At 71.3% G+C, this 52,389-nt stretch carries 47 protein-coding genes; 22 read left to right on the top strand and 25 right to left on the bottom strand.

The window, feature by feature from the left end:
• Window positions 1–172: 172 nt before the first annotated feature.
• The 6 genes from ABIC61_RS15585 to ABIC61_RS15560 form a co-directional block, all read right to left on the bottom strand.
• Entirely contained in the window at window positions 173–1,501 is a 1,329-nt protein-coding gene (locus ABIC61_RS15585) for an NAD(P)/FAD-dependent oxidoreductase (RefSeq protein ID WP_354030649.1), read from the bottom strand.
• 32 nt (window positions 1,502–1,533) lie between these two features.
• Window positions 1,534–1,743 (bottom strand): hypothetical protein, encoded by a 210-nt coding sequence (locus tag ABIC61_RS15580; RefSeq protein WP_354030648.1) that lies wholly within the window; start codon window positions 1,741–1,743, stop codon window positions 1,534–1,536.
• The gene (locus ABIC61_RS15575; RefSeq protein ID WP_354030651.1) at window positions 1,740–3,497 is read right to left on the bottom strand and encodes a DEAD/DEAH box helicase; all 1,758 of its coding nucleotides are present in this window, start codon (window positions 3,495–3,497) and stop codon (window positions 1,740–1,742) included. The genes ABIC61_RS15580 and ABIC61_RS15575 overlap by 4 nt, the downstream gene beginning before the upstream one ends.
• 170 nt (window positions 3,498–3,667) lie before the next feature.
• Window positions 3,668–4,918, bottom strand: a complete 1,251-nt coding sequence (dinB, locus tag ABIC61_RS15570; protein ID WP_354030647.1) for a DNA polymerase IV — start codon at window positions 4,916–4,918, stop codon at window positions 3,668–3,670.
• The gene (locus tag ABIC61_RS15565; protein ID WP_354030646.1) at window positions 4,915–7,293 is read right to left on the bottom strand and encodes an FUSC family protein; all 2,379 of its coding nucleotides are present in this window, start codon (window positions 7,291–7,293) and stop codon (window positions 4,915–4,917) included. Before ABIC61_RS15565 ends, dinB begins: the two co-directional genes overlap by 4 nt.
• 239 nt (window positions 7,294–7,532) lie before the next feature.
• Window positions 7,533–8,687 (bottom strand): acyl-CoA dehydrogenase family protein, encoded by a 1,155-nt coding sequence (locus ABIC61_RS15560; protein WP_354030645.1) that lies wholly within the window; start codon window positions 8,685–8,687, stop codon window positions 7,533–7,535.
• A gap of 23 nt (window positions 8,688–8,710) precedes the next feature.
• Here ABIC61_RS15560 and ABIC61_RS15555 point away from each other — a divergent pair, with 23 nt between their 5' ends.
• Window positions 8,711–9,505 carry an SGNH/GDSL hydrolase family protein gene (locus ABIC61_RS15555; RefSeq protein ID WP_354030644.1) on the top strand — a complete coding sequence of 265 codons (795 nt, stop codon included), beginning with the start codon at window positions 8,711–8,713 and terminating at the stop codon, window positions 9,503–9,505.
• A 111-nt stretch (window positions 9,506–9,616) separates the two neighbouring features.
• Here the strand turns inward: ABIC61_RS15555 and ABIC61_RS15550 are convergent, their stop codons facing one another.
• Genes ABIC61_RS15550 through ABIC61_RS15530 form a run of 5 tightly spaced genes read right to left on the bottom strand, consistent with a single transcriptional unit; the run spans window position 9,617 to window position 14,799 of the window.
• Window positions 9,617–10,987, bottom strand: coding sequence for a serine hydrolase domain-containing protein (locus ABIC61_RS15550; protein WP_354030643.1), 1,371 nt, complete (start codon window positions 10,985–10,987; stop codon window positions 9,617–9,619).
• Entirely contained in the window at window positions 10,984–11,553 is a 570-nt protein-coding gene (locus ABIC61_RS15545) for a GNAT family N-acetyltransferase (RefSeq protein ID WP_354030642.1), read from the bottom strand. The genes ABIC61_RS15550 and ABIC61_RS15545 overlap by 4 nt, the downstream gene beginning before the upstream one ends.
• Window positions 11,550–12,782: a D-alanyl-D-alanine carboxypeptidase family protein gene (locus ABIC61_RS15540; RefSeq protein WP_354030641.1), complete on the bottom strand. Its 1,233-nt coding sequence runs from the start codon at window positions 12,780–12,782 to the stop codon at window positions 11,550–11,552. Before ABIC61_RS15540 ends, ABIC61_RS15545 begins: the two co-directional genes overlap by 4 nt.
• A 48-nt stretch (window positions 12,783–12,830) precedes the next feature.
• On the bottom strand, window positions 12,831–13,499 hold the full coding sequence (locus ABIC61_RS15535) for a DUF1097 domain-containing protein (protein ID WP_354030640.1): 669 nt from the start codon (window positions 13,497–13,499) through the stop codon (window positions 12,831–12,833).
• Window positions 13,492–14,799, bottom strand: a complete 1,308-nt coding sequence (locus ABIC61_RS15530) for an amidohydrolase family protein (protein ID WP_354030639.1) — start codon at window positions 14,797–14,799, stop codon at window positions 13,492–13,494. The genes ABIC61_RS15535 and ABIC61_RS15530 overlap by 8 nt, the downstream gene beginning before the upstream one ends.
• A gap of 146 nt (window positions 14,800–14,945) precedes the next feature.
• On the opposite strand from ABIC61_RS15530, the gene ABIC61_RS15525 reads away from it, so the two are divergent.
• The 3 genes from ABIC61_RS15525 to ABIC61_RS15515 are packed head-to-tail and all read left to right on the top strand — an operon-like array spanning window position 14,946 to window position 18,300.
• Window positions 14,946–15,665: a FadR/GntR family transcriptional regulator gene (locus tag ABIC61_RS15525; RefSeq protein WP_354030638.1), complete on the top strand. Its 720-nt coding sequence runs from the start codon at window positions 14,946–14,948 to the stop codon at window positions 15,663–15,665.
• The gene (locus tag ABIC61_RS15520; RefSeq protein ID WP_354030637.1) at window positions 15,662–16,744 is read left to right on the top strand and encodes an acetamidase/formamidase family protein; all 1,083 of its coding nucleotides are present in this window, start codon (window positions 15,662–15,664) and stop codon (window positions 16,742–16,744) included. The genes ABIC61_RS15525 and ABIC61_RS15520 overlap by 4 nt, the downstream gene beginning before the upstream one ends.
• Window positions 16,741–18,300, top strand: coding sequence for an AtzH-like domain-containing protein (locus tag ABIC61_RS15515; RefSeq protein WP_354030636.1), 1,560 nt, complete (start codon window positions 16,741–16,743; stop codon window positions 18,298–18,300). Before ABIC61_RS15520 ends, ABIC61_RS15515 begins: the two co-directional genes overlap by 4 nt.
• On the opposite strand, the gene ABIC61_RS15510 is transcribed toward ABIC61_RS15515, so the two are convergent.
• Window positions 18,297–19,112, bottom strand: coding sequence for a TrmH family RNA methyltransferase (locus ABIC61_RS15510; protein WP_354030635.1), 816 nt, complete (start codon window positions 19,110–19,112; stop codon window positions 18,297–18,299). The two genes, ABIC61_RS15515 and ABIC61_RS15510, sit on opposite strands and share 4 nt — an antisense overlap.
• 72 nt (window positions 19,113–19,184) lie before the next feature.
• On the opposite strand from ABIC61_RS15510, the gene ABIC61_RS15505 reads away from it, so the two are divergent.
• The 3 genes from ABIC61_RS15505 to ABIC61_RS15495 all read left to right on the top strand — a co-directional run bounded on the left by ABIC61_RS15505 (window position 19,185) and on the right by ABIC61_RS15495 (window position 21,531).
• Window positions 19,185–20,054, top strand: a complete 870-nt coding sequence (locus ABIC61_RS15505) for a Sir2 family NAD-dependent protein deacetylase (RefSeq protein WP_144749760.1) — start codon at window positions 19,185–19,187, stop codon at window positions 20,052–20,054.
• Window positions 20,051–20,689 (top strand): histidine phosphatase family protein, encoded by a 639-nt coding sequence (locus ABIC61_RS15500; RefSeq protein ID WP_354030634.1) that lies wholly within the window; start codon window positions 20,051–20,053, stop codon window positions 20,687–20,689. Before ABIC61_RS15505 ends, ABIC61_RS15500 begins: the two co-directional genes overlap by 4 nt.
• Window positions 20,690–20,784: 95 nt before the next feature.
• Entirely contained in the window at window positions 20,785–21,531 is a 747-nt protein-coding gene (locus ABIC61_RS15495; protein WP_354030633.1) for a hypothetical protein, read from the top strand.
• A gap of 287 nt (window positions 21,532–21,818) precedes the next feature.
• Here the strand turns inward: ABIC61_RS15495 and ABIC61_RS15490 are convergent, their stop codons facing one another.
• Window positions 21,819–22,892 (bottom strand): glycosyltransferase family 4 protein, encoded by a 1,074-nt coding sequence (locus ABIC61_RS15490; RefSeq protein ID WP_354030650.1) that lies wholly within the window; start codon window positions 22,890–22,892, stop codon window positions 21,819–21,821.
• Window positions 22,893–22,897: 5 nt separating this feature from the next.
• Window positions 22,898–23,842 carry an alpha/beta fold hydrolase gene (locus ABIC61_RS15485; RefSeq protein ID WP_354030632.1) on the bottom strand — a complete coding sequence of 315 codons (945 nt, stop codon included), beginning with the start codon at window positions 23,840–23,842 and terminating at the stop codon, window positions 22,898–22,900.
• Window positions 23,843–24,055: 213 nt separating this feature from the next.
• Here ABIC61_RS15485 and treS point away from each other — a divergent pair, with 213 nt between their 5' ends.
• Together treS and ABIC61_RS15475 are read left to right on the top strand one after the other, a co-directional pair.
• On the top strand, window positions 24,056–25,765 hold the full coding sequence (treS, locus tag ABIC61_RS15480) for a maltose alpha-D-glucosyltransferase (protein WP_079238905.1): 1,710 nt from the start codon (window positions 24,056–24,058) through the stop codon (window positions 25,763–25,765).
• A 125-nt stretch (window positions 25,766–25,890) separates the two neighbouring features.
• On the top strand, window positions 25,891–26,631 hold the full coding sequence (locus ABIC61_RS15475; RefSeq protein WP_440130697.1) for a 3'-5' exonuclease: 741 nt from the start codon (window positions 25,891–25,893) through the stop codon (window positions 26,629–26,631).
• A gap of 278 nt (window positions 26,632–26,909) precedes the next feature.
• On the opposite strand, the gene ABIC61_RS15470 is transcribed toward ABIC61_RS15475, so the two are convergent.
• The 3 genes from ABIC61_RS15470 to glgA all read right to left on the bottom strand — a co-directional run bounded on the left by ABIC61_RS15470 (window position 26,910) and on the right by glgA (window position 29,275).
• On the bottom strand, window positions 26,910–27,158 hold the full coding sequence (locus ABIC61_RS15470; protein ID WP_070419036.1) for a type B 50S ribosomal protein L31: 249 nt from the start codon (window positions 27,156–27,158) through the stop codon (window positions 26,910–26,912).
• 125 nt (window positions 27,159–27,283) lie between these two features.
• A complete protein-coding gene (locus ABIC61_RS15465) occupies window positions 27,284–28,066 on the bottom strand; it encodes an ABC transporter ATP-binding protein (protein WP_354030631.1) in 783 nt (260 codons plus the stop codon).
• Window positions 28,067–28,075: 9 nt separating this feature from the next.
• Window positions 28,076–29,275 (bottom strand): glycogen synthase, encoded by a 1,200-nt coding sequence (glgA, locus tag ABIC61_RS15460; RefSeq protein WP_354030630.1) that lies wholly within the window; start codon window positions 29,273–29,275, stop codon window positions 28,076–28,078.
• Window positions 29,276–29,322: 47 nt separating this feature from the next.
• Here glgA and ABIC61_RS15455 point away from each other — a divergent pair, with 47 nt between their 5' ends.
• Window positions 29,323–30,564, top strand: a complete 1,242-nt coding sequence (locus ABIC61_RS15455; RefSeq protein ID WP_144749747.1) for a glucose-1-phosphate adenylyltransferase — start codon at window positions 29,323–29,325, stop codon at window positions 30,562–30,564.
• A gap of 83 nt (window positions 30,565–30,647) precedes the next feature.
• On the top strand, window positions 30,648–31,286 hold the full coding sequence (gene serB / locus ABIC61_RS15450) for a phosphoserine phosphatase SerB (RefSeq protein WP_354030629.1): 639 nt from the start codon (window positions 30,648–30,650) through the stop codon (window positions 31,284–31,286).
• Between the two features lie 137 nt (window positions 31,287–31,423).
• Here serB and fabG read toward each other — a convergent pair whose 3' ends face one another.
• Window positions 31,424–32,137 (bottom strand): 3-oxoacyl-ACP reductase FabG, encoded by a 714-nt coding sequence (gene fabG, locus ABIC61_RS15445; protein WP_144749743.1) that lies wholly within the window; start codon window positions 32,135–32,137, stop codon window positions 31,424–31,426.
• A gap of 167 nt (window positions 32,138–32,304) precedes the next feature.
• Here fabG and ABIC61_RS15440 point away from each other — a divergent pair, with 167 nt between their 5' ends.
• Genes ABIC61_RS15440 through ABIC61_RS15430 form a run of 3 tightly spaced genes read left to right on the top strand, consistent with a single transcriptional unit; the run spans window position 32,305 to window position 34,000 of the window.
• Entirely contained in the window at window positions 32,305–32,724 is a 420-nt protein-coding gene (locus ABIC61_RS15440; protein ID WP_144749741.1) for a DUF3099 domain-containing protein, read from the top strand.
• Complete coding sequence (locus ABIC61_RS15435) at window positions 32,724–33,032, top strand: hypothetical protein (protein WP_440130693.1); 309 nt, start codon at window positions 32,724–32,726, stop codon at window positions 33,030–33,032. The genes ABIC61_RS15440 and ABIC61_RS15435 overlap by 1 nt, the downstream gene beginning before the upstream one ends.
• Window positions 33,029–34,000, top strand: a complete 972-nt coding sequence (locus tag ABIC61_RS15430) for an SURF1 family cytochrome oxidase biogenesis protein (RefSeq protein ID WP_354030628.1) — start codon at window positions 33,029–33,031, stop codon at window positions 33,998–34,000. Before ABIC61_RS15435 ends, ABIC61_RS15430 begins: the two co-directional genes overlap by 4 nt.
• A 73-nt stretch (window positions 34,001–34,073) precedes the next feature.
• Here ABIC61_RS15430 and ABIC61_RS15425 read toward each other — a convergent pair whose 3' ends face one another.
• Entirely contained in the window at window positions 34,074–35,672 is a 1,599-nt protein-coding gene (locus ABIC61_RS15425) for an ABC-F family ATP-binding cassette domain-containing protein (RefSeq protein ID WP_144749737.1), read from the bottom strand.
• Between the two features lie 115 nt (window positions 35,673–35,787).
• Here ABIC61_RS15425 and ABIC61_RS15420 point away from each other — a divergent pair, with 115 nt between their 5' ends.
• On the top strand, window positions 35,788–36,387 hold the full coding sequence (locus tag ABIC61_RS15420) for a biotin transporter BioY (RefSeq protein ID WP_354030627.1): 600 nt from the start codon (window positions 35,788–35,790) through the stop codon (window positions 36,385–36,387).
• Window positions 36,388–36,790: 403 nt separating this feature from the next.
• On the opposite strand, the gene ABIC61_RS15415 is transcribed toward ABIC61_RS15420, so the two are convergent.
• From ABIC61_RS15415 to sufB, 5 genes are all read right to left on the bottom strand, one after another.
• Window positions 36,791–37,120: a metal-sulfur cluster assembly factor gene (locus ABIC61_RS15415; RefSeq protein ID WP_079236104.1), complete on the bottom strand. Its 330-nt coding sequence runs from the start codon at window positions 37,118–37,120 to the stop codon at window positions 36,791–36,793.
• Window positions 37,120–37,893 (bottom strand): Fe-S cluster assembly ATPase SufC, encoded by a 774-nt coding sequence (gene sufC / locus ABIC61_RS15410; protein WP_070419045.1) that lies wholly within the window; start codon window positions 37,891–37,893, stop codon window positions 37,120–37,122. Before sufC ends, ABIC61_RS15415 begins: the two co-directional genes overlap by 1 nt.
• 62 nt (window positions 37,894–37,955) lie before the next feature.
• Window positions 37,956–38,285, bottom strand: coding sequence for a non-heme iron oxygenase ferredoxin subunit (locus ABIC61_RS15405; protein WP_402738097.1), 330 nt, complete (start codon window positions 38,283–38,285; stop codon window positions 37,956–37,958).
• Window positions 38,282–39,556, bottom strand: a complete 1,275-nt coding sequence (sufD, locus tag ABIC61_RS15400) for a Fe-S cluster assembly protein SufD (RefSeq protein WP_354030626.1) — start codon at window positions 39,554–39,556, stop codon at window positions 38,282–38,284. The genes ABIC61_RS15405 and sufD overlap by 4 nt, the downstream gene beginning before the upstream one ends.
• Window positions 39,557–40,975, bottom strand: coding sequence for a Fe-S cluster assembly protein SufB (gene sufB / locus ABIC61_RS15395; protein WP_070419047.1), 1,419 nt, complete (start codon window positions 40,973–40,975; stop codon window positions 39,557–39,559).
• Between the two features lie 264 nt (window positions 40,976–41,239).
• On the opposite strand from sufB, the gene ABIC61_RS15390 reads away from it, so the two are divergent.
• Window positions 41,240–42,214 (top strand): COX15/CtaA family protein, encoded by a 975-nt coding sequence (locus ABIC61_RS15390; RefSeq protein ID WP_354030625.1) that lies wholly within the window; start codon window positions 41,240–41,242, stop codon window positions 42,212–42,214.
• Window positions 42,215–42,543: 329 nt separating this feature from the next.
• On the opposite strand, the gene ABIC61_RS15385 is transcribed toward ABIC61_RS15390, so the two are convergent.
• Entirely contained in the window at window positions 42,544–43,470 is a 927-nt protein-coding gene (locus ABIC61_RS15385) for a heme o synthase (protein ID WP_070416200.1), read from the bottom strand.
• A 424-nt stretch (window positions 43,471–43,894) separates the two neighbouring features.
• Here ABIC61_RS15385 and tkt point away from each other — a divergent pair, with 424 nt between their 5' ends.
• The 6 genes from tkt to pgl all read left to right on the top strand — a co-directional run bounded on the left by tkt (window position 43,895) and on the right by pgl (window position 52,227).
• Window positions 43,895–45,988 (top strand): transketolase, encoded by a 2,094-nt coding sequence (gene tkt, locus ABIC61_RS15380; RefSeq protein WP_144749731.1) that lies wholly within the window; start codon window positions 43,895–43,897, stop codon window positions 45,986–45,988.
• 156 nt (window positions 45,989–46,144) lie between these two features.
• Window positions 46,145–47,257, top strand: a complete 1,113-nt coding sequence (gene tal / locus ABIC61_RS15375; RefSeq protein ID WP_354030624.1) for a transaldolase — start codon at window positions 46,145–46,147, stop codon at window positions 47,255–47,257.
• Window positions 47,257–48,855 (top strand): phosphoglucose isomerase-related protein, encoded by a 1,599-nt coding sequence (locus tag ABIC61_RS15370; protein WP_354030623.1) that lies wholly within the window; start codon window positions 47,257–47,259, stop codon window positions 48,853–48,855. The genes tal and ABIC61_RS15370 overlap by 1 nt, the downstream gene beginning before the upstream one ends.
• A 23-nt stretch (window positions 48,856–48,878) precedes the next feature.
• On the top strand, window positions 48,879–50,417 hold the full coding sequence (gene zwf / locus ABIC61_RS15365) for a glucose-6-phosphate dehydrogenase (protein ID WP_144749725.1): 1,539 nt from the start codon (window positions 48,879–48,881) through the stop codon (window positions 50,415–50,417).
• Complete coding sequence (locus tag ABIC61_RS15360) at window positions 50,414–51,358, top strand: glucose-6-phosphate dehydrogenase assembly protein OpcA (protein WP_144749722.1); 945 nt, start codon at window positions 50,414–50,416, stop codon at window positions 51,356–51,358. The genes zwf and ABIC61_RS15360 overlap by 4 nt, the downstream gene beginning before the upstream one ends.
• Before the next feature lie 98 nt (window positions 51,359–51,456).
• Window positions 51,457–52,227, top strand: a complete 771-nt coding sequence (gene pgl / locus ABIC61_RS15355) for a 6-phosphogluconolactonase (RefSeq protein WP_079236115.1) — start codon at window positions 51,457–51,459, stop codon at window positions 52,225–52,227.
• The last annotated feature ends 162 nt before the right edge of the window (window positions 52,228–52,389 follow it).

Here is a 52,389-nt window from a genome sequence, read left to right as displayed (position 1 = left end):
GGCCGGCACCCGGCCCCCGCCGTGCAGGTGGGGAGGGGGGGGTGGTTCGCCCGCGGGCGGCGCCCCCCGGGGGGGGGGGGCGCCCCCCCCCCCGGCGGGGGGGCGGGGGGGGGGGGGGGGGGGGGGGGGGGCCCGGGGGCCCCCCCGCCTCCAGGCCGTCAGACGGTCGCGTCTAGCTCTTCGACGCCTCGACGAAGTTGCTGCGCGGGTCCGTCTCCTTGATGAGCGAGGTCGCGTCGCGACCCGACACGGCACCGGTCACCCAGCCGATGACGATGCGGGCCTTCCGGTTCAGCGTCGGCATCGCGTACACGTGGTACGCACGGTGCGCGAGCCAGGCGAGCAGGTTCGTCATCTTGATGCCCTTGATGTTCGCGGCACCCTTGGCCACACCGTACGACGCGACGGTGCCGATCGAGGGGTGGCGGTACTCCTCGAGGGGCTTGCCCGTGATCGTCGCGACCACGTTGTCCGCGGCCACCACGGCCTGACGGACGGCGTTCTGCGCGTTCGGCGGGTAGTACGCCGGCTGCTTGTCGGCGGTCAGGTCGGGGACCTGCGCGACGTCGCCGAGGCCCCAGACACCCGCGACGACCTCGTGGGTCTCCTCGTTCTCGACCTGGAGCTTCGCGTTCGCGGCGAGGTGCCCCTTCGGTCCGCGCGGCAGGTCGGACGCGTGCAGGAGCGGGTTCGGCTTCACGCCGGCCGTCCACACGAGCAGCCCGGTGGCGAACTCGTCGCCGTCGGAGAGCTTCACGACGCCGCCCTCACAGCTGGGCATCGTGGTCTTCAGGCGGACGTCGATCCCGCGAGCGCGAAGGGCCTCGAGGGTCCACTTCGACAGCTCCGGGCCGACCTCGGGCGCGACACGGTCGAGCGCGTCGATGAGCACCCAGCGCGGGTGCTCCCCCGCGAGCGACGGGTAGGTCTTGATGGCGGCCTGCGACACGTCGAAGAGCTCACCGATCGCCTCGACGCCGGTGTAGCCACCGCCGACGAAGATGCTCGTGAGCAGGCGGCGGCGCTCGTCCTCGTCACGGGTGGCTGCGGCCTTCGCGATGTTGTCGAGGAGCTTCGCACGCACGTAGGCGGCCTCCTCGACGCTCTTGAAGCCGACGCCGTACTCGTCGAGCCCGGGGGTCGGGAACGTGCGCGTGACCGAGCCGAGGGCGACGACGAGCTGGTCGTAGCCGAGCGTGCGGTCGTCACCACCGGCCGTGGCGATCGAGACGGTCTTGTCCGCCGACGAGATGCCGGTGACCTTGCCCTGGATGACACGGGTCTTCCGGAGCGCGCGACGCAGCTCGACCGTGACGTCCTTCGGGGCGATGTGACCGCCGGCGACCTCCGGCAGGAACGGCAGGTAGGTGTAGTACGTGTTCTGGTCCACCAGCGTGATCCGCATCGGCACCGTGGCCGCGTGCTTCTGGAGCTGCTTGACGGTGGTGTAGCCGGCGGAACCGCCGCCGAGGACGAGGACGTGAGGGATGGAGTCTGCCATTCCCCCGGTCTACCCGAATACGGCTTGTGATGTCATGAGCCGCGCGGGCGGTCGCGCAGACGCCACCAGGCGGTCTCGGCGAGCTCGACGCCCGTGTAGACGCCGTGAGGCGTGCGACGGGACTCCGTGAGGGAGAACCGACGCAGCCGGTAGCCACCGCCGAAGTGGTCGATGATCGCCTCGGGTGAGGACTCCGCGTCCCGCTTGACGTACCAGGTGCGGTCGTCCACGGGTTCGATCACCTGCGCCCGCCGATGCGGGAGCGCAGCACGTCGATGCGCTTCTGGATCTGCTCGATGCTCGCCTGCGCCACCGCCGGCCCCCCGCTGATGCGGCGGAGCTCGGCGTGGATGGCGCCGTGCGGCTCGTTCGAGTGCCGCGACCAGATCGACACGAGCCGGTGCAGCTCGGAGCGCTGCTCCTTGATCGTCTGGTACATCGGGCGGTCCTCGGCGACCGGGGCCTTCGGCATCCCGTCCTTCGGCGTGCGGCCCTTGGCTCGCTTCGCCTGGGTCGCCTGCCGCGCACGCAGCAGGTCGCGCACCTGGTCGGGTTCGAGCAGGCCCGGGATGCCGATGAAGTCGAGTTCCTCGAGCGATCCGACCTCGCCACCGGTGCCGAACTCGCCGCCGTCGTAGAGGACGCGGTCGAAGGATGCCTGCGAGTCGAGCGCCTCGAACGGCTGGACCTCGAGGAGACTCTCGGACGCCCGGTCCTCCTTGTTGGCCTCGGCGACCATGGCGTCCTCGGGGTTGTACATCCCGTCGTCGGCGTCCTTCGGGCGGTCCAGCGCGTGGTCGCGCTCGAGCTCGAGCGAGGCCGCGAGGGCCATCAGCCCGGGGACGCTCGGCAGGAACACCGACGCCGTCTCACCGCGGCGCCGCGCGCGCACGAAGCGGCCGATCACCTGGGCGAAGAACAGCGGTGTGCTGGCACTCGTGGCGTAGACCCCGACGCAGAGCCGCGGGACGTCGACGCCTTCCGACACCATGCGGACGGCGACCATCCAGCGCGAGGTGTCGTCGGCGAAGGCGCTGATCCGGCTCGACCCCGCGGCTTCGTCGGAGAGGACGACCGTGGGCCGCTCCCCCGTGATCTGCTGCAGGATCCGGGCGTACGCGCGGGCCGTGGTGGTGTCCGTGGCGATGACGAGCCCACCGGCGTCGGGCACGCCGCGGCGGACCTCGGTCAGACGCTTGTCGGCCGCGGACAGGACCGCTGGCATCCACTCGCCCTCGGGCGCGAGCGCCGTGCGCCAGGCCTGCGCGGTGATGTCCTTCGTGACCTGCTCCCCCAGGGACGCCGACATCTCGTCGCCCATCCGGGTCTTCCAGCGCATCTGCCCCGCGTACGCCATGAACAGCACGGGCCGGACGACGCCGTCCTTGAGTGCGCGGCCGTAGCCGTAGTTGTAGTCGGAGATCGAGGTGCGGATGCCCTGCTCGTCGGGGGCGTACTGCACGAACGGGATCGGGGCGGTGTCCGACCGGAACGGGGTGCCCGACAGGGAGAGACGTCGGGTGGCCTTCGAGAAGGCCTCCCTGATGCCGTCGCCCCACGTCAGGGCGTCGCCGCCGTGGTGGACCTCGTCGAGGATGACGAGCGTCTTGCCGCCCGCGGTGATCTTCTGGTGGACCTCGGGGTTCATGCCGACCTGGGCGTACGTGATCGCCACGCCCTGGTAGTGCCGGCCGAACATGCCGTCGCCGTTCTTGAACATCGGGTCGATCCGGATGCCCACCCGGTCGGCGGAGTCGGCCCACTGCCGCTTGAGGTGCTCGGTCGGGGCCACGACGACGATCCGGTCGACGGTGCCGCGGGCGAGCAGCTCGGTCGCCAGGCGGAGCGCGAAGGTCGTCTTGCCAGCGCCGGGGGTGGCCGCCGTGAGGAAGTCGCGCGGCTCGGTCTCGAAGTACTTCGTCAGCGCCTCGACCTGCCAGGCGCGCAGCTTCGACGCGGTGCCCCAGGCGGCGCGGTCCGGGAAGGCCGGCGACAGGTTCTGGACGGCCGAGTTGCCGGCTGCCTCGGCAGCGGCGACGGCTTCGTCGTGCGCGACGACGGGGTGCTCGGGTGCAGCGGGTGCGTCGTCCCACAGCGCCGCGGACTGGTCCCCGGCAGCTGGCTGATCGGTGTACTCGGCTGCGCTCACTTCGGACGATTCTACCGTCACCCTCGGTCCTGCCGAGCGTGCGGGACGTGCCCCTCGGGCGTGCCGCGGACCAGGGAGGCCGGTCGGAGCACGCCCGCGCCGAAGCGTGCGGCGACCGCGTCGACCGTCGTCTCGGTGTCGCGCCACGGCGCGTCGTCGTCCCACAGCGCGTTGCTCGCCGCGGCCGGCACGAGGTTCTCGCCGCGGACGCCGATGAGCCGGATCTGGTTGCCCGGTCGGTGCAGGACGTCGTACAGCTCGACGGCTTCGCGGTGCAGGCGCTTGGCGACGTCGGTGGGTTCGGCGAGGGTGCGGGACCGGGTCAGGGTGGTGAAGTCGGTGTAGCGGACCTTGAGCGCGACGGTCCGGGCCTGGACGTCCGCGCGCCGGAGCCTGACGGCAACCTTGTCGGCCAGGCGCAGGAGTTCGCGCGCGACGTCGTCACGCTCGGTGAGGTCCCGCCCGAACGTCATCTCGTGCCCGATCGACTTCTCGCCGACGCCGTCCTCGACGACACGGGGGTCACGGCCCCAGGACAGGTCGTGCAACCGCTGCCCACCGGCCGGTCCCAGTGCGGAGACGAGCGAGCCGAGGGGTGTCGTCGCGAGGTCGCCCACGGTCCGGATGCCACGACGCTCGAGGGTCTCCTGCGTCTTGCCGCCGACGCCCCACAGCGCGGACACCGGCTGCGGGTGCAGGAACGCGACGGTGTCGGCAGCCGGGACCACGAGCAGGCCGTCCGGCTTGGCTCGACTGGACGCGAGCTTCGCCACGAACTTGGTCGACGCGGCGCCCACGGAGCAGTGCAGGCCCGTCTCGGCGTACACCGCCGCGCGGATCGCGCGGCCGATCTCCCACGGGGTGCCGTACAGCCGGATCGCGCCAGCGACGTCGAGGAAGGCTTCGTCGATGCCGAGCTTCTCCACCCGGGGCGTGAAGCGATCGAACACGGCCATCACCGCGGCGGACTTGTCGCGGTACTTCTCGAAGTGCGGCTCGACGATGATCGCGGCGGGACACCGACGCTTGGCCACGGCCATCGGCATCGCGGAGTTCACGCCGTACTTGCGCGCTTCGTACGTCGCCGCCGTCACGACGGAGCGGTCGGAGTCGTGCCCGACGATCACCGGCAACCCGCGGAGGTCCGGCCGGTCGAGCAGTTCGACGGAGGCGAAGAAGGCGTCCATGTCGACGTGCAGCACGCTCGCCGTCAGGTCGTCGACGGGCGCGTCGGACACCAGTCGGTTGCGTCCGTCCTGCTTGCTCACACGGCGATGATGCCAGGGCCCACCGACATCGCACCGACGACGGTCGCGTGGTGGCGGTCGGCGAGCAGCGCGAGCGCCTCGTCGATGCGCCCCAGCGCGTGCGCGGCAGTCTCGATCGCCCGCTCGTCGCCGCGTCCGGATGCGGCCGCCACGGCCTCGTCGAGCCGGTCGCCGACCCGCACCCAGACCGCCGCCGACGTGGCGGACCGCGGGCCGGCCACGATGCCGTCCGCGAGCTGCGCGATCGAGGAGGCGAGGCTCTCGGCCGCACCACGCAGGGCGGCTGGCGGGTCCTGCGGGGCCGCACCGAGCCTCCCGGCCGACTCGCGCGCGAACGTCGCGGCCGCCTGCAGGGAGGCGCGCGTCCTGGCGTCGGCGCGCGCCGGCCCACCCGTCGGGAACCGGACCATCGGCCGCAGGACCGCGTCGAGCTGGTAGGTGGCGGCGTCGACCGCGCGCGACTGCGCACGCAGGTCGGTCGCGGAACCGGCGGCCGGACTGGGCCCACGCCCCCGGTTCCCGGCCGACGCGCCAGCGGCGGACGGGCCGTGCCGGTGGGGAGAGGCGCGGTCCGCCTCCGTCGCGTCGCCAGACTCCGCCTCGTCGTCGGCCTCGAGCCCCACCAGCGCGAGCACGAACGCGCGGACCGCGACCAGCTGCCGCCGCACGGCGCGCCGGATGACGGCACGGGTGGCGATCGGGAAGACGACGGCACTGACGAGGACCGCGACCGCGGCGCCGAGCAGGTTCTCGGCGAGACGCATCGGGATGAGGGAGTCGGTGAAGGTGCCGGAGAACGCGTACACCTGGCAGAGGACGACGACGAGGCAGGCGGCCCAGACCGAGTACACGCCGCCGAAGCCGTACGTGCCGACGGCGAGCAGGACGCAGACGAGCACGATCGTCACCCACGGGTGCGTCGTGCCGAGCAGGTGGGCGAGGACGATGCCCAGCGCTCCCCCGACGACCGTGCCGACTCCGCGGTGCAGGCCCTTCCGGATCCGCTCGTGCGTGGTGTTCGTGCCGGCGAGGACGATCATCACGCCGATGACGCCCCAGTAGAACCGGCTGCCGTCGAGCAGGAGCGCGAGGGGTTCGACGATCGCGACGGCGATGGCGGCGTGCACGGCGGTCCGGAGCGACGCCGTGAGGTGCCAGCGTCGCCACGGCCCCTCGGCGACGGCGTCCGCGAGGACCGGTACGGCTCCGGCGGGTCGACCACCGGCCAGGATCACGGGCGTGGCGAACGGGACGCCGGCTCCGCGGCGGGGCAGCTCGTCGCGGAGCTCGCGCCACCGCAGTCCGGCGGACCGGAGGTCGGCGAACTCCGCGGCCATGCGGCGGACGATCGCGGTGGTCCGCGACCCCTCGTCGGCCGCCGAGGCCGTGATCCCGTAGCGGGCGAGCAGCGTGTGCGCCGCGTCCTGGCCGTGGCTGCCGCCGTGGCGGAGGACGACCGTGAAGGCGCGGAGCGCGGCGTGCCGGACGTCCGACGGCGCGCCGTGCTCGACGAGCGCCCCGGCCCCGCGTCCGAGTTCGTCGATCGCGAAGTGCGTGTCGAACACCAGGCGGTGCAGCTCCTCGGCGGCGGTGTCGGCGTCGACACCGCTCGCGGCGAGCATGCCGTCGACCGTCAGGGCGATCTCGTGGTACCGGTCGCGGGCTCGGCCCAGGCGTCGGAGGGCACGGCGGCGGGCGCGCGGGTCGTCGGCGGCGGCGCCGACGGTTCCGGCTGCGAGGACGGCTGCGGAAGCCTCGAGCACGTCCGAACCCCGGGCGACGAACCCGCGGCGGGTCCGGAGCAGCGCGCGGTGCGGGTCCGGCCGGAACAGCAACCGGACGACGATCGTCACGGCGAGGGACCCGGCGACGACGAGCCCGAGCGGGATGACACTCGTCTCGGGCAGCGGCAGCAGGAGCCCGCACAGGTACCCGGCGAACCCGACGATCGCCGCGTCCGCCGCCCAGGCTCCCCACGACGCCGCCGCGAACTGCAGGAAGAGCAGCACGACGATGAGGACGAGTTCGAGGAGCCGGAACGGCTGCAGGGCGATGCTCCCCGCGAGCGCGACGACGAACGGCACGAGGACCGCCGCGGTGCGCGCGGCGGTCCGGCCGGTGCTCGGGTCGACGATCACCAGGCAGGTGATGAAGGCCGGCATCGCGCCGATCATCACGCCGAGGATCGCCGGCAGCCCGAACGCCGTCGCGATCGCGTACCCGACGGCCATGCCGGCCGGGACGGCGACGAGGGTGCGGAGGGCACCGTCGGTCTTGACCAAGCCGGGGTCGAGCGCGAGGGCACGGTCGGTCAGTCGCTGGGTGCGGGTCCGTCGCCGCGGGGCGGTCCGGTTCGTGGTCTCGGTCCTCGGCACGCTCCGGCCGCCTCCTGTTCACTCGGGAGGGCAATCGTACCGCAAGCGAACTAGTTGGAGGGGGTGGCGGGGCCGACTCCGACGACAATGCCGATGTCGTGCGACGTCCGCGTCGTCGCAACCCCGCGCGCGCAACCGTTGCGGACGCGGGGCTGCGACAGGACCGATGTCGTACGACGTCGACGATGTCGTTCCGACCGGCGCGAGGAGCACCCCGGCCACCGAGGGCGTGCGCCGCGTCAGGCGAGCGGCCCCAGCACCGACGCCGCGATCGTCCGCGCCGCCGAGTCCCGCGACGACGGGTGGTACTGCCCCGCCCGGACGTCCCGGGCCAGGCGGGCGAGCTCGCCCCCGGCGCGGTAGGCCCCACCGCCGACCACCCGCATCGCCTCGTCCACCACGTGTTGCGCCGCGTCGACCGCGCGCGCCTTCGTCCCGACCAGCAGCGGGAACCACCGCGGCCCGAGGTCGTCGAGCTCGTCGACCGACCGCGCGAGCGAGGACACCTGCAGCTCGATCGCGTCGACCGTCCCGCGCATGTCCGCGATCGCCCGGCGCACGTCCGGGTCCTCGGACCGCGGCGTCCCGTCGAGTGCAGCGCGCGACCGCACTGCCGACACGGCCAGTGAAACCGCCCGCGAGGCGATCCCGACGTACACCGAAGCGATGAGCAGCTCGAACGACGCGAAGATGCCGAACACGAGCGGGTCCTGGTTCGGCCCGACGGGCAGGGTCCGCACGATCCGGTCGGCCGGCACGTGCACGCCGTGGAGCTTCGTCGTGCGGCTCTGGGTTGCCCGCATCCCGAGCGTGTCCCAGTCGTCGAGGTGTTCGACGTCCCCGTCGGACCGCAGCACGAAGCCGTGCACGAGCCGCGGTTCCGGCCCGGACTCGTCCTTGCCGAACACGCTCAGCACGTCCCACGCCGGTGCGAGCGACGTGAACACCTTCGTGCCCGTGAACCGGTAGCCGCCGTCGCCGTCCGGCTCCGCCGTCGTCAGCGAGTCGAACAGCACGGCGTCGTTGCCCGGCTCGCTCACGCCGAACGCGAGCAGGTGGTCGTCCGCCGCGTGGTCGGTGACGGCCTGGAGGAACGACTCACCTCGCGCGGACACCGCGCGCGCCGCCTGCACCCAGACCTGGTGCATCCCGAGGCCCAGCGCCGTCGCCGGCGCGGCCTCCGCGAGCCGCCGCTGCACCGCGGACGTCGCGGCGAGGCCGAGTCCGGCGCCGCCGCGTTCGACGGGCACGCCGAGCCGCAGGTAGCCGGCCGCTCGGAGTTCGTCGAGGTCCTCGGTGCAGAACGCGTTCGCGGCGTCGTAGCGGGGTGCACGAGCGGCGATGCGCTCCAGCAGCTCGTCGTCGAGCACCACCGCGGGGTTGGCCTTCGTCATGCCACGAGACTATGGTCCGAGGAGTGTCAGATCGTCATCCGTGGTCCAGGTACGTCGCGATCGGTGACTCGTTCACCGAGGGGATCGGTGACCCCGACCCCACCGTCCCCGGCGGGAACCGCGGATGGGCGGACCGCGTCGCCGAGGTCCTGGCGAACCAGACCGACGACTTCGCCTACGCCAACCTGGCGATCCGCGGCCGTCTGCTCCAGCAGATCATCGACGAGCAGGTCGAATCGGCCCTCGCGCTCCGCCCGGACCTCGTCACGGTGTCGGCCGGCGGCAACGACATCATCCGGCCCGGATCCGACCCGGACGAACTCGCCGAGCGGGTGGACGCGATGGTGTCGCGGCTGCGGAGCGACGGCGCGACCGTGGTGCTCTTCACCGGCCCCGACGTCGGGATGACCCCGGTGCTCGGCATGGTCCGCGGCAAGACGGCGATCTACAACGAGAACCTGCACGCCATCGCCCTGAAGCACGGGGCCCTCGTGGCGAACATGTGGGCGCTCCGGGTCCTCCGCGACCCGCGGATGTGGGCGCCGGACCGGCTGCACCACTCCCCGATGGGCCACGCCACGGTCGCGGCCGCCGTGCTCGACGCCCTCGGGGTCGAGCACGGGCTCGAGCCGTTCAACCCGGAGCCGCTCGAGGCGCGCCCGTGGCGGGAGGCCCGCGCCGAGGACCTCGGTTGGGCTCGGGAGTACCTCGTGCCGTGGGTGGTGCGGCGCATCAAGCACACGTCCTCCGGTGACGGCGTGACGCCGAAGCGGCCCGAGCTGCAGGACGTCGTCGAGCACAAGTCCGACACCCCGTAGTCGGACGGCGGGTCGCCGGGCGGTCGAGACCTTCGCGCCCCGTCACGGACATCGCGCCCCGGTGTGACGGGGCGCGATGTCCGTAACGGGGCGCAACTCCGGGCCAGCCCGTCAGACGGCGGGTCGCCTCAGAGTCAGCGGTCCGTCGTGCAGCGGCTGGGTCGCCCAGGACGCCGTGGCCGTCCCGGACGCGAGGTCGACCCGCAGGTGCGCGAGGTGCGGCGTCTCCACGAACCGCACGTCGACGAGCACGGTGCCGTCCGGCGCGACCGCACCGCTCGCCGCGAGGGGACCGTCGACGGCCCACTCCCCCTCGCCGACCGGCACCGAGAGCGTCCCGCCGTCGACGTCGAGGGCCGCGCGCCAACGATCGCCGTCGCGGCTGAACGCGAGCCCGTCGATCCCGTCACCGCGGAACGGGCCGGCGGCAGCGAGGTCGGGGAGCCGACCACCCGCGACCGCGGGGAGCCCCAGGGAGGCGAGTCGTGCCTCCAGGCCGGTGTCCCCGGCCGCCTCGACGTCCGCAGCGTCGACGGCGGGCAGGAGGTGCTGCCAGGCCGCGTCGAGGACGGCCTGCATGTCGAGGCTCTGCCCGGTGAGCGCGAGGACGACGTCCAGCTCGGGCAGGACGACGCAGAACTGGCCGTACGCGCCGTCGCCGCGGAAGCCGTGGCGGGCCATCCAGAACTGGAAGCCGTAGCCCTGGCTCCAGTCCGGGTTGCCCTCGTCGGGGTTCGCCACCTGCGTGGTCGTGGCAGCGGCGACCCAGTCGTCGTCGAGGATCCGCTCGCCGTTCCACACACCACGCTGCAGGTAGAGCTGGCCGAGGGCCGCGATCGCCGAGGTGGGCGCGTAGCAGCCGCTGAAACCGAGCTCGGCACCGGTGTCGTCGCGTCGCCAGGCGAGGTCGTCGATGCCGAGCGGGTCGAGGAGCCGCGGGCGGAGGTAGTCGACGAGCGACCCGCCGCTGACCCGCCGGACGATCGCGCCGAGGGTGTACGTGCACGGCTGGTTGTACGCGAAGACGGTGCCGGGCTCCTCGTCGGGCGGGGTGCGGAGGAACCCGCGGACGAGGTTCTCCGGATCGGCGGCGCGGGCACGGTCGAGGGTCTCCTCGCGGTGGCCGCTCGCCATCGCCAGCAGGTGCCGGACGCGGATGCGGCGGCTGCGCTCGTCGGTGACGTCCGCGTCGAGCTCCGGGAAGTACGACAGCGCGGTGGCGTCGAGGTCGACGAGCCCTTCGCGGACGGCGATCCCGACGGCCGCCGCGGTGAAGCTCTTGCTGAGGGAGTACAGCAGGTGCACGCGGACGCTCGCGTACGGCGCCCACCACCCCTCGGCGGCGACCTGGCCGTGCCGCAGCAGCACGATGCTGTGCGGTTCGACGTCTGGCGTCGACTCGAGGGCGTCGAGGAACCGGGCGATGCCGCGGGCGTCGATGCCGAGGGCGGACGGGGTGGACCGGGGGAACGTCGTCGTCACGCGTCCGACACTACGGACCGCAGCCCGGTGACGTCCGGTGCCGGGTCAGTGGCGAGGCGGGCGTGGGTCTCGACGTCGAAGCGGTCGTCGCCGTAGCGGAGCTTGTCGCGTTCGACGCCCTCGGCGCGGAACCCCGCCCGAGTGGCGACCGCGCAGGACGCCGGGTTGTTCGTGCGGTGTCCGAGTTCGAGGCGGTGCACACCGAGGGCGAAGGCGTCGTCGGCAGCGGCGACGAGAGCCCGTGTCGCGAGTCCGCGGCCACGGGTCTCCGGAGTGAGCCAGTAGGAGGTCCAGGCGGTGCTGTGGGTGTGCTCGATGGCCGTCACGCCGACGTTCCCGACGACGACGCCGTCGCCGTCGCCGTCGCCGTCGCCGTCGTCCACGATCGCCCAGTTCCGGGCGTGCCCGTCGAACCGGTACGTGATCGCGATGAACGCCGCCGCCGCTGACTCGTCGTCGAACGTCCGGCCCCCGAGCTGCCGCGCGAGCTCCGGGTCGGCCGACGCTGCGAGCAGCACCGACGCGTCGGCGGGCCGCCAGGGTCGCAGGATCGGCACGACCGTCACGCCCCCTGGAACGGGTTCGTCCAGCGCCACCAGATGCCGGGGTCCTCGATGGGCCGTTCGAGCACGAGCGGCACCGTGACCGGGTCGTGGTCCGAGATCGTGAAGCGGACCTTCCCGACGCGCTCCCCCTTCGTGCCGAGGGTGATCTCGTCGAGGTGGGTCTTCGCGGACACGGTGGTCTTCCCCCAGACGAGGACCTCGGACGCCGACCTCGACACCGCATCGGCCTCGTCCTGCCACGGGGTCGAGAACGTGCCGAAGGTCTGCCCGGCGTGCGCGAGCGTGACGACCTGGAAGTTGTCCGCGACCGACCGGAGCAGCCGCTGGACGTCGACGTCGAGCGAGTCGTGGTCGACGCCACCGAGCATCGCGCCGATGACCGTCACGGTCTTCCCGCCCCGCTCGTAGGTCGCGGCGAACAGCAGGCAGGCTCCGGCCTCGTCGAGGGTCCCCGTCTTGATGCCCTCGACGCCGTCGAGCCCGAGGAGCTTGTTCGAGTTCTCGATCTCGCCGGCACCGGGCACCGTGACCTTCTTGGTCCCCACGACCTCCTTCACGACGGGGTTCGCGAGTGCGAGCTGCCCGAGTGCGACGAGGTCGGTGGCGGTCGACGTGTTGTGCGCGTCGAGGCCGGTCGGTTCCTCGATCGTGGTGTGGTCCAGGTCGTGCTCGTCGAGCCACTCGTCCGCTGCCGCTCGGTAGGCGTCCATCGACCCGAAGGCCCAGAGCGCCAACGACCCGGCGTAGTTGTTCGCGGACTTCATGAGCATCACCTGGAGCGTCTGGTACTCGGAGAGCTCCAGGCCGTTCGGCATCGGCGCGACCTCGCCGTTCACCGCGAGGTACTTCGCGTAGAGGGCCTGCATCGACGGCGTGAACGTGATCGTCGGCCCGGCCTGCCCCTGCTGCAGCGGCTTGTGGTCGAGGACGACGAGCGCGGTGACGACCTTCGAGATGCTCGCGATCGACCGTGGCTTGGTGTCGCCGCTCGTGCGGAGACTCTCCGGGAAGTCGGTCGCCTCGACCGCCGTCGCGCCGTACCCGGGGAACGTCAGGCCCGGCACGGAGGACGTCGGTGCCGAGTAGGTCGTCGTCGCGGCGCTCGCCGGGGCGAACGGCACGACCGCGGCTGCGGCGAGGTAGCCGACCACCAGCACGAGCACGGCGACGACGGAGATCGTCACCGGCCTCCGGACGGCGGAACGGGGGCGGCGGACGACTCGTGACACGGGAACCGAGCGTACCGGGGGTGGGTCGCGCGATGCTGCGAGGACGCGCTAGGCGCGCGTCAGCGCAGGATCGGACGGGAGGCGCGGTGCGGCCCCGCCGTCGACGGTCGCGTCCGGCGCGGCGGGGGTTCCAGTGCCGTCGGTTCCGTCGGTCCCGTCGGCTCCGGTCCCGTCGACTCCGGTGCCGTCGGCTCCGGTGCCGTCGGCTCCGGTCCGGCGCGCGAAGGTCCACTTCCGGGACAGGTAGGCGAACACCGGCCCGGCGGCGTTCATCACGACGACCGACACCCACGCCGCCCAGAGGTTCCCCGGCGCGAAGCCGAAGCCGCCGAAGTACGCCGCGAAGAACGACGCGAACCCGAGGAACATCCCCGGCACGAGTGCGAAGGCCCGCAGTCGCCCCGTGCACATCAGGGCGGTGTTGAACACCAGGATCACGACGCCGAGCACGACGTTCTTCGCGAGCTGCCCGTCGCCGAGCACGGTGCCGATGTGCTGGTCGATCAGGACGATGACGAGGGCGAACGCCGAGCCGACCGGCATCGTGGCCCAGAGCCGGGCGGCGTTCCGGAGCGTCGGCTTCGCACCGAGCAGGAACATCGCGGCCCAGCTGATGAAGATCGCCCAGGTGGGCAGGTTCAGGGCGGTGCCGCCGATGAACGCCGTGGCTCCGGCGAGCACGGAGGCGACGATCTCGTGGGGGATCCGTTCACGCATGGCTGAGCTCCTCGGTCCGGGTGGTGCTGGTGGTCCTGCGGATGGTGGTGGTGCGGGTGGTCTCGGCGACGACGCGGCCACGCTTGACGACGAGGTTCCGGTCGGGCCGGTCGAGCAGGACGCCCGACGGGTCGGTGGTGGACAGCACGACGAGGTCGGCGTCGGCCCCCGGGCGGATGCCGTACCGGTCCGCGATCCCGACGACCCGCGCGGCGCCGGTGGTGGCCATCGCGACGATCCGGGCGAGGTCCTCCGGCCCGGACAGGTGCCCGACCTGGGCGAGCAGCAGTCCGACGTCGAGCATGTCCGCGTTCCCGAACGGGGTGAACGCGTTCCGGACGTTGTTCGACGAGTACGCCGCGGTCACCCCGGCGTCCCAGAGTTCGCGGACGGGGACGACGCCGCGGCGGACGTCGGCGTCGTCCCGGCGACCACCGAGGTGCAGGTTCGTCGCCGGCAGCGGGACCACCGCGACGTCGGCCGCCGCGAGCCGGGCGAACAGGTCGGCGCGTTCGACCGACGGCAGGCTGGCTGTCGAGGTCACGTGGCCGAGGGTGACCCGACCCTGCAGCCCGCGGGTGACCACGGCGTCGGCGACGTACCCGGCGAGCGCGAACCGCGGGTCGCTCGTGTCGTCGGCGAAGTCGGCGTGCATGTCCGCGGGGATGCCGAACTCCTCGGCGAGGTCGAGGACGGTCTCGACGTGGGCGTGGCAGTCGGCGAGCGACAGCTCGTTGTACGTGCAGCCGCCGATGACGTCGGCGCCGATCCGGAGTGCCTCGCGCAGCAGCTCGAGCGTGCCGGGCGCCTTGCGGATGCCCTCCTGCGGGAAGGCCACGATCTGCAGGTCGAGTGCGTCCCGGTACTCGTCGCGGAGGCCGAGCAGCACCTCGACCCCGATCAGTCCGACGATCGGGTCGACGTCGGGGTGGGCGCGGACCAGTGTGGTGCCGTTCCCGATCGCCTGGTCGAGCAGGGCCCGGGCTCGGTCACGGACCCCGGTGTGGGTGAAGCCGCGCTTGAGTTCGCCGGTGACCGAGATGGCACCGGCGAGGGTGCCGTCCGGGTTCGGTCGCTCCCGGTCGAGCAGTGCCTTGTCGACGTGCAGGTGCGACTCGACGAGCCCGGGGACGACGATGCGTCCGGCGCAGTCGACGACGCGCACGCCGGGGTCGGTCGCGCGCACTTCCGATGCCGTGTCGGCGGCGGGTGTGACGGCCGTGATCGTTCCCCGCTCGACGACGACGTCGACGAGTGTCGGCGTGTCCGCGAGTCGGGCGTTGCGGAGGACCAGGTCCACGAGGGCCCCTCTTCTGATCGGTTCGGGTGGGACGTGGACCACCATTCGCCCGTCGTGTTTCCGACTCCGACGCCCCGTGTGACGGGCGTGTAAAAGTTGGTCGTACCAATGAACCAACCGGACCAATGGACCGTAGGCTCCCGGTCATGCAACGAGGACCGACCCTGAGTGCGACGACCGCGGCGCACCTCGGTCGCCTGGTGCTCGACGACCTCGCGCCGGGCGACAAGCTGCCCCCGGAGCGCACCCTGGCCGCGGACCTCGCCGTGTCCCGGACCACCATCCGCGAGGCCCTGCAGGAGCTCGAGCGCCGACGACTCGTGTCCCGGACGCCCGGTCGCGGCACCGTCGTGCTGCCCCGCTCGGTCGAGGCCGCCGAGATGCTCGACCGGATGTCGCACGACGCGTCCGAGACCGAGCACGTGACCGAGTTCCGCGCGCTCGTCGAACCGCAGATCGCCGCGCTCGCCGCGGTCCGGGCCGACGAGTCCGACCTCGTGCGGCTCGAGGCGATCCTGGCCTCGACGCACGCCGGCCTGAGCCCAGCCGAGTCCCTCGCCCAGGACGTCGCCTTCCACGTGCAGGTCGCCCGGGCCTCCGGCAACCCGCTGTTCGTGTCGCTCTGCGAGCTGAGCAGCGGATGGGTGCAGGACGTCCGCGCGAAGTCCCACAGCACCAGCGAGGGCCGCCGCTCGTCGTTCGAGTGGCACCAGCGCATCCACGACGCGATCCGTCGCCACGACGAGACCGCTGCCCACCGGGCGATGACCGACCACCTGGCGGACGTCGCCCACCTCGTGGAGAACAAGCACCACGAGAACAAGCACAGCGAGCGCAAGCACCGCGAGAGGGAGCACCACCAGTGACACAACCCGTCCTGCAACCCGGGGTCGGACCGATCCGCGCCACGCACTACCTCCCGGTCGAGCCGGAGCGGACGCTCTGGGGACGACTCCCGAGCAGCACCGACCAGCCCGCCCTCACTGTCCCGTCCGGCACCGAGGTGACGATCGACACCGTCAGCCACGAGGGCGTCCTGCCGGACCAGGGCAGCGACCCGGTGGCCTTCTTCGGTCGGCACGGGGTCCCGCGGGAGCACGTCCTCGCCGACGCGGTGGCGATCGCCCGGACGGCCCAGCGCGACCCGGACCACGACGGGCCGCACGTCGTCTCCGCCCCGATCGCCGTCGAGGGCGCCGAGCCCGGCGACGTCCTCACGATGACCGTGGTCGAGACGCTCCCCCGCGTCCCCTACGGCGTCGTGTCGAACCGGCACGGCCGCGGCGCGCTGCACGGCGAGTACCCCGTCGACGGCACCACCGTGAGCGTCTTCGCCGACGTCGTGACGGATGCCGACGGCGAGTGGGGGCGCATCCCCCTCACCGACGACCGCGAGCACTTCGCCCGCTTCCCGCTCGCACCCTTCCTCGGCATCATGGGCGTCGGCTCCCCCGGCGACCGACCGCACTCCGTGCCACCGGGGCGGCACGGCGGGAACATCGACGTGAACCTGCTGCAGACCGGCGCGCAGCTGCACCTGCCCGTGCTCGTGCCGGGAGCACTGGCCTTCGTCGGCGACCCGCACTTCGCGCAGGGCGACGGCGAGGTGGCACTCACCGCGATGGAGGCCTCGCTCCGCGCCACCGTGCGGTTCGACCTCACCCCGGGCGCAGAGGCAGCGTCGCGGTTCGGCGACCTCGTGTGGCCGCTCGTCGAGACGCACGAGTACCTCGTCCCGACCGGGCTCGACCCCGACCTCGACGAAGCCGTCCGTGCGTGCGTCCGACACGCCATCGCGATCCTCGGTGCCCGCTACGGCATGCAGCCGCACCTGGCGTACGCCTACCTCAGCGCGGCGACCGACTTCAACATCTCCCAGGTCGTCGACCTCGTCACCGGGGCGCACGCCCGCATCCGCAAGAGCGACTTCGGAGGGGCCCGATGACCGACCGGACCACGCCCGACGGGCTCCTGGAGGCACTCGACGCCTACGAGACCGCACTCATGGCGAACGACCTCGACGCCCTCGACGACGCGTTCGTCGACGCCCCCGACACGATGCGCGGCGACGACCGCGGGCTGCTCGTCGGCCACGACGCGATCAGCGCCTTCCGGGGTGCCCGGGGCGGGGTCGCCACCCGGACGCTGACGCGCGTCGAGGTCCGGCCGCTCGCCGAGGACCTCGCCCTCGTCGTCTCCGTGTCGGCCTTCGCCGCCGGCGGGAACGGCCTGCAGACCCAGCTCTGGCGACGCACCGACGGCACCTGGCGCATCGCCGCCGCGCACGTCACCGGTCGCACCAAGGCGTTCGACACGACGATCTGGCGGGTCGTCGGCGACCCGCTCGTCCCCACCACCGGCAGCGGCCCGCTCGACGGCACGACCGTCGCGGTGAAGGACCTCTACGCCGTCGCCGGACACGCCGTCGGCGCCGGCAACCCGACGTACCTGCAGGAGTCCGGCCCGCAGGCCGCGTCCGCCGCCGCGGTCGCGTCGCTCCTCGCCGCGGGGGCGTCGATCCGCGGGATCGCGCGGACCGACGAGTTCGCCTACAACCTCACGGGACGCAACGAGCACCACGGCACCCCACCGAACGGGGCGGTCGCCACTGCACTGCCTGGAGGCTCGTCCAGCGGATCCGCATCGGCTGTCCGTCTCGGGACGGCCGACATCGGACTCGGCACGGACACCGCAGGATCGGTGCGGGTCCCCGCCTCGTACCAGGGGCTCTGGGGCCTCCGGACGACCCACGACCTCATCCCCCGCGACGGGCTGCTCCCGCTCGCGCCGTCCTTCGACACCGTGGGGTGGCTCACGCGCGACGCCGACCTGCTCGTCCGCGTGCTCGACGCCTCCGTACCGGTCGTTCTGCCCGACCCCGACACCGCCCCGACCGTCACCGTCGCGGCCGACCTCGTCGCCGCGGCCGACGCCACGACGCAGGAGGCATTCCGCGCGTTCGTCGGCGAGGACCTCCCCGTGGTCACGCTCGCCGAGCTCGGCATCCCGCCGCTCGAGGACCTCCGCGAGACGATGCGCCTCGTGCAGGCCGCCGAGGCCACCGCCGCGCACGGGCCGTGGATCGCCGCACACCCGGCAGCCCTGAGCGCAGTCGTCGGCGACCGGTTCGCCGCGGCCGCCGCCAACCCGCCCGCCGAGGTCGCCGCGGCCGTCGCCCGGCTCGACGACCTCCGGCGGACGATCCGCCAGGCCCTCGACGGCCGCGTCCTGGTGTTCCCGACCACGCCCGGCCCCGCACCCGCGCTGACCGCCGACACCGCCGAACTCGAACGGACCCGCACCGCCACCACGGCCATGACGGCCCTCGCGAGCGTCGGCGGCCTCCCCGCGGTGAGCGCGCCCGGACTCAGCGTCGGCGGCGCGCCCGTCGGGATCAGCCTCGTCGGCGCGCCGGGGACCGACCGCGCCCTGGTGCGCACCGCGGAACGGGTGCTGCGGGACGGCACCGACCCGCGCCTCCCGGCAGTCGCAGCCGACTAACGCGACCGCTGTGCGTGCGCGACCGCCCACAGACCCACGGCGCTCGCCGCCGCGACGTTGAGCGAATCGACGCCGTGCGACATCGGGATGCGGACCGTCGTGTCGGCGGACGCGACGGCCGCGTCGGTCAGCCCCTGCCCCTCGGTGCCCATCACCAGCGCGACCTTCTCGGGGACGTCCGCGACGAACGCGTCCAGGTCGACGGAGCGGTCCGTCAGCGCCATCGCCGCGAGGTGGAAGCCCTGCGCGCGGAGTTCCTCACCGGCGGCCGGCCACTCGCCGATGCGCGTCCACGGGACCTGCAGGACGGTGCCCATGCTGACCCGGACGCTCCGGCGGTACAGCGGGTCGGCGCAGCGGGGGCTGACGAGCACGGCGTCGGCACCGAGCCCTGCGACGCTCCGGAAGACGGCGCCGACGTTGGTGTGGTCGACGATGTCCTCGAGGACGACGACGAGCTTCGCGTCCCGCACGACGTCGGCGACCTCCGGCAGCACGGGACGCTGCATCGCGGCAAGGGCACCGCGGTGCATGCGGAAGCCGGTGAGCTCCTCGAGCAGGGCGTCCGGGCCGACGAACACCGGGCCGTCGTGGTCGGCGACGAGCGGCAGCACGCTGTCGAGCCACTTCTCCTGCACGAGGATGCTGCGGGGCACGTGACCGGCTCGGACCGCACGCTCGATGACGGTGTTGGACTCGGCGATGTACAGGCCGCCCTCGACCTCGGAGACCCGGCGCAGTGCGACGTCCGTCAACCGGGCGAAGTCGTCGAGGCGGGGGTCGTCGAGGGAGTCGATGCGGACGGGGTGCACGGGGCTCGTTTCGGTGTGGTGCGTGCGGGGAAGTGACCGGGACGGTCGGCTGTTGAGGGTACCGTGAACACGATGGCCACGAGCGAACCGACCAGCCCCGCGTCCTCCGGCGCGGTCGAGCTCGACCGCGCCGTCGAGCTGCTCGCCGGCAAGCGCATCGCCGTGCTGTCCGGCGCGGGGCTCAGCACCGATTCCGGCATCCCCGACTACCGCGGCGAGGGGCGGGTGGTCCGGAAGCCGATGACCTTCCAGGAGTTCCGCGCCGACCCCGCGAAGCGCCAGCGCTACTGGGCCGGTTCGCACCTCGGCTGGCGGACGTTCGCCGCCGCCCGCCCGAACGCCGGCCACCGCGCGCTCGCCGCCCTCGAACGCGACGGCATCGTCACCGGGGTCATCACGCAGAACGTCGACGGACTGCACCTGCGCTCCGGGTCGCGCCGGGTCGTCGAGATCCACGGGTCGATGGACCGCGCCGTCTGCCTGACGTGCGGGCAGGTGTTCTCCCGCGCTGACCTCGCGGCGGTGCTCGACTCGCTCAACCCGTGGATCGACGAGCCAGGTTCGGTCCAGCTGCAACCGGACGGCGACGTCGAGATCACCGACGTCGAACGCTTCCGGGTGCCCGACTGCTCGGTGTGCGGCGGCGTCCTCAAGCCGGACGTGGTGTTCTTCGGCGAGTTCGTGCCGGCCGAGAAGTTCCGCGAGGCCGTGTCCATCGTCGCCGAGGCCGAGGCGCTCGTCGTCGTCGGCTCCTCGCTCACCGTGAACTCCGGCGTCCGACTCGTCGACCACGCCGCACGCCGCAAGCACCCCGTCGTCATCATCAACCGGGGTGAGACCCGCAGCGACCGCCGGGCAGCCGTGAAGCTCGACGCCGGCACGACCGAGACGCTCGAGGCCCTGGCGGCGCGTCTCGACCCGTCTGCGATGATCGAACGGTGACGACGCTCCTCTACCTGGTCCGGCACGGCGAGACCGACTGGAACGCCGAACGGCGCATCCAGGGCTCCACGGACATCCCGCTCAACGACACCGGACGGCGGCAGGCGGCCTCGACCGCGATGCTGCTCGACCGGCGGTCGTTCGACGCCGTCGTCGCGTCACCGCTGTCACGTGCGTTCGAGACCGGGTCGATCATCGCCGAGCACCTCGGACTCTCGGCACCCGTCACCTACCCGGGGCTGGCGGAGCGCTCCTACGGCGAGGCCGAGGGTCTGACCAACGACGAGGTCCTGGCCCGCTACCCGCACGACGACGTCCCCGGCCGCGAGTCGCGGAGCGCCCTGCTCGCCCGGGTCACCGAGACCCTCGGCGAGATCGCCGTGCGGTACGACGCCGGCAGCGTGGTCGTCGCGACCCACGGCGCCGTCATCCGCAGCGTCGTGAACGCCGCCGCCCCGGGGACCGCCGACCGGCACGGCACCCCGATCCGCAACGGCTCCGTGCACTCGTTCCGGTGGGACCCCGAGCGGTTCCACGCCGAGCTCGTCCGGTTCGACGACCCCATCGACGGGGTGTCCGACGGGCCCGGCCGGTACACCTTCGAGTACCAGAACCCCCTCGAGCGGCGCGGGTAGCCGTCTCGGCCCGGTCCGCGGGGTCGACACCGCTGTCGGACCCGGCGTACTAGGCTCCGATGCACTCGCAGACCCGAGCGCGTGAGGGGGCCGACATGACGTCCGACGGACCAGGCGGTGTGCGTCCGGGATGGCCGCAGTCCGACGCCACCGACGATGACGACGACCTCGACCGCGCGTTCGGCCACGGCACCGCGTCGATGGCGGTCCGGACCCCGCGGCAGCGCGTGCGCCGCAGTGCCCTCGTCGGCGTCGGCGTGGTCATCGCCGCCGGGGTGCTCGCCGTGGTGCTGATCACGATCATCGGCAGCGTCCAGAACGGCGTCGGTGGGGTCTTCCCCCGGCCGGACGCCGCTCTCGACCGCTTCGACAGTGCAGCGCGCGACGTCAGTGGGGTCCAGCGCGTCACGGACGAGGAGCCGAAGAAGACCTCGTTCGCGAGCTACGACGTCGAGAGCACCGTCACGGTGTCGCCCACCCTGACCGAGGCCGAGCAGACCGCGGCCGTCGATGCCCTCGCCGCCGCGGCCGACGACGTCAGCGGCAACGGAGTGCGCGTGTTCGCGATCGCCGACCTCGGCGAGGTGCAGGTCGGGGTCTCCGCGGACGCTGCGGTCACCGACAAGCGCCTGGAGCTGGCACGGCAGCTGGCGGCGATCGGCGGGGTCCAGACCGTCCGCTGCGCCTGGGGGGACGCCGGACCGTCGGACGAGCCCGCGGAGCAGACGATCACGGTGGTGACGACGGGCACCGGGAACGCGCTCGGCGCCATCGTGGCGAAGGCCACGCAGGAGACGCGCGCGGTGTTCCCTGGTGCGACGGTGGAGTCAGCGCTGCCCTGAGGCCCGCGGCCGGGGCCGTGTCGGCCGCGGTCTTCGGCCCGACCCTTCCGCGAAAGCGACAGTCTGGCGCCGTACTCCCGCGGCAGTCTGTCGCTTTGACGGACCAGTCTCGAGCCCGTGACGGTACGGAGTCGCTTTCGCGCCACGAAGCACTCATCACGATGCTGAACTCGAAAGCGACAGTCTGGCGCTTTACTCCCGCGGCAGTCTGTCGCTCTGGCGTGCCCGACCAGAGCGCGCGGCGGCAGGGAGTCGCTTTCGCGAGAGAGACGCTGCTGCCAGCGTCGTCAGCGCCCCGCACGGTCCGCGACCGCGCGCTCGACCGCCCGCACGACCTGCTCGGCGGACTCGTCCCACCGGAACCGAGCGGCCCGTTCGATGGAGGCCTGCGAAGCGGCGTCCCACCGGTCCTCGAGCCGTCGCACGGCAGCGGCGACCGCCGACGGTGACGACGGGTCGAAGTACTCCGCGGCGTCCCCGCCGATCTCGCGGAAGATCGGGACGTCGCTGACGACGACCGGCGTGCCGACGCCCATCGCCTCGACCAGCGGGATGCCGAAGCCTTCGTCGTACGAGGCCGTCGCCAGCGCGGTCGCCGATCGCAGCACGGACAGGTACTCGTCGTCGGAGGCGCCGTCGTGGAACACGATCGCACCGGCGGGCGCGAGTCGGCTCAACCGCGCACGGTCGGCGTCGGAGACCCGGGACATGCAGTGCAGGACCCAGTCGGCGCCGAGCAGCGGGAGCGCGGCGGCCAGGGTCTCGACGTTCTTGTAGGGCATGAACGAGCCCATGTAGACGAGGGTCTTCTCCCGAGCACCGCCCGCGGGCCGGGGCACAGCGGGGTCGGCGGCGTTGTACGCCACGGTGACGGGTCGCTTCGTCAGCCGGTGGGCATCGATCAGCCCGGCGGTGGTCTCCGACACGGTGACGACTCCGTCCGCACCGTTCAGCAGGAACCGCTGCGGCGCCCAGCTCAGGTGGAACGCGCGCCAGCCGAGGCGGATCGGCCACGAGAACTCCCGTGGGGGTGTGCGGTTCCGGTAGTAGATCAGGTCGTGCAGCGTGAGCACGAGGGCGTAGTCACGGCCGCGGGAGCCCATGGTCTGCATCGGCGAGAACACCGCGTCGAGGCCGAGCCGGTTGACCTTCCGCGCGACGAGGGGCTCCCCGGCGTCGGTGGGTGCGGGAAGGAGTTCCCACGGGAGTCCCCCGGGCAGGGACTCGAGCTGCCGTTCGTCGTTCACCAGCAGCGTGTAGTCGTGCCGGTCCGGCAGGTTGGCGACCACGCCGGCGGTGAAGCGGCTGATGCCGTCGTGCCGTCCGATGCGGACGTACCGGCAGTCGAGGCCGATGCGCAGGCGCGTCACGAGGCAGCTCCGGAGGCCTTGCCGGGCTTCGCCTTCTTCGCTCGCCCGGCCGGTGTGTCCGCCATCCGGCGCAGGACCGCGGCGGCGGCGACGTCCGGCGTCTCGTAGTGCACGAGGTGCCCCACCTGCGGGATCACGACCAGTTCGGCATCGCGGAGGCGTCCGGCCAGTGCCTGCTGCTCCGGCACCGCCGTGATGTCGTCGCGCTCCGCCGCGATCATGAGCACGGGGACGTCGATGCGGTCCGCGTACTCCGACACGTCGTGCGTGACCGAGGTCCGGAACGCCTCGAGCACGCTCGTGCGGTTCGCGAACGCCGAGAAGTAGCGGTCGTGCTGGTCGTGCACCCACCGGCGGAGGTCGCGGTCGTGCGACTTCAACATCGCGATGCTCATCACCCGGACGATCGCCGGGTTCCGGAGCAGCCCGAGGCCGAGGGCCTTGGGCAGCACCGCACCCGCGCGGTAGTAGCCGATCGCGATGCCCGTGCCGACCGCCCGCGGTCCTTGCAGCGCGGGCGCCGCGATCGGGTTCACCAGGACGAGCAGGCGGGTCTCGAGACCAGCGGCCACCGTGGCCGACACGACGATCGAGCCGAACGAGTGTCCCAGCACGACCGCATCGCGGCGCAGCCCGAGGGCCCGGTGGAACCCGGTCAGCCAGGCGACGTACGCGTCGATGTCGGACTCCGGGAGCGGGTCGGAGATCCCGAACCCGGGCAGGTCCGGCACGATCACCCGGACGCCGACCAGGTGCGCGGCGATGGTCTCGAGCCCGTGGTGGTCCCCCCGGAAACCGTGCACGGCGAGCACGGTCTGCTCCGCGTCGGCAGGGCCGTACTCCCAGTAGTGCGTGGTGCGGCCGTCGACCTGCACGGAGCGGTGCACGACCGGGGTGGCGGCCATCAGCGACTGGTACGGGGAGAGCACGGGTGGTTGCATCCCGGCCAGTCTACGAACGCACGCCGGTGCGCCCGCGTCACCCCACGACGAAACCTGGACAACTCGCAGGCGGGACGTGCCTGTGGGAGGCGAGCCGCGCCTCCAGGCCGGGCCGACTCCGCCGCCGGGCCGACGCCCCTCGCCGCCCGCCGGGCCGACGCGGTCGGCGCTTTCTGCGGACAACCGGACCGGCGGCGGCCTAGCGTGTCCATGGTGACGTTCACCGCCCCGATCCAGCTCCCCGGCCTGACCCTGGACCCGCAGTGGTACAAGCGCTCGGTCTTCTACGAGTGCATGATCCGCTCGTTCGTCGACTCGAACGGCGACGGGATCGGTGACATCCAGGGGGTCATCGGCAAGCTCGACTACCTGCAGTGGCTCGGTGTCGACGCCCTGTGGCTCCCGCCGTTCTTCAAGTCGCCGATGCGCGACGGCGGCTACGACATCGCCGACTACAAGGCGATCCTGCCGGAGTTCGGCACCCTCGACGACTTCCGGGAACTCGTGACGAAGTCGCACGAGCGGAACATGCGCATCGTCATCGACATGGTGATCAACCACACCAGCGACCAGCACGAGTGGTTCCAGCAGTCGCGCGAAGACCCGGACGGCCCCTACGGCGACTTCTACGTGTGGCGCGACACGGACACCGACTACGAGAACATCCGCATCATCTTCGTCGACACCGAGGAGTCCAACTGGACCTTCGACCCGGTCCGCCGACAGTTCTTCTTCCACCGGTTCTTCTCGCACCAGCCCGACCTGAACTTCGAGAACCCGGCCGTGGTGGAGGCCGTGTACGACGTCGTGCGGCACTGGCTCGACCTCGGCGTGGACGGGCTCCGGCTCGACGCGATCCCGTACCTGTTCGAGTCCGAGGAGGGCAACGGCGAGGGCGAACCGGAGACCCACGAGTTCATCAAGAAGCTCCGGGCGATGGTCGACGACGAGTACCCCGGGCGTGTCCTGCTCGCCGAGGCGAACCAGTGGCCCCGTGAGACGGCGGCGTTCTTCGGCACCGACGAGGAGCCCGAGTGCCACATGGCGTTCGACTTCCCGGTGATGCCGCGCATCTTCTACTCGCTCCGCGCACAGCACGCCGCCGAGCTCAAGGCGATCCTGTCCGAGACCCTGGACGTGCCCTCCAGTGCGGCCTGGGGCGTGTTCCTCCGCAACCACGACGAGCTCACGCTCGAGATGGTGAGCGAGGAGTACCGGCAGGCGATGTACGGCTGGTACGGCTACGACCCCCGGATGCGCTCGAACATCGGCATCCGCCGGCGGCTCGCTCCCCTGCTCGACAACTCGCGCGCCGAGCTCGAACTCATCCACGCGCTGCTCTTCTCGCTGCCCGGGTCGCCGTTCCTCTACTACGGGGACGAGATCGGCATGGGCGACAACATCTGGCTGCCGGACCGCGACTCCTCGCGCACGCCGATGCAGTGGACCCCGGATCGCAACGCGGGCTTCTCCACCGCCGACCCGGGCAAGCTGTACCTGCCCGTCGTGCAGTCGCTCGTGTACAACTACGCGCAGGTCAACGTCGAGGCCCAGCTCGCCCAGTCCCGGTCCCTGCTGCACTGGGTCCGCAACGTCATCCACGTGCGGAAGGCGCACCCGGTGTTCGGCCTCGGGACGCTCGACGTGCAGGAGACCTCGAACGACTCGGTCCTCGCGTTCGTCCGCTCATGGGAGGGCTCGGGCGCGCAGTTCGGCCCCTCGGCGGAGGACGTCCTCTGCGTGTTCTCGTTCGCGACGAACCCGACGTCGGTGACGGTCTCGGCGCCGGAGTTCGCCGGGCGGCCGCTGTACGACCTGTTCGGCGGCGGGACGTTCCCCTCGTTCGACGAGTCCGGTTCGGTCACGTTGACCATGGGCACGCAGTCGTTCTACTGGCTGCACGTCGGCGCGCCGGTCGCGTAGGCGGTCCGCGCGGTCGGCTCGCGTCCGCGCGTGTCAGCGGGCACCGGCCTGGAGGCACGGCTCGGCCCCGCCAGGCGGGTCGCGGTGGTCGTGTCGGTGCGTCCGGTTAGCCTGTGGCCGTGACGATCTCCACAGCACAGCTCGACACGCCCGCCCCGGCGCAGGACCTCGCCGGCCGACCGTGGTGGCACGCGCTCGGCGTCTTCGACCTCGAGACCACCGGTGTGGACGTCGAGACCGCCCGCATCGTCACCGCGCACGTCGGCCTGATCGACATGACCGGCCGCTCGATCGTCGAGGGCGCCTGGATCGCCGACCCCGGCGTCGAGATCCCCGAGGGTGCCGCAGCCGTGCACGGCATCACCACCGAGCGGGCCCGGGCCGAGGGGCGCCCCGCGGGCGAGGTCGTCGCCGAGATCATCGCCGCGGTCGAGGCCGTCTTCGCCCGCGGCATCCCGCTCGTGATCTACAACGCCCCGTACGACCTCACCGTCCTCGACAGAGAGGCGAAGCGCCACGGCATCGCCTCCCCCGTCGTGGGCAACGTGGTGGACCCGCTCGTCATCGACAAGGCGTTGGACACCTACCGGAAGGGCAAGCGCACGCTCGAGGCCGCGTCGGAGCTCTACGGCGTCACCCTCGACGACGCGCACGACGCCGGAGCAGACGCCATCGCTGCCGGGCGTGTCGCGCAGGCCATCGCCGCGAAGTACCCGGAGGAGCTCGGTGTCTCCGCCGAGGAGCTCCACCGGAAGCAGGTCGGCTGGTGCGCCGAGCAGGCGACCTCGTTCCAGGACTACATGCGGAAGAAGCGCGACCCGTCCTTCACCGCCGACGGTCGCTGGCCCCACCGCAACGGTTCGTAGCCTGCCCGGCGCCGGCCGCGCCGCCTGTCGCACCGGACCCCGGTCGCGCACGTTCCCGGTCGCACCGGGTCCCGGTCGCACCGGACCCCGGCTGCGTCGTACCCCGGTTGCGCCCGGTTCCGGACATCGCGCCCCCGCACACCCGGGCGCGATGTCAGCACCGGGGCGCAATCAACACTGACCCGCAGCAGGCGCACCCCACGGCTCCGACCCGCCCAGGCGCACGCAAACGGGCGGCCCTCCCGAAGGAGAGCCGCCCGTCAGCGTGCAGAGCGTGCTTACTTGCCGAAGCTCTTGAAGCGCTGGTTGAACTTCTCGACGCGACCGGCCGAGTCGAGGATGCGCTGCTTGCCCGTGTAGAACGGGTGCGAAGCGGAGGAGATCTCGACGTCGATGACCGGGTAGGTCGCACCGTCGAGCTCGATGGTCTTGTCGCTGTTCGCGGTCGAACGCGTCAGGAACGTCTCACCGGAGGCCAGGTCACGGAAGACGATGGCGCGGTACTCGGGGTGGATGTCGGTCTTCATGGAGATTCCTCGGATAGCGGTGATGGGTGGGACTGCGCGAATGCTCGAACAAGCGCCACGCCGGAAGTCGTCGGCTTGCGCCAGCCGTCTACGTTACCAGACGGTGAGCCGGATGTGGAGCAGGATCAGGCCGCGCGTGCCGTGTACCGACCGGCGTCCTTCGACACCGTGAGCTCGATGCCGAACGCCTCGGTCAGGGTCGCTGCGGTGAGCACCTCGTCGATGGGGCCGGCGGCCTGCACGTGGCCGTCGGCGAGCACCAGCGCGTGGGTGAACCCGGCCGGGATCTCCTCGACGTGGTGGGTGACGATGACGATTGCGGGCGAGTCCTCGCTCTGGGCGTAGCCGCCGAGGGTGCGGACCAGGCTCTCGCGGGCGCCGAGGTCGAGCGACGCCGCGGGCTCGTCCAGGAACAGGATCTCCGGGTCCGTCATCACGGCACGGGCGATCTGGACGCGCTTCTGCTCGCCGTCGCTCAGCTCGCCGAACGTCCGGTCGGTGAAGGCCCCGAGGCCCCACTCCTCGAGCACGCGCTGCGCACGACGGACGTCGAGCTCCTCGTACTCCTCGTTCCAGCGCCCCGTGACCGAGTACGCCGCGGTGAGCACCACGTCGATGACCTTCTCGGTCACCGGGATGCGGCGGGCGAGGGCGGTCGACGCGAAGCCGATGCGGGGACGCAGCTCGAAGAGGTCGGCGCCGCCGAGCTCCGTGCCGAGCACCTCGACGTCGCCCGAGGTCGGGAAGCTCTGCGCGCCCGCGACCTGCAGCAACGTGGTCTTGCCGGCACCGTTGGCACCGAGCACGACCCAGCGTTCGTCGTCCTGCACCTCCCACGAGATCCCGTCGAGGATGGTGGCCCCGTTGCGGACCACGGAGACGTCTGACAAGCGCACGACCGAGGGCATGCGACCAGCCTAGAGGTTCCGGCCGAGCACCTCGTCGTAGACCTGCCGTGTCCGCTCGGCGATCGCGTCCCAGGTGAACTCGGTCTCGACGCGGAGACGTCCGGCGCGGCCCATCAGCTTCGCCAGCCCCTCGTCCGCGAGCACCTCGTTCAGCGTCGCGGCGAGGTCCGCCACGTAGCGATCGGGGTCGGTCGGGGTGCCGGTGCCGTCCTGCGCCTGGTCGATGGGCACGATGCGACCGGTCAGCCCGTCCGCGACGACCTCGGGGATGCCGCCGGTGCCGGTGCCGACGACGGGGATCCCGCACGCCATGGCCTCGAGGTTGACGATCCCGAGCGGCTCGTAGATCGACGGGCACACGAACACCGTGCCCGACGACAGCACGTTGACGATCTCCTGGTGGGCGAGCATCCGGTCGATCCAGACCACGCCCTCCCGCTCCGCACGCAGGCCCTCGACGAGGGAGGTGACCTCGGCCATGATCTCCGGGGTGTCCGGTGCACCGGCGCAGAGCACGATCTGGACGTCCGACGGCAGCGAGGCCACCGCGCGGAGCAGGTACGGCAGGCCCTTCTGCCGGGTGATGCGTCCGACGAACACGACGCTGGGGCGGGACGGGTCGATCCCGAGCGCGCGCACCGCGTCCTCGTCCACCTGCGGCTTCCACTCGTCGATGTCGATGCCGTTGTAGACGACGTGCACCTTCGCGGGGTCGATCGACGGGTACGAGCGCAGGATGTCCGCACGCATCGCCTTCGACACCGCGATGACACCGTCCGCGTTCTCGAACGCCTCGCGCTCCATCCAGCTCGACAGCCGGTAGCCGCCGCCGAGCTGCTCGGCCTTCCACGGCCGCAGCGGCTCGAGGCTGTGCGCCGTGACGACGTGCGGGATGCCGTAGGTCAACTGCGCGATCCGGCCTGCCGCGTTCGCGTACCAGGTGTGCGAGTGCACGACGTCGGCGCCCTCGACGTCGGCCGCGATGGCCACGTCGGTGCCGAGCGCCTGCAGTGCGCCGTTCGCCTGCCCGAGCGAGTCGGGCGTGCGGTACGCCCACACGTCGGGCTCGTCACGGAACGCCCCGAAGGCGCGGACGCACACCTCGGTGTCGGTCCCGGAGCGGAGCGCCGCGGTCAGTTCGGCCACGTGGACACCCGCACCGCCGTAGACCTCCGGCGGATACTCCCTGGTCAGCAGATCGACTCGCACGCGTTCAACGTAACCGGTTCCCAGTGCTGACGCCTACTGTGAGCGGCATGGCACCAAAGAAGGTCTTCGGTATCGTGCTCGCCGGCGGCGAGGGCAAGCGGCTCATGCCGCTCACGGCCGACCGGGCGAAGCCCGCTGTCCCGTTCGGCGGGAACTTCCGTCTCATCGACTTCGCACTCTCGAACCTGGTGAACTCCGGGTTGCAGAAGATCGTCGTCCTGACCCAGTACAAGTCGCACAGTCTCGACCGTCACGTCGCGGAGACCTGGCGCATGGAGGGGCTGCTCGGCTCCTACGTCGCGTCGGTCCCCGCACAGCAGCGACTCGGCAAGCGCTGGTTCGCCGGTTCGGCCGACGCGATCCTGCAGTCCCTCAACCTGCTGCGTGACGAACGCCCCGACATCGTCGTCGTGGTCGGCGCCGACCACGTGTACCGGATGGACTTCCACCAGATGGTCGAGGCGCACATCGCCTCCGGCCGCAGCGCGACCGTCGCCGCGATCCGGCAGCCGATCGGGCTCGCCGACCAGTTCGGCGTCATCCAGGTGGCCGACGACGACCCGACGAAGATCGACGCGTTCCTCGAGAAGCCGAAGGACGCCGTGGGGCTGGCCGACTCCCCCGGCGAGATCCTCGCGTCGATGGGCAACTACGTCTTCGACGCCGATGCCCTCGTCGACGCGGTCCTCCGAGACGGCCAGATCGAGACGTCGAACCACGACATGGGCGGCGACATCGTCCCGGACTTCGTGAACCGCGGCGACGCCGGCGTCTACGACCTCAAGCGCAACGAGGTCCCCGGCTCGAACGAGCGCGACCGGTACTACTGGCGCGACGTGGGGACGATCGACTCGTTCTTCGATGCCCACATGGACCTCATCGCACCCGTCCCGGTGTTCAACCTGTACAACCAAGACTGGCCGATCTTCAACCAGCAGACGAACCTGCCCCCGGCGAAGTTCGTCCGCGACGCCAACGGGAACACCGGCTCCACGGTCGACTCGCTCGTGTCGCTCGGCTGCCTGGTCTCGGGGGCGCAGGTCGAACGCAGCATGATCGGCCCGTGGTGCGGGATCGACTCCGGCGCGAAGGTCCTCGACTCGATCGTCTTCGAGCGGGCGTCCATCGGCGCGGGCTCCGTCGTGAACCGCGCGATCCTCGACAAGGACGTCGTCATCGCTCCGGGCGCGCAGGTGGGCGTCGACCGTGAGGCCGACGAGGCACGCGGCTTCACGGTCACCGAATCCGGCATCACGGTGGTCGGCAAGGGCGTCCGCGTAGACGCGTAGACGCGTACCGACAGAACTGGTCTGGAGGCGCGGCTGACGTAACGCACGTCGGCCGCGCCTCCGACAGTCGGTACCGTTGGTGCGTGCCACGCTTCCTCGTCGTCCTCGATGCCGATTCCACGCTCCTCGAGGACGAGGTCATCGAACTCCTGGCGGACACCGCCGGAACCCGGCCACAGGTCGCGGCGATCACGGAGCGCGCCATGCGCGGCGAGATCGACTTCGCCGAGAGCCTCCGGGAGCGTGTCGCAAGCCTGGCGGGCCTCCAGGCCGACGTCTTCCGACGGGCACAGGACGCGGTCCGCGTGACGCGGGGCGCCGACCAGCTGGTCCGCGGCGTGCACGCCGCCGGCGGCACCGTCGGTGTCGTCTCCGGAGGCTTCCACGAGGTCCTCGACCCCTTCGCCGAGCGCCTCGGCCTCGACCACTGCCGGGCCAACCGACTCGAGGTGACCGACGGCGTCCTCACCGGACGGGTGCTCGGTGACGTCGTGGACGCGCACGCCAAGGCCGTCGCGCTCCGGGAGTGGGCCGACGCGGACGGCGTGGAGCTCGTCCGCACCGTCGCGGTCGGCGACGGCGCGAACGACCTCGAGATGATGCGCGTCGCTGCCCTGTCCGTGGCGTTCGACGCGAAGCCGCGCGTCCGCGAGCAGGCGGACGTGGCGGTCGTCGACCGCGACCTGTCCGCGGTGCTCGCGACGCTCGGCCTGCGCGGCTGACCCGGGCGGGCCGGCCCGCGCGTCGGTTCCGGGCCGAGTCTCGCGCCCAGCGACACTTCTCGCGACTCGGGCCGCGAGTACTGTCGCGCAGCCCGAGTCTCGGAGCCGGCGAGACGAGACTCGCGCCGGGGCGCGCCCTAGTGGCCCATCCCGAGGCCGCCGTCGACCGGGATGACCGCGCCGGAGACGTACCCGGCACCGTCGCTCGCGAGGAACAGCGTGGCGTCCGCGACGTCGTCGACCGTGCCGTAGCGCGCCGCCGGGATCTGCTTCTTGAACTCGGCCTGCAGCTCCTCGGGCAGCGCTGCCGTCATGTCGGTCTGGATGAAGCCGGGCGCGACGACGTTCGCCGTGATGCCACGGGAGCCCAACTCGCGCGTGATCGACCGCGCCATGCCGACGAGTGCGGCCTTCGACGACGCGTAGTTGACCTGGCCGACCTGGCCGTAGGCGCCGACGACGCTCGACATGAGCACGATGCGGCCGAACTTCGCCTTCATCATGCCCTTCGTGGCGCGCTTGACGACCCGGAACGTCCCCGTGAGGTTCGTGTCGATGACGCTCGTGAAGTCCTCCTCGGACATCCGGAGCAGCAGCTGGTCGTTGGTGATCCCGGCGTTCGCGACGAGGACCTCGACCGGGCCGAGCTCGGCCTCGACCTGCGTGTAGGCGGCGTCGACGGAGGCGGTGTCCGTGATGTCGGCCTGCACGGTGAGCGCACCCTCGGGGCCGCCCTGACCACTGCGGGAGGTGACCGCGACGCGGTGGCCGGCGGCGACGAAGCGCTCCGCCAGTGCTCGGCCGATGCCGCGGTTGCCGCCGGTGATGAGGACGGTACGGGGGGTGCTCATGGTCGCTCCGTTCGGTGTGGGGTGCACGGCGCGCCGGTCCGGTCACGGCTCGGACACGCCCGGACGAGCGTACCCGAGCAGAAACCCGACATCCGGCACCCGCGCGCTGCACCCATGTCCGGCCATGCGGGCTTAGGCTTGACCCTGGGCAGAGGAAAGAACACCGTATGAAGACGACGCACAGCATCACCACGCTCCCGGACTCTCCGGAGCAGGATCGTGCGCACCGCCTGTCCCGCTACGTCTGGCAGATGGCCCTCCGCGTCGTGTTCTTCATCGGTGCCGTGCTCGTCTGGTCGGTCTGGCACACCTGGCTCGCGGTCATCCCGATCGTCCTCGCCGGTGTCATCCCCTGGGTGGCCGTGATCATCGCGAACGCGGGCAGTCGTGCCGAGAGCGACATCGTGCGCCCGGCCGGTGCCATCGAGCTCTACGACGCCGTCGACCCGCGCCTCCGCGAGCAGCAGGAGGACGACCGGGCCGCGGCCTACCGCGCCGAGCAGGACCGGCTGCGCGAACAGGCCCACCACGCGCAAGAGGAATGGCAGCGCCACGGGGACCGCTCGAAGGTGTGGGGCCGTCGCTGATGGGTGCCACGTTCGACCTCTTCACCGAGCCCGGCTCGACACCGGTGTGCTCGCGTGCCGGTTGCAGCGACACCGCCGCGTGGCGCGTGAACTGGCGCAACCCCCGCATCCACGCGACCGACCGGGTGAAGATCTGGGCCGCGTGCGACGAGCACCGTGACTTCCTCGCCGACTACCTGCGCTCCCGGTCCTTCCCGGTCCGCGTGACCGGCATGCACGAGGACGTGGACCGCCTCGACGACGAGCGCGACCCGGCCGACGCCCCGAAGAACGACGTCGGTGCGCGCGCAGCCGGGGAGCGTCGGTGAGCGACCGGTTCGACCCGAGCTCGCGCTACGGCCGACGCCACGCGCAGAAGATCGCGCGCGCCGCGGCTGCGACCGACACGGACACCGCGACCGCCGAACGCGATCCCGACGAGCCGTTCGTCGGCTGGCGCTTCGTGCAGAGCCGCCGGTGGCTCGGCTACTTCGCGATCGCGGTCGCCTTCGCGATCGTCTGCGCCCTGTTCGGCATGTGGCAGTGGGACCGCCGGAACGAGGCCGTCCGCCAGAACGAGCAGGTCGCACAGAACTACGAACACACCCCGGTGCCGCTCGACCAGGCACTCCCGAAGGCCGCCAGCTGGGACGACTCGCAGACCTGGCTCCGGGTCAGCGTCACCGGGCGGTACGACACCGACGACCAGCTGCTCGTCCGGAACCGCGTCCACAACGGGCAGCCCGGGTTCGAGGTCCTCACCCCGCTCGTCACCGCCGACGGCCGGGCGTTCGTCGTCGATCGTGGCTGGGTCCCCACCGGCAACGCGCAGGACGCCCCCGACCACGTCCCCGCTCCCCCGTCCGGCGACGTCACCGCGATCGTCCGCCTGCAGGAGAGCGAACCGCGCATCCCCGGCCGGACCGACCCGGCGCACACCGACCAGGTGCAGTCGGTCACACTCTCCGATGTGGCGAAGAAGGTCGACACGCCGATCTACACCGGTGCCTACGGCCAGCTCGCGTCCGAGTCGCCGGCCCCGACCGAGGCACGACCCCTCGGCTGGGAGCGTCCGACCGCCGACACCGGGCTGCACCTGAGCTACTTCATCCAGTGGTTCATGTTCGCGGCCGGCGGGTTCGGGTTCCTGGCGTACCTGATGGTGCAGGAGTACCGGAACCTCAACCAGGACGACCCCGAGGAGCGCGAGCGCGCCCAGGAGCGGCAGCGCCGCAAGGACGCCCGACCCAAGACGGACGCGGAGATCGAGGACGAGCTGCTGAACGCAGGTCGTTGACGGACTGGAGGCCCGTGGCGGCGCCGCCACGGGCCTCCAGTCCGCCCTTCGGTCGCGTCCGCGACCACGCCCGCTACGCGAGCTCGATGAGTTCCGCGTAGTCCTTGTTCCAGTGGTCCTCAGTGCCGTCCGGCAGGAGCAGCACCCGCTCGGGGTTGAGCGCCTCGACCGCACCGGCGTCGTGCGACACGAGCACGACCGCGCCCTCGAACCCGGCCAGCGCGTTGAGGATCTCCTCGCGCGAAGCAGGGTCAAGGTTGTTCGTCGGCTCGTCGAGCAGCAGCACGTTGGCGCCGGAGACCACGATCATCGCGAGCGACAGTCGGGTCTTCTCGCCACCGGACAGGACGCCGGCCTTCTTGTAGCCGTCGTCCCCGGTGAACAGGAAGGACCCGAGCACACGACGGGCCTCGGTCTCGTTGAGGTCGGTCGACGCCGACACCATGTTCTCGATCACGGTGCGGTTGACGTCGATGTTCTCGTGCTCCTGCGCGTAGTACCCGATGCGCAGGCCGTGGCCGGGCTGGATCTCCCCGGTGTCGGGCTGGTCGGCACCCGCGAGGATCCGGAGCAGGGTCGTCTTGCCGGCGCCGTTGAACCCGAGGATGACGACGCGCGACCCGCGGTCGATCGCCAGGTCGACGCCCGCGAAGATCTCGAGCGACCCGTAGGACTTCGACAGCCCCTCGGCCATGAGCGGGGTACGGCCGCACGGAGCTGGCGTGGGGAAGCGGATCTTGGCGACCCGGTCGGCGACACGCTCGTCCTCGAGGCCGGCGAGCAGCTTGTCGGCACGCGCGACCATCTGGTGCGCCGCGGCGGCCTTCGAGGCCTTCGCACCGAACCGAGCGGCCTGGTCCTTCAACGTCGCGGCCTTCTTCTCGGCGCCCGCACGCTCCTTGCGGCGACGCTCCTCGTCGGCGACGCGCTGCCGCTGGTAGAGCTTCCAGCCCATGTTGTAGATGTCGATGGTCTGGCGGTTGGCGTCGAGGTAGAACACGCGGTTGACGACCTCGTCCACGAGCTCGACGTCGTGGGAGATGATGATGACGCCGCCGGGGTAGGTCTTCAGGTGCTCGCGGAGCCAGACCACCGAGTCGGCGTCGAGGTGGTTCGTCGGCTCGTCGAGGATCATCGTCTCGGCGTCGGAGAACAGGATGCGCGCGAGCTCGATGCGGCGACGCTGACCACCCGACAACGTCTTGAGCTGCTGGTCGAGGATGCGGTCCGGCAGCTTGAGGTTCGAGGCGATCGACGCGGCTTCGGCCTCGGCCGCGTACCCGCCGAGTGCGTTGAACTGGTCGTCGAGCCGGCTGTACCGACGCATCGCCTTCTCGGCGACGTCGGGGTCGTCGCTCGCCATGTCGAGCGTGGCGAGGCGGATGCCCTCCACGAGCTCGCCGAGGCCGCGGGCGTCGAGGATGCGCTTGCGCGCGGTCTCCTCCGGGTCGCCCGAGCGCGGGTCCTGGGGCAGGTAGCCGATCTCGCCGCCGCGGTCGATCTTGCCGTCGGTCGGCTGCGTCTCCCCCGCGAGGGCCTTCGTCATCGTCGTCTTGCCCGCTCCGTTGCGGCCGACGAGTCCGATCTTGTCGCCCTTCTCGACACGGAAGGACACGTCCTCCATGAGGAGGCGAGCTCCGACGCGGATCTCGAGTTCGTGCACGGCAAGCACAGTGGACGTCCAATCAGTTGGTGGGTTTGCACAACGACGTGTGCGTGAGGTGCACCGCTACGCTGACGGGACCGATGGTTCCGAACGGGACCAGCAGTCCATTCTAGGAGAATCCATGACGAACGCCACCGGGTTCGCTCCCCGCGCAGTCCTCGCCGACCGTCTGCGGACGCACGGGCTGGCCACGAACGCCGCCCTCGTCGCCGGCGGAGCCCTGTTCACCGCTGCGATGGCACAGCTCGAGGTCCCGATGTGGCCGGTCCCGATCACCGGGCAGACGCTCGCCGTGGTGCTCGTCGGCGCGACCCTCGGTGCCCGCCGCGGCATGCTCTCGCTGCTCGTCTACGCGGTCGCCGGACTCGCCGGTGCGCCGTTCTTCGCCGGCTTCACCGGTGGCCTGGGCGCCCTCGCCGTCCCGAGCTTCGGCTACGTCATCGGCTTCATCCCGGCCGCCGGCGTCATCGGCTGGCTCGCCCGCCGCAACTGGGACCGCCACGTCGGTCGTGCCGCCGCGGCGATGCTGCTCGCGAGCGCGATCCCGTTCGTGACGGGTCTGCCGTACCTCGCGGTCGCGCTCGGGACGCTCGGGGCGCCGAACGACCTGCAGTCGGTGCTCGCCGCCGGCCTCTACCCGTTCATCGTCGGCGGGATCGCGAAGGCGCTCATCGCGGCCGGCGTCCTGCCGCTGGCGTGGAAGCTCGTCGGCCGCCGCTGACGCGTTCGACGAAGGGCCCCGCACCGTCTCGGTGCGGGGCCCTTCGTCGTTCCCGGCAGCGCCGAGCGGGCGGCACGCGCCGGCGGCGGCCAGCGAGCGGGCGGGACACGCCGCATGCCGACCGGCGAGCGGGCGGGACACGCCGGCGGCGGCCGTCGAACGTGACGTATTTCGCCCGCTCGAGGGGGTCAGCCCGGGTGGACAAGCGCGTGCGCACAACTGCCCGCCGAACGGGCGGGACACGCCGCGCATCGCCCGCCGAATGGGCGGGATACGTCGGCGGCGGGCGCCGAACGTGACCTGTTTCGCCCGCTCGGGGAGCGCTCCGCGCGCGTGCCCGCACAAACGGACGGGAGGCGCGGTGCCGGCTGGCACCGCGCCTCCCGTCCAGGGATGGTCGCGACTAGATCGAGAAGCCGAGCGCGCGCATCATCTCGCGCCCGTCGTCGGTGATCCGCTCCGGGCCCCACGGCGGCATCCAGACCCAGTTGATCCGGAACGCGTCGACGATACCGTCGAGCGCGTTGGCGGTGTCACCCTCGATGACGTCGGTCAGCGGGCAGCCCGCGCTCGTCAGCGTCATGCTGATCACGAGCGCGTTCGCCTCGTCGTCCATGGCGAGGTCGTAGATGAGCCCGAGGTCGACGATGTTCACGCCGAGCTCCGGGTCCTGGACCTCCTTGAGGCCTTCCACGACCTCGTCGAACTTCTCCGGGGCGAGTGCGGTGATCATCAGTTCCCCGCCGCTGCGGCTGCGGCCTGCACGTAGCGGTCGTAGCCCTCGTTCTCGAGGCGCTCGGCGAGCTCGGGGCCGCCCTGCTCGGCGACCTTGCCCGCGACGAACACGTGCACGAAGTCCGGCTTGATGTAGCGGAGGATGCGCGTGTAGTGGGTGATGAGCAGCACGCCGAGGCCGGTCGCGGCCTTCGCACGGTTGACACCCTCGGACACGATCTTCAGCGCGTCGACGTCGAGGCCGGAGTCGGTCTCGTCGAGGACGGCGAACTTCGGCTTGAGGAGCTCGAGCTGCATGATCTCGTGGCGCTTCTTCTCGCCACCGGAGAAGCCCTCGTTGACGTTGCGCTCGGCGAAGGCCGAGTCCATCTTGAGGTCGGCCATCGACTGGCGGAGGTCCTTCACCCAGCTGCGGAGCGCCGGGGCCTCGCCGTCGATCGCGGTCTTCGCGGTGCGGAGGAAGTTCGACACCGTCACGCCGGGGATCTCCACCGGGTACTGCATGGCGAGGAACATGCCGGCGCGGGCGCGCTCGTCGACGCTCATCGCGAGGACGTCCTCGCCGTCGAGGGTGATCGAGCCTCCGACGACGTTGTAGCGCGGGTGGCCGGCGATCGTGTAGGCGAGTGTGGACTTGCCCGAGCCGTTCGGCCCCATGATCGCGTGGATCTCGCCCTCGTTGATGGTGAGGTCGACGCCCTTGAGGATCTCCTTGACACCCTGGTCGGTGTCGATCGAGACCTGCAGGTCGCGGATTTCGAGAGTGGACATTGCGTTCCTTCGGTTGCAGCTGGTGTGCGGCGTCAGCCGCGGGAAGTGAGTGGAGGCCGGTCTCAGTCGACCGGGACGGGGTCGTGCACGTCGACGTAGACCTCGCCGTCGCGGACCTCGACCCGGAAGACCGGGACGGGCTCGTACGCCGGGAAGTTCTGCGGCTTGCCGGTGGCCAGCGAGAACCGGGACCCGTGGGCCCAGCACTCGAGCGTGTCGCCCTCGACGAACCCCTCGGCCAGGGAGATGTCCCCGTGGGTGCAGGTGTCGCCGATGGCGTGCACGGTGCCGGCGGAGTCCTTCACGATGGCGACCGCTGTGCCGTCGACCACGGCGCGCATCGGGCTGTCCACCGCGATGTCCGCCTCGGCGCAGACCTTCGTCGACATCAGGCGGTGGCTCCGGCCTCGTCCGCCGACGCGGCGATCACCGAACGGCCCTCGGCGAGCTCCTGCTCGACCGCGGCGATGAGACGTTCCTCGAGCTCGGGCGCGCCGATCTTCTGGATGACCTCGACGAGGAAGCCGAGCACCACCAGACGGCGTGCCTCTTCCTCGGGGATGCCGCGGGACTGCAGGTAGAACAGCTGCTCGTCGTCGAAGCGACCGGTGGCACTCGCGTGGCCGGCGCCCTCGATGTTGCCCGTCTCGATCTCGAGGTTCGGGATGCTGTCCGCGCGCGTGCCGTCGGTGAGGACGAGGTTGCGGTTCTGCTCGTACGAGTCCGTGCCGTCGCCGGCGCGCCCGATGAGCACATCGCCGATCCACACCGTGTGCGCACCCTGGCCCTGCAGCGCACCCTTGTAGTTGACCCGACCGCGCGTGTTCGGCGCGTCGTGGTTCACGTAGACCTGCTGCTCGATGTACTGCCCGGCGTCGGCGAAGTACACGCCGTACATCTCGGTGTCGGCACCCTGCGCACCGAGGTGCGTCGACGGGTTGACCCGGATGACGTCGCCGCCGAGCGAGACCACGACGTGCTTGAGGAAGGCGTCGCGGCGGACCTCGGCGAAGTGCGTCGACACGTGCACGGCGTCGTCGTCCCAGTCCTGCAGGCTGACGACCGTCAGGCGTGCGCCGTCCTGGGCGACGATCTCGACGTTCTCGCTGAGGAGCGCCGAACCGCGGTTGTCGAGGACGACGATGCCCTGGGCGTGCGCCTCGGCCGTGATGACCGTGTGCGCGGCGCGGGGCTGGGTCCCGAAGTCGGACCGGGTGATGGTGATGAACTCGTGCGCGTCGGTCGCCTTGACCGTGACGGCCAGCACGGCGTCACGGGCGGACCACGCGGCTGCGGCGGCGCGGTCCTCGGGGAGACCGGCGGAACCGACGCGGGGGTCGTCGCTGCGACCCCATTCGACGTCGGCACCGTCGGACTGACGAGCGAGGAACGGGTAGGCGGATCCGTCGAGCCCGCCGTCGAGCAGCGGCTGGAGCTTCGCGAGGGGCGCGAACTTCCAGTTCACCTCGCGCCCGGTGACGGTCGGGAACGCGTCGAGGTCGCCGGACTGGAACCGCTCGGAGCGGGTCTGGACCGGGATCGACTTGTCGGGTGCGTCCCAACCACCGTCGGAGTGCGCACCGGCGCCGTGCTGCGCAGGGGTCTGCGCCGCTGCCGAGGGTTCGATCGGCTGGTCGATGTGGGGAGGGGTGGTGCTGGACATCTAGCCGACGGATCCTTCCATGCTCATCTCGATGAGCTTGTTGAGTTCGAGTGCGTACTCCATCGGGAGCTCGCGGGCGATCGGCTCGATGAAGCCGCGGACGATCATCGCCATCGCCTCGTCCTCGGGCATGCCGCGGGACATCAGGTAGAACAGCTGTTCCTCGCTCACGCGGGAGACCGTGGCCTCGTGCCCGAGCTGGACGTCGTCGACGCGGATGTCGATCGCCGGGTAGGTGTCCGAGCGGCTGATCGTGTCGACCAGCAGCGCGTCACACCGCACGGTGTTCGCCGCGTGGTGCGCCGCCGGGTCGACCCGGACCTCGCCGCGGTACCCCGCACGACCGCCGCCACGGGCGATCGACTTCGAGACGATCGACGACGTCGTGTACGGCGCCATGTGGATCATCTTCGCGCCGGCGTCCTGGTGCTGGCCGGGGCCGGCGAAGGCCACCGAGAGCGTCTCGCCCTTGGCGTGCTCACCGGCGAGGTAGATCGACGGGTACTTCATCGTCACCTTCGAGCCGATGTTGCCGTCGATCCACTCCATCGTCGCGCCCTCGTGCGCGATCGCACGCTTGGTGACGAGGTTGTAGACGTTGTTCGACCAGTTCTGGATCGTCGTGTACCGAACGCGGGCGTTCTTCTTCACGATGATCTCGACGACGGCCGAGTGCAGGGAGTCCGACTTGTAGATCGGCGCCGTGCAGCCCTCGATGTAGTGGACGTAGGAGTCCTCGTCCGCGATGATCAGCGTCCGCTCGAACTGGCCCATGTTCTCGGTGTTGATGCGGAAGTAGGCCTGCAGCGGGATCTCGACGTGCACGCCCTTGGGGACGTAGACGAACGAGCCACCGGACCACACGGCCGTGTTCAGCGCGGCGAACTTGTTGTCGCCGGCCGGGATCACGGTGCCGAAGTACTCCTCGAAGATCTCGGGGTGCTCGCGGAGCGCCGTGTCGGTGTCCATGAAGATGACGCCCTGCTGCTCCAGGTCCTCGCGGATCTGGTGGTACACGACCTCGGACTCGTACTGCGCGGCGACGCCGGCGACGAGGCGCTGACGCTCCGCCTCGGGGATGCCGAGCTTCTCGTAGGTCGCGCGGATGTCCTCGGGGAGGTCCTCCCACGACTGCGCCTGCTTCTCCGTGGAACGGACGAAGTACTTGATGTTGTCGAAGTCGATGCCCGTCAGGTCGGCACCCCACGTCGGCATCGGCTTGCGGCCGAAGAGCTGCAGTCCCTTGAGTCGGTTCTTGAGCATCCACTCGGGCTCGGACTTGAGGTTCGAGATGTCGGTCACGACCTCTTCCGAGATGCCGCGGCGCGCAGAGGCGCCGGCCGAGTCGGAGTCGGACCAGCCGAACTCGTATTGGCCGAGCCCTTCGAGCTCGGGACGGTCGATGAGCACGTCGGACATGGTCTCCTCGTTTCCTTCTCGCGGCAGCGTTCTGGGTGTCAACCCGTGGCGTCTGGACGCCATTCCACCGCAGACCGCCGACATGGTGCTTCGTGCACGGCGGACACGGTGTTGCTCCCTCGCAACGTCGATGGTTCCACGCAGTCCTGGGCGTGAGCGGCGATCTCGGACCTTTCGGAGCCGGCGCCTGCCTAGACTTGACTGCTGCTGAACCCTCGAATCCTACAGGTTCGCTGCACGGAACAACAGGAAGGCACCACCCTCGTGACTCGCGTCGGATCCCCCGTCGACCAGGACGTCCGCTCCCAGCACTGGTGGTCGCTCCCCCGCGTCGTCGACCAGCGCGTCGTGGTGCTGGCGTGGGCGTCCTTCGTGGTCGAGGTCATCCTCATCGGGACCGGCGGCCTCGTCCGGCTCACGGCGTCGGGCCTCGGGTGCCCGACCTGGCCCAAGTGCACCGCGGATTCACTGGTCTCGACGCCGGAGATGGGCATCCACGGCGTCATCGAGTTCGGCAACCGACTGCTCACCTTCGTGCTCGTCGTCGTGGCGATCGCGATGTTCCTGCTCGTCGTCCGGATGCGCCGGACCCGCCCCGAGCTGTTCTGGCTGGCGTTCGCCCAGGGCGCAGCGATCCCCGTGCAGGCCGTCATCGGTGGCATGAGCGTCTGGACGAACCTGAACCCCTTCGTCGTCGGGCTGCACTTCGTCGTCTCCGCGGCGCTCACCTCCGTGACAGCGGCCCTCGTCTACCGCGCGATGCGTGGCCCGCGCACCGCGGACAGGACGGTGCCCCGTTGGTACCGCGGCGTCGTCGGCGGCACCATCGCCGCGGTCGTCGTGACCGTCCTCGTGGGCATCCTCACCACCGGCAGCGGCCCGCACGCCGGAGCGGACGAGGCCGTCGACGGCGGACGCCTGCACCGCACCGGCTTCGATCCGGCCGTCATGGAGCACCTGCACGCCGTGCCCGCGTACGTCCTGTTCGCACTGACCCTGGTGCTCGTCGTCGGCGCGGTCCGTCTGCGGCTGTCGAGCAGGTGGGCGCTGCTGCTCCTGGTCGTCGAGTTCGTCCAGATCGCGGTCGGCCTCACCCAGGCGCGCACCGGGCTGCCGGTCGGACTGGTCGGCACGCACATGGTCCTGGCGGGGCTCCTCGTCGGGGCCACGACCGTGGTGGCGCTCTCCACGCGCGGCACCGCCGGCCGCCAGGCCGTCCGGGAGCCGATCGCGGGCTGACGGACCGCGCCGCGCGCCGTCTGCGACGTCCCACCTGTCGATCGACAGGTGGGACGTCGTGCTTCGCGCGCAATCCGACCGGACGGCGGACTGGAGGCACGGTGCGGGGCCGCCACGTGCCTCCAGTCCGGTGGTGGGTCGCGCCCAGGGCCCGCCTGCGGACCCGGGACGACGTCACCGACGTCGTGCGACAGCGGCGTCGTCGCAACCCGGCGCGCGCAACAGGCCGCGTCCGCACGGAACGACTTCGTCGCTGTCGTACGACAGCGACGAAGTCGCAACGAGTCGGCGCCGGAGCACGCGGACGTGACGGCGTCCGCCCCGCCCCGCTAGAAGGTGAAGACCTGCGGGAGCAGCGGGTCGATGCCGACGGCGATGAACAGCAGCGTCAGGTACGTGATCGAGCTGTGGAAGACGCGCATCGGCTGCACGTGCTCCACGTGCTGGATCGCCCGCGAGTACAGGCGGTGCGACTCGACGACGAACCAGATGCCGCCGGCCAGGGCGACGACCGTGTAGAGCGGCCCCATGTGCGCGACGGGGATGAGCAGCAGCGAGCAGACGAGCGTCGCCCACGCGTACAGCACGACCTGCAGCCCCACGACGGTGCGACCACGGACGACCGCGAGCATCGGGACGTCGGCGGCGTCGTAGTCGTCGCGGTACTTCATCGACAGCGGCCAGTAGTGCGGCGGCGTCCAGAGGAAGATCACCATGAAGAGGATGACCGGGGCCCAGGTGAGCGACCCGGTGACGCCCGCCCAGCCGATCAGCACGGGCATGCAGCCGGCCGACCCGCCCCAGACGATGTTCTGCGGCGTGCGGCGCTTGAGCCACAGCGTGTAGACGAACACGTAGATGAGGATCGCGATGACGCTCAGCGCGGCGGCGAGCCAGTTCACGAGGAAGCCGAGCACGGCGGTCGACGCGACCCCGAGCACCCACGAGAACACCAGGGCCTCACGGTCGGAGAGCTCGCCGGTGACCAGCGGACGCGTGCTCGTGCGCTTCATCAGCCGGTCGATGTCACGGTCGATGTAGCAGTTGAACGCCGAGGCGGAGCCGGCCGACATCGCACCGCCGAGCATCGTCCAGAAGACCAGCCAGAGGTCCGGGACCCCGCGCTCGGCGAGGAACATCGTCGGCGCCGTCGTGACGAGCAGCAGCTCCATGACCCGCGGCTTCGTCAGCGAGACGTACGCGCGCACCTTGCGCGACAGCGTCGAGCGGGGTCGATCGGTGTCGGGCCGGGTCACGGTGGCAGTCGGCAAGGGAACCTCAGTCTGTTCGCGTCAGCTCACACGCTCGGGGGACGGCTCCGTCGTCGTCGGGGCGTGCGTCGACCCGGAATGCTCACGGGTCCCGGACAGTTTACGTGATGGAGGCGCTGCGACGATGCCCCGCCCCGCCATCCGGACCGAAGTCGCCCACCGACACGCCCGGCCGACGGCGGGTCCCCCTGACGACGAGTGAACAACCGGCGTCACCTGAACCCCTTCTGAGTGCATGGTCACTATGCTGGAGTCGCCCTCCCGCAGTGCGTGCCCCGATGACGTCGGCCGCGAAGAGCCGGTCGGCCGCCGCGAGACGGCGACCCGACGAAGGCCCCGGGATGGCGATCATGTCCGTGCGATGGCACGAGCCCTCGCACATGTCGCATCAAGAAGGGTCAACATCCAAGTGGCTGAATTCACCTGGGACGCCATCGACAGGAAGGCCGTCGACACGGCCCGCGTACTCGCCGCCGACTCGGTCGAGGCCGCCGGCAACGGTCACCCCGGCACCGCGATGAGCCTCGCGCCGGTCGCCCACCTGCTCTTCCAGAAGGTGATGCGTCGCGACCCCAGCGACTCCACCTGGATCGGCCGCGACCGCTTCATCCTCTCTGCCGGTCACGCCTCGATCCTCCAGTACGTGCAGTTCTACCTGCACGGCTACGGCCTCGAGCTCGAGGACCTCCAGCACCTCCGCAAGTGGGGCTCGAAGACCCCGGGTCACCCGGAGTACGGCCACACCGACGGTGTCGAGATCACCACCGGCCCGCTCGGCCAGGGCCTCGCCTCGGCCGTGGGCTTCGGCTACGCGCAGCGCTTCGAGCGCGGCCTCTTCGACGCCGATGCAGCCGATGGGACCTCGCCGTTCGACCACTTCACCTACGTGATCGCCGGTGACGGCGACATGCAGGAGGGCGTCACGAACGAGGCCGCGAGCCTCGCCGGCCGCCAGCAGCTCGGTCGCCTGGTCGTCTTCTACGACTCGAACCAGATCTCGATCGAGGACGACACCGACATCTCCTTCTCGGAGAGCGTCCCGGACCGCTACGAGGCACTCGGCTGGCACGTCCAGACCGTCGACTGGAAGAAGACGGGCGAGTACTCGGAGGACGTCGAGTCCCTCTTCGCCGCGGTCGAGGCCGCCAAGGCCGTCACCGACAAGCCGTCGCTCATCGTCCTCAAGACGATCATCGGCTGGCCGTCGCCGACCAAGCAGAACTCCGGCAAGATCCACGGCTCCGCCCTCGGTGGCGAGGAGCTGAAGGGCCTCAAGGAGGTCCTCGGCTTCGACCCCGAGCAGACCTTCCACGTCGACCCCGAGGTGCTCGAGTACACCCGCGGTGCCGTCGCCAAGGGCCAGGCGGAGCACGCCGAGTGGCAGAAGACCTTCGACGCGTGGGCTGCGGCCAACCCGGAGAAGAAGACGCTCCTCGACCGCATCAACGCCGGCGAGCTGCCCGAGGGCCTCGAGGAAGCCCTCCCGGTCTTCCCGACCGAGAAGGCCGTCTCGACCCGTGCCGCCTCCGGCAAGGTCATCAACGCCATCGCGCCGCTCATGCCCGAGTTCTGGGGCGGTTCGGCCGACCTCGCCGAGTCGAACCTGACCACCATCGAGGGCGCCAAGTCCTTCGGTCCGGTCGAGGCCTCGACCAAGGCGTGGAGCACCGACCCGTACGGCCGCGTGCTGCACTTCGGCATCCGCGAGCACGCCATGGGCTCGATCCTCTCCGGCATCGTCCTGCACGGGAACACCCGCCCCTTCGGCGGCACGTTCCTCATCTTCAGCGACTACATGCGCCCGGCGGTCCGTCTCGCCGCGCTCATGCAGGCGCCGGCGATCTACGTCTGGACGCACGACTCCGTCGCCCTCGGCGAGGACGGCCCGACGCACCAGCCGATCGAGCAGCTCAGCGCGCTCCGTGCGATCCCGGGTCTGGACGTCGTCCGCCCCGCCGACGCCAACGAGGTCGCGTACGCCTGGCTCGAGATGCTCAAGCACAAGGACCGCCCGGCCGGCATCGCGCTGAGCCGTCAGAACCTCCCCGTCTTCGAGCGTGGCGAGGGCGACGCCTCCGGTGAGGTCTTCGCCTCGGCGAAGAACGTCGCCAAGGGCGCGTACATCCTGGCCGAGGCACCGAACGGCACCCCGGACGTGATCCTCATCGCGACCGGTTCCGAGGTCCAGATCGCCGTCGAGGCCCGCGAGCAGCTCAAGGCCGAGGGCATCAACGCCCGCGTCGTGAGCGCCCCGTCCATCGAGTGGTTCCGCGCGCAGTCGGAGAACTACCAGGACCAGGTCCTGCCGAAGGACGTCACCGCACGCGTGTCGGTCGAGGCCGGCATCGCCATGAGCTGGCGCGACATCGTCGGCGACAAGGGCCGCAGCGTCTCGATCGAGCACTTCGGTGCTTCGGCCGACTACCAGACGCTCTTCAAGGAGTTCGGCTTCACGACGGAGCACGTCGTGGCCGCCGCGAAGGAATCCCTCGCGGCTTCCTGACCCACCGAGGGCCGGGTCCGGTTCGCCGGATCCGGCCCTTCCTCCGGGAGGCGCGGCTCGGCTCCGCCACGCGCCTCCCGGTCCCCCAGACCCCGACTTCACGGCCCTCGTCACCTCCACGACGTCGGCCAGTCGATGAAAGAAGAAGAGAAACACATGGCTGAGAACACCCCCACCGCCGCCCTCTCCGCGGCCGGCGTGAGCATCTGGCTCGACGACCTCTCTCGCGAGCTCCTCGAGACCGGCAAGCTCGAGTCCCTCATCGCCGAGAAGAACGTCGTCGGCGTCACCACGAACCCGACGATCTTCGCCTCGGCCCTCGCCAAGGGCGAGCGTTACGACGCACAGGTCAAGGAGCTCGCGGCCGCGGGCACCGAGGTGACCGACGCGATCTTCGAGATCACCACGCAGGACGTCGCGAACGCCTCCGACGTCTTCAAGCCGCTCTACGACTCGACGAACGGCTTCGACGGCCGCGTGTCGATCGAGGTCGAGCCGGGCCTCGCCCACGAGACCGCCAAGACCATCGAGCAGGCCAAGTTCCTGTTCGACAAGGTCGGCCGCGAGAACGTCCTCATCAAGATCCCGGCGACCGTCGAGGGCCTCGAGGCGATCACCGAGGTCATCGCCGCCGGCATCTCGGTCAACGTCACCCTGATCTTCTCGCTCGAGCGCTACCGCGCCGTGATCGACGCCTACCTCGGTGGGCTCGAGAAGGCCAAGGCCGCGGGCCACGACCTCTCGAAGATCCACTCGGTCGCGTCCTTCTTCGTGTCGCGCGTCGACTCCGAGATCGACAAGCGTCTCGACGCCGTCGGCACCGACGAGGCCAAGGCCCTCAAGTCGAAGGCCGGCATCGCCAACGCGCAGCTCGCCTACCAGGTGTTCGAGCAGGCGTTCGCGTCCGAGCGCGCCGCCGGTCTGCTCGAGGCCGGTGCCAACCCGCAGCGCCCGCTCTGGGCCTCGACCGGCGTCAAGGACCCGTCGCTCCCCGACACCCTGTACGTGACGCAGCTCGTCGCGCCGCAGACGGTCAACACCATGCCGGGCAAGACGCTCGACGCGACGTTCGACCACGCCGAGATCACGGGCGACACCATCACCGGTTCCTACGCCGAGGCGCAGGGCGTCCTCGACCAGCTCGCCGCCGCGGGCATCGACTACGACGACGTCGTGGCGCTGCTCGAGAAGGAGGGCGTGGACAAGTTCAACGTGTCGTGGGGCGAGCTCGTCGACACCGTGAAGACCGCGCTCGAGGGCTCCAAGTAGTGACGGTTTCCATCGCCGCCAGCGGCGACGCGGCGCGGGCCATCGACACGGTGGTCCCGCGCCTCGTCGCCGACCTGGTGGCGTCGGGCATCACCGCCCAGGACCCCGAGCTCTGGGGTGCGGACGCCGAGGCCGAGGCGTCGAAGCGCCTCGGCTGGGTGGAGGCCGTCTCGGTCTCCCGCCCGCTCGTCGCCGAGGTGCTCGCACTGCGTGAGTCGCTCGCCGCCGAAGGGGTCGACCACGTCGTCCTCGCCGGCATGGGCGGCTCGTCGCTCGCGCCCGAGGTCATCACCCGAACCGCCGGCGTCCCGCTGACCGTGCTGGACTCGACCGACCCGGCACAGGTCCGGGCGGCGCTCGCACACCAGCTCGACCGCACGGTGCTCGTCGTGTCCTCGAAGTCGGGTTCGACCCTCGAGACCGACTCGCAGCGCCGTGCGTACGAACAGGCCTTCCGCGACGCCGGCATCGACCCGGCACAGCGCATCGTCGTCGTCACCGACCCGGGCTCCCCGCTCGAGGCCGAGGCGACCGACGCCGGGTACCGCGTCTTCACCGCCGACCCGAACGTCGGCGGCCGCTACTCCGCGCTGACCGCCTTCGGCCTCGTGCCCTCCGGTCTGGCCGGTGCGGACATCGCGGAACTCCTCGACGAGGCCGACGCCATCTCCGCGCTGCTGTCGGTCGACATCGACGAGAATCCGGGCCTCGTGCTCGGCGCAGTCCTCGGTGGCACCGACCCGCTGCGCGACAAGATCGCGATCGTCCCGGACGGCACGCACATCGTCGGGTTCGGCGACTGGGTGGAGCAGCTGATCGCCGAGTCCACGGGCAAGAGCGGCCGCGGCCTGCTCCCCGTCGTGCTCGGCGTCGACTCCCCCGAGGTCACCGCAGGCCTCCCCGACGTTCAGGTCATCCGACTCGTCGGTTCCCGCGAGGACGAACGGCACGTCGCCGAGGGCGAGGTCGAGATCACCGGCACGCTCGGTGGCCAGCTCCTCGTCTGGGAGTACGCGGTCGCGGTCGCCGGGCGTCTGCTCGGCATCGACCCGTTCGACCAGCCCGACGTCGAGGCCGCGAAGGTCGCGGCGCGAGCGCTGCTCGACGACCGCCCCACACCGACCGAGCCCGCGTTCACCGAGGACGGCATCGCCGTCCGCGCGACGCAGGACCTGGCGGTCGGGACGACCCTCGCCGAAGCCGTGACGAGCCTCCTGGCCCGGATCGACGCCACCGGCTACCTGGCCGTGCAGGCCTACGTGGACCGCACCGCGAACCGCGACCTCGAGTCGCTGCGCGACGCCCTGGCGGCGCGCACCGGCCGTCCCGTCACGTTCGGCTACGGCCCGCGCTTCCTGCACTCGACCGGCCAGTACCACAAGGGCGGCCCGGCGAACGGCGTCTTCCTGCAGATCGTGGCCGACGAGACCGACGACCTGGCGATCCCCGGTCGGCCGTTCACGTTCGGCCAGCTCATCCAGGCCCAGGCCTCCGGCGACGCGAGTGTCCTCGCGCAGCACGGCCGCCCGGTCCTGACCCTCACGACGACGGACGTCGCCGCTGCCACAGCAGCACTGGCATCCGCCGTCACCCTCTGACTCTCGAAGGAGTTCACCGACTCATGTCACCGGTGGCAATCACCCCGGAGCACAACCCGCTCCGGCTGCCGACGGATCGTCGACTGAACCGGATCGCGGGACCCAGCACCCTCATCATCTTCGGCGTGACGGGCGACCTGTCCCGCAAGAAGCTGATGCCCGCGGTCTACGACCTGGCGAACCGAGGGCTCCTGCCCCCGGGGTTCGCCCTCGTCGGGTTCGCTCGGCGTGACTGGGAGGACCAAGACTTCTCCCAGCTCGTCCACGACGCGGTCAAGGAGCACTCGCGCACCCCGTTCGACGAGGACGTCTGGCGTCAGCTCGAACAGGGCATCCGCTTCGTCCAGGGGTCGTTCGACGACCCGGAGGCGTTCCGCGAGCTCAAGCGCACCGTCGACACGTTGGACGCGGAGCGCGGGACGCTCGGCAACCACGCGTTCTACCTGTCCATCCCGCCGAAGATGTTCCCGGTCGTCACCGAGCAGCTCAAGCTGTCCGGCCTGACCGAGAAGCAGGACGGGTCGTGGAGCCGCGTGGTCGTCGAGAAGCCGTTCGGCTCCGACCTCCGCACCGCGCGCGAGCTAAACGCGATCGTGGAGAGCGTCTTCGCTCCCGACGACGTGTTCCGCATCGACCACTACCTCGGCAAGGAGACCGTCCAGAACCTGTTGACGCTGCGGTTCGCGAACCAGATGTACGAACCCATCTGGAACTCGAACTACGTGGACCACGTGCAGATCACGATGGCCGAGGACATCGGCGTCGCCGGACGTGCCGCGTACTACGACGGCATCGGTGCGGCGCGGGACGTCATCCAGAACCACCTGCTGCAGCTCCTCGCGCTCACCGCGATGGAGGAGCCCGTCTCGTTCAAGGCCGCGGACCTCCGCGCCGAGAAGGAGAAGGTGCTCTCCGCCGTCCGGCTGCCAGAGGACCTGGCGACCGCGACGGCCCGCGGGCAGTACGCGGGCGGCTGGCAGGGCGGCGAGAAGGTGCTCGGCTTCCTCGAGGAAGCCGGCATGGACCCCGAGTCCGGCACCGAGACCTACGCCGCGATCAAGCTCGACATCGCGACCCGTCGCTGGCAGGGCGTCCCGTTCTACCTCCGCGCCGGCAAGCGTCTCGGTCGCCGCGTGACCGAGATCGCGATCGTGTTCAAGCGCGTCCCCGAGGACGTCTACGGCAACTCGCAGTCGCCGCTCGGCCAGAACGCGCTCGTCATCCGCGTGCAGCCGGACGAGGGCGTCACGCTCCGCTTCGGCTCGAAGGTCCCCGGCGTCGGCACCCAGGTGCGCGACGTGACGATGGACTTCGGCTACGGCCACGCGTTCACCGAGGCCTCGCCCGAGGCGTACGAACGACTCATCCTCGACGTCCTCCTCGGCGACCCGCCCCTGTTCCCCCGTCACCAAGAGGTGGAGCTTTCGTGGAAGATCCTCGACCCGATCGAGGAGTTCTGGGCCACGCAGGGCCAGCCCGAGCAGTACCGTCCCGGCACGTGGGGTCCGGCGTCCGCCGACGCTCTGCTCGCCCGCGACGGCCGGACCTGGAGGCGTCCATGAAGATCGACCTGCCGAACACCACGGTCTCGAAGATCCAGAAGAAGCTCGTCCACATCCGCGAAGAGGGCGGCGCCGTCGCCCTCGGCCGCGTCCTGACCCTCATCATCTCGACGGCCCTCGGCCACGAGGAAGAGGCGATCGAGGCTGCGAACGAGGCCTCGCGCGAGCACCCGATGCGCGTCATCATCGTGTCGAAGAACGACGGCGACACGAAGTCCCCTGGCCGCCTCGACGCGCAGATCCGCGTCGGCAGCGACGCGGGCGCCAGCGAGGTCATCGTCCTCCGTGCCTACGGCGAGACCGCGACCGACGAGGAGAGCCTGGTCACTGGCCTCCTGCTGCCGGACGCACCCGTCGTGGCCTGGTGGCCGCAGACCGCTCCGGAACAGCCGTCGGCCTCGGCACTGGGCCGCATCGCCCAGCGCCGGATCACCGACGCGGCCGCGCAGAGGGACCCGAACGGCGCGATCGAGGCCCTCGGTGCCTCGTACGTCCCGGGCGACACGGACTTCGCGTGGACGCGCCTCACCCTCTGGCGGAACCAGCTCGCCGCGGCGCTCGACCAGCCGCCGTACGAGCCGATCACCGCGGTCGAGGTCTCCGGCGCGTACGACAGCCCGTCGACGATCCTCCTCGCCGCGTGGTTGCAGCTGCAGCTCGAGGTGCCGGTGGCCGTCGTCACGTCGCCGCGTGCGACCGGGTCGAGCGGCATCCACGGCGTGAAGCTCGTGCGCGAGTCCGGCACCATCGAGCTCGAGCGGTCCCTGGTGGACGTCGCGACGCTCTCGATGCCCGGGCAGCCGACGCACGACCTGTCGCTGCCGCGCCGCAACCTGCGCGACTGCCTGGCCGAGGAACTCCGTAGACTCGACCCGGACGTCCTCTTCGGAGACGTCGTCAAGCACGGGGTCCCCCAGCTGCGCGAGTCCATCGCCGGCTGAGCAAGCCCCACACGGCCGGGCCCCCTGCATCCGCACGGGGCCCGGTCGGACCGAAGGCGGTCGTACGACCGGTCGACCGCCACGAACACGGGAGTCACGTGACCAACGAACGGCGGGTGCTGGTGCACCCGGACAAGCAGGCCCTCGGCGCTTCGGTCGCCGCACGCTTCATCACGAAGATCATCGACGTGCTCGACGAGCAGGAGCGCGCGGACATCGCCATCAGCGGTGGCTCCGTGTCGTCCCTCGTCCTCGCCGCGATCGGCCAGTCGCCGGCGCGCGAGAGCGTCGACTGGTCGAAGGTGCACGTGTGGTGGGTCGACGAGCGCTGGGTGCCCGCGGGCGACGCCGATCGCAACATCACCGGCACGCAGACGGACTTCTTCGACCACGTCGACATCCCCGAGTCGAACATCCACCCGATCGCCGCGTCCGACGAAGGCATCTCGATCGAGGACGCCGCGACCCGCTACGAGCAGGAGCTGCACGCCGCCGCGCCGGACGACGCCATCGCGCCCCGGTTCGACATCACGCTCCTCGGCGTCGGCCCGGACGGTCACACCGCCTCGCTCTTCCCGGAGTTCCCGCAGCTGTCCGTCACGGACCGCGTGGTGCTCTCGGTCGACGACTCCCCCAAGCCGCCGCCGCAGCGCCTGACGCTAACGTACCCGGCGATCAACGCCTCGCAGCGCGTCTGGGTCATCCTGTCCGGCGCCGAGAAGGCCTCGGTCCTCGGGCTCGCCCTCGCCGGTGCCTCCGTCGACGAGGTCCCCGTCGGTGGCGTCCAGGGCCGGAAGCGCACGGTGTTCTTCGTCGACCAGGACGCCGCTCGCGACGTCCCCGAGAACCTCATCGCGTCGACGTACTGAGCGCGACCCCCTGACGGACGGGAGGCGCGGGGGCCCCGGGGCCCCCCCCCCCCCGCCCGGGGGGGGGGGGGCGAGAGGCACCGCGCGCCGCCGCGGGGGCCAACCGCGGGTGCCGCCCCGGCCGCGCCCGCGGGGGCGGCCCGGGCCCCACCACGGGCGCGC

Origin of the sequence: Curtobacterium sp. 1544 (assembly GCF_040544915.1) — a bacterium.
GTDB classification, from domain to species: domain Bacteria; phylum Actinomycetota; class Actinomycetes; order Actinomycetales; family Microbacteriaceae; genus Curtobacterium; species Curtobacterium pusillum_C.
Note: the sequence above shows the minus strand (reverse complement) of the source record. Positions and strands in the feature narration are given on the sequence as shown.

Excerpts from the sequence above, each read along its gene's own strand:
- ABIC61_RS15525 (WP_354030638.1), top strand. The coding sequence starts at position 14,946 with ATGCAACGAGGACCGACCCTGAGTGCGACGACCGCGGCGCACCTCGGT.
- ABIC61_RS15440 (WP_144749741.1), top strand. The coding sequence starts at position 32,305 with ATGAAGACGACGCACAGCATCACCACGCTCCCGGACTCTCCGGAGCAG.
- ABIC61_RS15435 (WP_440130693.1), top strand. The coding sequence starts at position 32,724 with ATGGGTGCCACGTTCGACCTCTTCACCGAGCCCGGCTCGACACCGGTG.
- ABIC61_RS15535 (WP_354030640.1), bottom strand. The coding sequence starts at position 13,499 with ATGCGTGAACGGATCCCCCACGAGATCGTCGCCTCCGTGCTCGCCGGA.
- ABIC61_RS15485 (WP_354030632.1), bottom strand. The coding sequence starts at position 23,842 with ATGCAACCACCCGTGCTCTCCCCGTACCAGTCGCTGATGGCCGCCACC.
- ABIC61_RS15415 (WP_079236104.1), bottom strand. The coding sequence starts at position 37,120 with ATGATCACCGCACTCGCCCCGGAGAAGTTCGACGAGGTCGTGGAAGGC.
- tal (WP_354030624.1), top strand. The coding sequence starts at position 46,145 with ATGGCTGAGAACACCCCCACCGCCGCCCTCTCCGCGGCCGGCGTGAGC.
- ABIC61_RS15455 (WP_144749747.1), top strand. The coding sequence starts at position 29,323 with ATGGCACCAAAGAAGGTCTTCGGTATCGTGCTCGCCGGCGGCGAGGGC.
- ABIC61_RS15495 (WP_354030633.1), top strand. The coding sequence starts at position 20,785 with ATGACGTCCGACGGACCAGGCGGTGTGCGTCCGGGATGGCCGCAGTCC.
- ABIC61_RS15585 (WP_354030649.1), bottom strand. The coding sequence starts at position 1,501 with ATGGCAGACTCCATCCCTCACGTCCTCGTCCTCGGCGGCGGTTCCGCC.
- ABIC61_RS15560 (WP_354030645.1), bottom strand. The coding sequence starts at position 8,687 with ATGACGAAGGCCAACCCCGCGGTGGTGCTCGACGACGAGCTGCTGGAG.
- fabG (WP_144749743.1), bottom strand. The coding sequence starts at position 32,137 with ATGAGCACCCCCCGTACCGTCCTCATCACCGGCGGCAACCGCGGCATC.
- ABIC61_RS15505 (WP_144749760.1), top strand. The coding sequence starts at position 19,185 with ATGGCCACGAGCGAACCGACCAGCCCCGCGTCCTCCGGCGCGGTCGAG.
- zwf (WP_144749725.1), top strand. The coding sequence starts at position 48,879 with ATGTCACCGGTGGCAATCACCCCGGAGCACAACCCGCTCCGGCTGCCG.
- ABIC61_RS15420 (WP_354030627.1), top strand. The coding sequence starts at position 35,788 with ATGACGAACGCCACCGGGTTCGCTCCCCGCGCAGTCCTCGCCGACCGT.
- ABIC61_RS15360 (WP_144749722.1), top strand. The coding sequence starts at position 50,414 with ATGAAGATCGACCTGCCGAACACCACGGTCTCGAAGATCCAGAAGAAG.
- sufC (WP_070419045.1), bottom strand. The coding sequence starts at position 37,893 with ATGTCCACTCTCGAAATCCGCGACCTGCAGGTCTCGATCGACACCGAC.
- ABIC61_RS15465 (WP_354030631.1), bottom strand. The coding sequence starts at position 28,066 with ATGCCCTCGGTCGTGCGCTTGTCAGACGTCTCCGTGGTCCGCAACGGG.
- ABIC61_RS15515 (WP_354030636.1), top strand. The coding sequence starts at position 16,741 with ATGACCGACCGGACCACGCCCGACGGGCTCCTGGAGGCACTCGACGCC.
- sufD (WP_354030626.1), bottom strand. The coding sequence starts at position 39,556 with ATGTCCAGCACCACCCCTCCCCACATCGACCAGCCGATCGAACCCTCG.
- sufB (WP_070419047.1), bottom strand. The coding sequence starts at position 40,975 with ATGTCCGACGTGCTCATCGACCGTCCCGAGCTCGAAGGGCTCGGCCAA.
- ABIC61_RS15470 (WP_070419036.1), bottom strand. The coding sequence starts at position 27,158 with ATGAAGACCGACATCCACCCCGAGTACCGCGCCATCGTCTTCCGTGAC.